The organism is Nucisporomicrobium flavum (assembly GCF_016464385.1).
GTDB classification, from domain to species: Bacteria; Actinomycetota; Actinomycetes; order Mycobacteriales; family Micromonosporaceae; genus Actinoplanes; species Actinoplanes flavus_A.
In genome coordinates, this window is record NZ_JADMLH010000016.1 from 57410 (window position 1) to 113668 (window position 56259).

General features: G+C 72.0%; 54 protein-coding genes, 1 tRNA gene and 1 pseudogene (2 of these 56 only partly in view). 32 read left to right on the top strand and 24 right to left on the bottom strand.

From position 1 onward, the window contains the following. A protein-coding gene (locus IT780_RS30655; protein ID WP_199515299.1) for an MGH1-like glycoside hydrolase domain-containing protein crosses the window boundary here: on the bottom strand, window positions 1–1257 show its 5' portion. 90 nt of this gene lie to the left of the window's left edge; 1257 of the gene's 1347 nt are visible here — the first part of the coding sequence; its start codon is at window positions 1255–1257; the stop codon falls past the left edge of the window. 232 nt (window positions 1258–1489) lie between these two features. Between IT780_RS30655 and IT780_RS30660 the strand changes: the two genes are divergently transcribed. After that, complete coding sequence (locus IT780_RS30660) at window positions 1490–3013, top strand: hypothetical protein (protein ID WP_199515300.1); 1524 nt, start codon at window positions 1490–1492, stop codon at window positions 3011–3013. 37 nt (window positions 3014–3050) lie between these two features. Here IT780_RS30660 and IT780_RS30665 read toward each other — a convergent pair whose 3' ends face one another. Further along, window positions 3051–4121 (bottom strand): DNA polymerase ligase N-terminal domain-containing protein, encoded by a 1071-nt coding sequence (locus tag IT780_RS30665; protein ID WP_199515301.1) that lies wholly within the window; start codon window positions 4119–4121, stop codon window positions 3051–3053. Window positions 4122–4193: 72 nt separating this feature from the next. Between IT780_RS30665 and IT780_RS30670 the strand changes: the two genes are divergently transcribed. The 4 genes from IT780_RS30670 (at window position 4194) to IT780_RS30685 (ending at window position 9879) form a co-directional block, all read left to right on the top strand. After that, window positions 4194–4859, top strand: a complete 666-nt coding sequence (locus tag IT780_RS30670; protein ID WP_199515302.1) for a helix-turn-helix domain-containing protein — start codon at window positions 4194–4196, stop codon at window positions 4857–4859. A gap of 189 nt (window positions 4860–5048) precedes the next feature. Then, a complete protein-coding gene (locus IT780_RS30675) occupies window positions 5049–6158 on the top strand; it encodes an FAD-dependent monooxygenase (protein WP_199515303.1) in 1110 nt (369 codons plus the stop codon). Between the two features lie 123 nt (window positions 6159–6281). Continuing rightward, window positions 6282–8036 carry an aa3-type cytochrome oxidase subunit I gene (gene ctaD / locus IT780_RS30680; RefSeq protein WP_199515304.1) on the top strand — a complete coding sequence of 585 codons (1755 nt, stop codon included), beginning with the start codon at window positions 6282–6284 and terminating at the stop codon, window positions 8034–8036. Between the two features lie 520 nt (window positions 8037–8556). Continuing rightward, on the top strand, window positions 8557–9879 hold the full coding sequence (locus IT780_RS30685) for an MFS transporter (protein WP_199515305.1): 1323 nt from the start codon (window positions 8557–8559) through the stop codon (window positions 9877–9879). 369 nt (window positions 9880–10248) lie between these two features. Here IT780_RS30685 and IT780_RS30690 read toward each other — a convergent pair whose 3' ends face one another. The 3 genes from IT780_RS30690 to IT780_RS43275 form a co-directional block, all read right to left on the bottom strand. Continuing rightward, window positions 10249–10836, bottom strand: a complete 588-nt coding sequence (locus IT780_RS30690) for an isochorismatase family protein (protein ID WP_199515306.1) — start codon at window positions 10834–10836, stop codon at window positions 10249–10251. 47 nt (window positions 10837–10883) lie between these two features. Beyond that, window positions 10884–12170 carry a nicotinate phosphoribosyltransferase gene (locus IT780_RS30695; RefSeq protein ID WP_199515307.1) on the bottom strand — a complete coding sequence of 429 codons (1287 nt, stop codon included), beginning with the start codon at window positions 12168–12170 and terminating at the stop codon, window positions 10884–10886. Window positions 12171–12239: 69 nt separating this feature from the next. Beyond that, window positions 12240–14825 carry a LuxR family transcriptional regulator gene (locus IT780_RS43275; protein WP_199515308.1) on the bottom strand — a complete coding sequence of 862 codons (2586 nt, stop codon included), beginning with the start codon at window positions 14823–14825 and terminating at the stop codon, window positions 12240–12242. A gap of 325 nt (window positions 14826–15150) precedes the next feature. Between IT780_RS43275 and clpS the strand changes: the two genes are divergently transcribed. Then, entirely contained in the window at window positions 15151–15441 is a 291-nt protein-coding gene (clpS, locus tag IT780_RS30705) for an ATP-dependent Clp protease adapter ClpS (RefSeq protein ID WP_199515309.1), read from the top strand. A 40-nt stretch (window positions 15442–15481) separates the two neighbouring features. Next, window positions 15482–15988 carry a DUF2017 domain-containing protein gene (locus IT780_RS30710; RefSeq protein ID WP_199515310.1) on the top strand — a complete coding sequence of 169 codons (507 nt, stop codon included), beginning with the start codon at window positions 15482–15484 and terminating at the stop codon, window positions 15986–15988. Between the two features lie 47 nt (window positions 15989–16035). Here IT780_RS30710 and IT780_RS30715 read toward each other — a convergent pair whose 3' ends face one another. After that, window positions 16036–16902 carry an aldo/keto reductase gene (locus IT780_RS30715; protein WP_199515311.1) on the bottom strand — a complete coding sequence of 289 codons (867 nt, stop codon included), beginning with the start codon at window positions 16900–16902 and terminating at the stop codon, window positions 16036–16038. 99 nt (window positions 16903–17001) lie between these two features. On the opposite strand from IT780_RS30715, the pseudogene IT780_RS30720 reads away from it, so the two are divergent. The 3 genes and pseudogenes from IT780_RS30720 (at window position 17002) to IT780_RS30730 (ending at window position 18896) form a co-directional block, all read left to right on the top strand. Beyond that, window positions 17002–17504: pseudogene (locus IT780_RS30720) on the top strand (M67 family metallopeptidase). Between the two features lie 62 nt (window positions 17505–17566). Then, the gene (locus tag IT780_RS30725) at window positions 17567–17926 is read left to right on the top strand and encodes a MoaD/ThiS family protein (RefSeq protein WP_199515313.1); all 360 of its coding nucleotides are present in this window, start codon (window positions 17567–17569) and stop codon (window positions 17924–17926) included. Between the two features lie 4 nt (window positions 17927–17930). After that, on the top strand, window positions 17931–18896 hold the full coding sequence (locus IT780_RS30730; protein WP_199515314.1) for a PLP-dependent cysteine synthase family protein: 966 nt from the start codon (window positions 17931–17933) through the stop codon (window positions 18894–18896). 329 nt (window positions 18897–19225) lie between these two features. Here IT780_RS30730 and IT780_RS30735 read toward each other — a convergent pair whose 3' ends face one another. Beyond that, window positions 19226–19648, bottom strand: coding sequence for a hypothetical protein (locus tag IT780_RS30735; RefSeq protein ID WP_199515315.1), 423 nt, complete (start codon window positions 19646–19648; stop codon window positions 19226–19228). A gap of 259 nt (window positions 19649–19907) precedes the next feature. On the opposite strand from IT780_RS30735, the gene IT780_RS30740 reads away from it, so the two are divergent. The 5 genes from IT780_RS30740 (at window position 19908) to IT780_RS30760 (ending at window position 25194) form a co-directional block, all read left to right on the top strand. After that, window positions 19908–20654: an MBL fold metallo-hydrolase gene (locus IT780_RS30740; protein ID WP_199515316.1), complete on the top strand. Its 747-nt coding sequence runs from the start codon at window positions 19908–19910 to the stop codon at window positions 20652–20654. A gap of 62 nt (window positions 20655–20716) precedes the next feature. Next, entirely contained in the window at window positions 20717–22051 is a 1335-nt protein-coding gene (locus IT780_RS30745; protein WP_504739625.1) for a glycosyltransferase, read from the top strand. A gap of 239 nt (window positions 22052–22290) precedes the next feature. Beyond that, entirely contained in the window at window positions 22291–23019 is a 729-nt protein-coding gene (rph, locus tag IT780_RS30750) for a ribonuclease PH (RefSeq protein ID WP_199515317.1), read from the top strand. Then, entirely contained in the window at window positions 23016–23630 is a 615-nt protein-coding gene (rdgB, locus tag IT780_RS30755) for an RdgB/HAM1 family non-canonical purine NTP pyrophosphatase (RefSeq protein ID WP_199515318.1), read from the top strand. Before rph ends, rdgB begins: the two co-directional genes overlap by 4 nt. Window positions 23631–23943: 313 nt before the next feature. Next, window positions 23944–25194, top strand: coding sequence for an SMP-30/gluconolactonase/LRE family protein (locus tag IT780_RS30760; RefSeq protein WP_199515319.1), 1251 nt, complete (start codon window positions 23944–23946; stop codon window positions 25192–25194). Here the strand turns inward: IT780_RS30760 and hutH are convergent. From hutH to IT780_RS30790, 6 genes are read right to left on the bottom strand one after another with little or no spacing between them, the layout of a single operon-like run. Then, window positions 25191–26726: a histidine ammonia-lyase gene (hutH, locus tag IT780_RS30765; protein WP_199515320.1), complete on the bottom strand. Its 1536-nt coding sequence runs from the start codon at window positions 26724–26726 to the stop codon at window positions 25191–25193. The genes IT780_RS30760 and hutH overlap by 4 nt on opposite strands. Beyond that, window positions 26723–27871, bottom strand: a complete 1149-nt coding sequence (gene hutI / locus IT780_RS30770; RefSeq protein ID WP_199515321.1) for an imidazolonepropionase — start codon at window positions 27869–27871, stop codon at window positions 26723–26725. The genes hutH and hutI overlap by 4 nt, the downstream gene beginning before the upstream one ends. Beyond that, on the bottom strand, window positions 27868–29142 hold the full coding sequence (locus IT780_RS30775; RefSeq protein WP_199515322.1) for a formimidoylglutamate deiminase: 1275 nt from the start codon (window positions 29140–29142) through the stop codon (window positions 27868–27870). The genes hutI and IT780_RS30775 overlap by 4 nt, the downstream gene beginning before the upstream one ends. Further along, window positions 29139–30323, bottom strand: a complete 1185-nt coding sequence (locus tag IT780_RS30780; RefSeq protein ID WP_199515323.1) for an allantoate amidohydrolase — start codon at window positions 30321–30323, stop codon at window positions 29139–29141. Before IT780_RS30780 ends, IT780_RS30775 begins: the two co-directional genes overlap by 4 nt. Beyond that, window positions 30320–31957, bottom strand: coding sequence for a urocanate hydratase (gene hutU, locus IT780_RS30785; RefSeq protein ID WP_199515324.1), 1638 nt, complete (start codon window positions 31955–31957; stop codon window positions 30320–30322). Before hutU ends, IT780_RS30780 begins: the two co-directional genes overlap by 4 nt. Window positions 31958–31968: 11 nt before the next feature. Next, window positions 31969–32817 carry a MurR/RpiR family transcriptional regulator gene (locus IT780_RS30790; protein WP_199515325.1) on the bottom strand — a complete coding sequence of 283 codons (849 nt, stop codon included), beginning with the start codon at window positions 32815–32817 and terminating at the stop codon, window positions 31969–31971. Between the two features lie 216 nt (window positions 32818–33033). Between IT780_RS30790 and IT780_RS30795 the strand changes: the two genes are divergently transcribed. Next, on the top strand, window positions 33034–35022 hold the full coding sequence (locus IT780_RS30795; protein WP_233413775.1) for an NACHT domain-containing protein: 1989 nt from the start codon (window positions 33034–33036) through the stop codon (window positions 35020–35022). Window positions 35023–35027: 5 nt separating this feature from the next. On the opposite strand, the gene IT780_RS42875 is transcribed toward IT780_RS30795, so the two are convergent. Then, on the bottom strand, window positions 35028–35150 hold the full coding sequence (locus tag IT780_RS42875; protein WP_267910183.1) for a hypothetical protein: 123 nt from the start codon (window positions 35148–35150) through the stop codon (window positions 35028–35030). Between the two features lie 623 nt (window positions 35151–35773). Here IT780_RS42875 and IT780_RS30800 point away from each other — a divergent pair. The 5 genes from IT780_RS30800 to IT780_RS30820 are packed head-to-tail and all read left to right on the top strand — an operon-like array spanning window position 35774 to window position 39141. After that, window positions 35774–36199, top strand: a complete 426-nt coding sequence (locus tag IT780_RS30800) for a hypothetical protein (RefSeq protein WP_199515327.1) — start codon at window positions 35774–35776, stop codon at window positions 36197–36199. Next, window positions 36193–36426, top strand: a complete 234-nt coding sequence (locus IT780_RS30805) for a helix-turn-helix transcriptional regulator (RefSeq protein WP_199515328.1) — start codon at window positions 36193–36195, stop codon at window positions 36424–36426. Before IT780_RS30800 ends, IT780_RS30805 begins: the two co-directional genes overlap by 7 nt. Next, a complete protein-coding gene (locus tag IT780_RS30810) occupies window positions 36423–37397 on the top strand; it encodes an NAD(P)-dependent alcohol dehydrogenase (protein ID WP_199515329.1) in 975 nt (324 codons plus the stop codon). Before IT780_RS30805 ends, IT780_RS30810 begins: the two co-directional genes overlap by 4 nt. A 33-nt stretch (window positions 37398–37430) precedes the next feature. Then, window positions 37431–38192 (top strand): MOSC domain-containing protein, encoded by a 762-nt coding sequence (locus IT780_RS30815; RefSeq protein ID WP_199515330.1) that lies wholly within the window; start codon window positions 37431–37433, stop codon window positions 38190–38192. Between the two features lie 43 nt (window positions 38193–38235). After that, entirely contained in the window at window positions 38236–39141 is a 906-nt protein-coding gene (locus IT780_RS30820; protein WP_199515331.1) for an expansin EXLX1 family cellulose-binding protein, read from the top strand. 19 nt (window positions 39142–39160) lie between these two features. Here the strand turns inward: IT780_RS30820 and IT780_RS30825 are convergent, their stop codons facing one another. From IT780_RS30825 to chvE, 3 genes are all read right to left on the bottom strand, one after another. Further along, the gene (locus IT780_RS30825) at window positions 39161–39736 is read right to left on the bottom strand and encodes a Uma2 family endonuclease (protein WP_233413776.1); all 576 of its coding nucleotides are present in this window, start codon (window positions 39734–39736) and stop codon (window positions 39161–39163) included. Window positions 39737–39793: 57 nt separating this feature from the next. Continuing rightward, on the bottom strand, window positions 39794–40354 hold the full coding sequence (locus tag IT780_RS30830; protein ID WP_199515332.1) for a GNAT family N-acetyltransferase: 561 nt from the start codon (window positions 40352–40354) through the stop codon (window positions 39794–39796). 155 nt (window positions 40355–40509) lie between these two features. Beyond that, a complete protein-coding gene (chvE, locus tag IT780_RS30835; RefSeq protein ID WP_199515333.1) occupies window positions 40510–41640 on the bottom strand; it encodes a multiple monosaccharide ABC transporter substrate-binding protein in 1131 nt (376 codons plus the stop codon). A 151-nt stretch (window positions 41641–41791) separates the two neighbouring features. Between chvE and IT780_RS30840 the strand changes: the two genes are divergently transcribed. From IT780_RS30840 to IT780_RS30885, 10 genes are all read left to right on the top strand, one after another. Next, window positions 41792–44515: an nSTAND1 domain-containing NTPase gene (locus tag IT780_RS30840; RefSeq protein ID WP_199515334.1), complete on the top strand. Its 2724-nt coding sequence runs from the start codon at window positions 41792–41794 to the stop codon at window positions 44513–44515. A 66-nt stretch (window positions 44516–44581) separates the two neighbouring features. Then, complete coding sequence (locus IT780_RS30845; RefSeq protein WP_199515335.1) at window positions 44582–45706, top strand: ABC transporter permease; 1125 nt, start codon at window positions 44582–44584, stop codon at window positions 45704–45706. Beyond that, the gene (locus IT780_RS30850; RefSeq protein WP_199515336.1) at window positions 45703–46380 is read left to right on the top strand and encodes an ABC transporter ATP-binding protein; all 678 of its coding nucleotides are present in this window, start codon (window positions 45703–45705) and stop codon (window positions 46378–46380) included. Before IT780_RS30845 ends, IT780_RS30850 begins: the two co-directional genes overlap by 4 nt. Before the next feature lie 22 nt (window positions 46381–46402). Continuing rightward, on the top strand, window positions 46403–46993 hold the full coding sequence (locus IT780_RS30855; protein WP_199515337.1) for a TetR/AcrR family transcriptional regulator: 591 nt from the start codon (window positions 46403–46405) through the stop codon (window positions 46991–46993). Window positions 46994–47230: 237 nt separating this feature from the next. Next, entirely contained in the window at window positions 47231–47452 is a 222-nt protein-coding gene (locus tag IT780_RS30860; protein WP_199515338.1) for a type II toxin-antitoxin system VapB family antitoxin, read from the top strand. Then, window positions 47449–47862, top strand: coding sequence for a PIN domain-containing protein (locus IT780_RS30865; protein WP_199515339.1), 414 nt, complete (start codon window positions 47449–47451; stop codon window positions 47860–47862). The genes IT780_RS30860 and IT780_RS30865 overlap by 4 nt, the downstream gene beginning before the upstream one ends. A gap of 129 nt (window positions 47863–47991) precedes the next feature. Then, window positions 47992–48240, top strand: a complete 249-nt coding sequence (locus tag IT780_RS30870) for a FitA-like ribbon-helix-helix domain-containing protein (RefSeq protein ID WP_199515340.1) — start codon at window positions 47992–47994, stop codon at window positions 48238–48240. After that, window positions 48240–48665, top strand: a complete 426-nt coding sequence (locus IT780_RS30875) for a type II toxin-antitoxin system VapC family toxin (protein WP_199515341.1) — start codon at window positions 48240–48242, stop codon at window positions 48663–48665. The genes IT780_RS30870 and IT780_RS30875 overlap by 1 nt, the downstream gene beginning before the upstream one ends. 611 nt (window positions 48666–49276) lie before the next feature. Next, window positions 49277–49537 carry a hypothetical protein gene (locus IT780_RS30880; protein ID WP_199515342.1) on the top strand — a complete coding sequence of 87 codons (261 nt, stop codon included), beginning with the start codon at window positions 49277–49279 and terminating at the stop codon, window positions 49535–49537. Between the two features lie 11 nt (window positions 49538–49548). Beyond that, window positions 49549–49899, top strand: a complete 351-nt coding sequence (locus IT780_RS30885) for a hypothetical protein (protein WP_307831471.1) — start codon at window positions 49549–49551, stop codon at window positions 49897–49899. A 59-nt stretch (window positions 49900–49958) separates the two neighbouring features. Here the strand turns inward: IT780_RS30885 and IT780_RS30890 are convergent. The 7 genes from IT780_RS30890 to IT780_RS30920 form a co-directional block, all read right to left on the bottom strand. After that, a tRNA-Leu gene (locus IT780_RS30890) sits at window positions 49959–50042 on the bottom strand. Window positions 50043–50352: 310 nt separating this feature from the next. Next, window positions 50353–52098: a methyl-accepting chemotaxis protein gene (locus IT780_RS30895; protein ID WP_199515343.1), complete on the bottom strand. Its 1746-nt coding sequence runs from the start codon at window positions 52096–52098 to the stop codon at window positions 50353–50355. A 128-nt stretch (window positions 52099–52226) separates the two neighbouring features. Then, window positions 52227–52697, bottom strand: coding sequence for a thioredoxin-dependent thiol peroxidase (gene bcp / locus IT780_RS30900; protein WP_199515344.1), 471 nt, complete (start codon window positions 52695–52697; stop codon window positions 52227–52229). Then, window positions 52694–53686, bottom strand: coding sequence for a hypothetical protein (locus IT780_RS30905; protein WP_307831472.1), 993 nt, complete (start codon window positions 53684–53686; stop codon window positions 52694–52696). The genes bcp and IT780_RS30905 overlap by 4 nt, the downstream gene beginning before the upstream one ends. Next, a complete protein-coding gene (locus IT780_RS30910) occupies window positions 53683–54411 on the bottom strand; it encodes a DsbA family protein (RefSeq protein ID WP_199515345.1) in 729 nt (242 codons plus the stop codon). The genes IT780_RS30905 and IT780_RS30910 overlap by 4 nt, the downstream gene beginning before the upstream one ends. Beyond that, on the bottom strand, window positions 54408–54902 hold the full coding sequence (locus tag IT780_RS30915) for a MauE/DoxX family redox-associated membrane protein (RefSeq protein WP_199515346.1): 495 nt from the start codon (window positions 54900–54902) through the stop codon (window positions 54408–54410). The genes IT780_RS30910 and IT780_RS30915 overlap by 4 nt, the downstream gene beginning before the upstream one ends. A gap of 142 nt (window positions 54903–55044) precedes the next feature. Then, window positions 55045–55581 (bottom strand): sigma-70 family RNA polymerase sigma factor, encoded by a 537-nt coding sequence (locus tag IT780_RS30920; protein ID WP_307831473.1) that lies wholly within the window; start codon window positions 55579–55581, stop codon window positions 55045–55047. Between the two features lie 142 nt (window positions 55582–55723). On the opposite strand from IT780_RS30920, the gene IT780_RS30925 reads away from it, so the two are divergent. Next, window positions 55724–56259, top strand: the 5' portion of a protein-coding gene (locus IT780_RS30925; RefSeq protein WP_199515348.1) for a copper resistance CopC/CopD family protein. The gene runs 1117 nt beyond the window's last position; 536 of the gene's 1653 nt are visible here — the first part of the coding sequence; it begins with the start codon at window positions 55724–55726; its stop codon lies beyond the right edge, outside the window.

Consider the following 56259-nt stretch of genomic DNA (forward strand, 5'->3'; position numbering starts at 1 on the left):
GCCCTCGCCGGTGACCGGGTGGAAGTATTCGTAGTGCCCGGAGCCGTGGACCAGCCGCAGCATCGCCAGGCGCAGGTCCTCGGCGTCGTCCCGGTAGCCGTGCACCAGCATGCCGCGGCGCAGCAGCCAGTTCATGTTGATCCAGATCGGCCCGCGCCAGTAGCGCAGCGGGTCGAAGCCGGGCGCGGTCCGGTCGTAGCTCGGCACCGGCAGGCCGGTGTCCCGGGGCAGGCCGAAGCGCGGGGACGCGGCCTCCGCCATGACGGCGGCGGCCCGGTCCGCCGGCAGGTCCGGCAACATCAGCGGCAGCAGGCCGTTGATGCACCGGGCAGGGCTCAATTCACGGGTACGCACGTCGCGCGCGCGGAAAGTCGCCGTGGTCTCGTCGTACAGGCGCCGGGAGATCGCCTCGGTGATCTCCCGCGCCCGCCGCCGGTGCGTGCCGGCGTCGGCGCCGACCACCCCGGCGATGTGCGCGAGGGCCAGTTCCGCGGCGGCCAGGATCGAGTTGAAGGCCGGACACTCCACGACGAACGCGTGCCGGTGGGCGAGGTCGGTGTCGGCGTACCCGCCGTCGCGGTAGTCGAGGACCAGGCCGAGGTAGCGGGCGTAGTCGAGGTCGGTGGGGCGATGCGCGGCGTCGGCCACCTCAAGGTCGCGGCGGTGGAAGCGCCGTAGCAGCCCCAGGTCGGCCGGTACGGCGGCCAGCGTCGCGTCCCACGACGGGCTGTTGTCGAGCCCGGACTCCCACGGGTGCACGATGCTGGCCAGCCCGTCCCCGCCCGCGTCGCGTCGCCCGCTCAGATAGTCCTGCTGGGCGACGAGCCGCGGATACAGCCACGCGAGCTGCTCCCCGGCCTCCCGAGCGCACACCGCGCCGTGCGACACGGCCCGGCGGTAGATCTCCCACGCGGCGATGGCGTGCAGCGGCGGCTGGGTCAGCCCGGTGCTGCCGCGGGCCGGCCGCCCGGCGTACGCGGGCACGTCCCAGAACGCCGGCCCGGGGAAGTACGCGCCCTCGGGGGTACGCGGGTCGAAGACGATGTGCGGCACCCGGCCGTCCGGCCACTGCGCGTCGAAGAGGCTGCGAAGGTCCCGCCAGGCGCGCGTCGGATTCACGTAGGCGAGCCCGATGGCGATGAACGCGGCGTCCCAGCTCCACTGGTGGGGGTAGAGCCGGCGGGACGGCACCATGTGGTCGCGGGACCAATTGCTGTCCAGGACAGCAGCGGCGGAATTCCAGAGATCAGCAGACATGTCCGGGGTCACAGCGCATTCCGGGGACAGGGAACGGAGCATCTGCACTCTGACCTTTCCGCTGCGGGGACGGGCAAACCTCCTGATCGGGCGGCCCGGGCCGACCTGAAGCACTATCGCCGCATTGGTCCGACGAATCGCTTCCTCCACAGGCAGGAAGAACGGGGTCGATAACGATCTTTTCGCGGGTTTACAGTGCGGCCCTGCTTCATCACGGGGGAAGGACCAGTTCATGTCATCTGTCTCTATCCGGCGTGCTCTGGCCGGATTCGCCGCGCTGGCGGTCGCCGCAGTTTCCGCGGCTGCTCTCACCACGCCCGCCGCCGCAGCGCCGGTTCTCGCCCGAGCCGACGCGAGCCTCACCATGGTCGTCCCGGACACGTCGGTGCCCCTGGGCGGGACGTCCGTGCTGCTGATGCCGTCCTGGTACGCAGATCAGGACGTGGTTCTGCAGCAACCCCGGCTGACGTACACGCTCAGCGGCCTGGACGGCGTGTCCGTGTCCAACAGTGACGGGGACTGCCAGAACGCGAGCCCCACCCAGCTGCTGTGCTCCAGCGACTCCGAGTTCTTCATCGGCCCGGACGGCACCACCGGCTCGTTCACCGCGGCGCTGACCGCGGGCGAGAGCGCCGTTGCCGGCACCGCCGGGGCGATCACGGTGACGTTCGAGGCCGACGGCATCGAGCCGATCACGCAGCAGGCCGCCGTCCGCGTCGTCGAGGGTGTCGACCTCGCCGCGGGGCCGGACGTCACGCTGCACAAGCGGCCGGGCGCCTCCTTCGACCTGCCGTTGGTGGTGCGGAACGCCGGCCCGACGGTCGCGGACGGTACGGCCGTGATCTTCAACCACGACTACGCGTTCAAGGGCACCACGCAATTCAGCAACTGCCGCTACCGCGACGGGGAGGTCACGTCGTGTGTCTTCGACCAGTCGCTGCAGCCGGGTGGGACGTTGCGTGGGGCGATGCCGTACAAACTTCGGGCTGATACGTACGCGCCCGGGGTCTCGGTCAACCAGCTGCAGTGGCTCACGCCGGCCGAGCTCGACGACTTCGAGGACCTGCTGCAGAAGAACGGCCAGACGCTCGGCGCCCCGGGCAGCGGTGGTGTTCTGCGGCTGCAGGGGACGACCGCTGCCGCCGAGCGTCAAGCCGACACCGACCCCGGCAACAACTGGAGCACCGTGGAGGTGCGGGCCACCGGCACCAACGGCGCGGACCTGGTCGCGATCGGCGATCGGCTGACCGGTGCGGTGGGTGACGAGGTCACCGCCGAGGTGGGTGTTCGCAACGCCGGTCCCGCCACGATCGACTTCAACCGGTCCGGTGAGTCGATCTCCCACGTCGCCGTCACCCTCCCGGCCGGCACGATGCTCCTCGCGGCCCCGGAGGCGTGCAGCAACGACCAGGGCTCCCGCTACCTGTGCAGCGGCAGCGCGTTCCTGCCGGTCGGCGGCACGGAGACGTACGAATTCAAGCTCCGCATCACCAGGGTGGTCCCCCATGCCAAGGGGGCGGTCGTGGTCAACGGCCCGTGCGACTGCTCGCAGTTCACCAAGGACACCAACAAGACCAACAACAAGACCGCGATCGTTCTGAACCCCACCGGCACCGGCTCCGGCGGTGGCGCGGGCGGCGGCCTCCCGGTGACCGGCCCTCCGGCCGGCGCGGCCGGGGGCGCGGGCCTGATCCTGCTGATCGGCGGAGCGGGCATGCTGACCGCACGGCGCCGCCGCATCCGCTTCGTCGCCTGACACCTCAGCGGGCCGCCGGCGTGCCGGCGGCCGCTGTCTATCCCGCGTCGATCAACAACCAGAGCCGGCTGCGCCGCCCCGGCAGGTACGGCGAGTCCAGCCGCTTCGCGACGATCCCGTCCAGCCCCTGCGCCGCCGCCGTCTCCAGCGCGAACGTGCCGCCGCCCGGGAAGTACGGCGGCGTCTGCCAGTTGCCGCCGGTCACGCCCAGCCCCTCCAGCAGCTCCCGGCGCTCCGAGTAGCGCATGAGCTCCACCGTCGAGTGGCCCTCCAGCCACAGCAGGTCGTACGCCAGGAACTGCACCGGGGTCCGCTCCGCCGCCCGCCGGGCCGCCGCCGCGTCGCGCGGGTCCTTGCGGCGTTCCAGCAGCTCCGGGGAGACGGTCGAGCCGTCGAACGCCACGATCTCGCCGTCCAGCACCGTTTCCAGCGGCGCGAGGGCCGCCCCGAGCGGCCGCAGCTCCGGATACCACGAGGTCACGTCGTCGCCTGCCGGGTCGGTGAGGCGTACGCGTCCGCCCGAGACGTACGCGATGGTGCGGCGGCCGGCCCAGCTCAGCTCGTACCCCCAGTCCTCGTCGTGCGGCGGCAGGCCGGCGGCCCTGGTCGCGAGCATGGGTTCGACGGTCTCGGGCATGCTTTCCCAGCCGGGCTCCGGCGGGTCCATGCGCCGCACCATCCAGTCGCGGCCGCCGGTCTGGAAGAACACGTAGCGGCCCGAGGTCCGGTCGCCGTGGAACGTGACACCTATCTCATCGTCGCGCCACTTGTCCGCCTCGTATGTGCCGCGGTCGTGGATGGTCATGCGGCCGCCGCCGTACTCGCCCTCCGGGATGTCGCCGGCGAAGTCGAGGTATTCCAGCGGGTGGTCCTCGGTGTGTTTGGCCAGGTAGTTGCGGGCCTGGTCGCGGGGGAGGCCACGCGGCACCGCGAACGACACGAGCACGCCGTCGCGTTCCAGGCGTACGTCCCAGTGCAGGCTGCGGGCGTGGTGCTGCTGGATGACGAACCTGCTCCGGCCGGTCGGCCGGGGCCGGCTGCGCGGTACGGGCTCCGGCGTGCGCCGCGCGTCGCGCTTGCGCCGGTACTCGGCGAGCTGGTCGGTCATACCCCGATTGTCCGTCGGAACTACATCGCTGTCATTCGCTGGAATGTCGTACCCCCGTGGCACGGTCGACCCATGTACGCGGAATGGCCATCGACCGTGCCCCACGTGATCGCGTGGCGCAGCATCGTGCCGTCCGGCTGCCCGCCGGCGCGCATCCTGCCGGACGGCTGCCTCGACGTGATCTGGCAGGACGGCCGGGTCTTCGTGGCCGGACCGGACACGACGGCGCAGGTGGTCTCGTCGCCGCCGGGCAGCAGGCTCTTCGCGGTCCGCTTCGCCGACGGAGCCGGCCCGTCCGTGCTGGGGGTCCCCGCCGACGAGCTGACCGACCGCCGGGTCCCGTTCGACGCGCTCTTCGGCCCCGCCGAGACGCGCCGGCTCGCCGAGGCCGACGATCCGCTCGCCGCGCTCGAGGCCTTCACGCGGCGCCGCTGGCACCGGCCGGACCGGGCGATGGTCGCCCTGGCCGAGGCCGCGCGGACCGGCGTCTCCGTCGGCGCGATCGCCGATTCCTGCGGCCTCAGCCCGCGACACCTGCACCGGCGGTGCACGGCCGCCTTCGGGTACGGCGCGAAGACGCTGGTCAAGATCATGCGGATGCAGCGCGCCGTGGCGATGGCCCGGGGTGGCCGCCCGTTCGCCGATGTCTCCGTCGCCGCCGGGTATGCCGACCAGGCCCACCTCGCGCGGGACGTGAAGGCGCTGGCCGGCGTGCCGCTGACCAGGCTGGTCCGTTGAGGAGCCCGAATGGGCTGCCCTCCCGCCACCTTGCTGGCCTCGCCCGGGGCGAGCAAGGCTGCGGACACTTCGGAATGTCCGTCTCGAACAAAACGGACGTGATCATGACCGCGGGTTTCGTGGTTCGGTGGCGGCCGGTAGTGTCTTGGCTCCGACGCGTATCGAACACCCCTCGGAGGCGGTGCTGCGATGACCTTGCGCATCCTTGTCGTAGGCGCCGGCATCAGCGGTCTCGCCGCCGCCCGAGGCCTCCGGGTCGCGGGTTTCCGCCCCGACGTGGTGGAGGAACTGCCCGCCACGATGCTCCCGGGCGCCGGCATCTACCTGCCCGGCAACGCCTCCCGGGCGATGCGCCAGCTGGGCCTCGACGCCCCGCTGCGCCCGCTCGGCGACCTCATCTTCCGGCAGGTCTTCCAGGACAGCGCCGGCCACGAACTGTTCGAGATGGACGTCGCGGCGCTCTGGGCCGGGGTCGGGGAGTCGCGGGCGCTGTCCCGCGCCGACCTGCAACAGGTGCTGCTGACCGGGGTCGGCGGTGAGGTGCGTTACGACATCGCCGTCCGGGACCTCGCGATCGTCGACGGCGCGGCCAAGGTCGAGTTCAGCGACGGCGCCGTCGCCGAGTACGACCTCGTGGTCGGCGCGGACGGGCGGCGCTCCACGGTGCGTGCCCGGGCCGGGCTGGGCGGTGCGGCGACCCCGACGGGCCAGATCGTCTACCGCAGCGTGGTCAGCGGCGGGCCGCCGCTCAGCGACTGGACGGCGCTGCTCGGGCGCCGTTCGCAGTTCGTGGCCATGCCGATGGGCGGCCGGCGGCTGTACTGCTACGCCGACGAGACCGTCGAGCCCTCCGCGGCCAACCCCGCGGACCCCCGGGCCCGCCTGCGCGAGCTGTTCGCCGACTTCGGCGGGTGCGTGCCGGCGATCCTCGACGCGATCGAGAAGGTCCAGGTCGCGAGGACGGACGAGGTCATGATCGACAACTGGTCGACGGGGCCGGTGCTGCTGGTCGGTGACGCGGCCCACGCCACCGCGCCCAGCCTCGCCCAGGGTGCGGCCATGGCGCTGGAGGACGCCGTCGTGCTCGGCGAGGTGCTCAAGGCCGGCGGCGGCGACGTGCCGGCGGCGCTGAGCGCGTACGAGCAGCGCCGGCGGGGCCGCTGCGACCAGGTCCGCGAGCACACCCGTGAGTGCGACCGGACCCGCGACGTGCCGCCCGGCGAGCGCGACCCTATGCTGCGGGAGCGGGGCCAGCAGATCTTCACCGGTCAGTACCGCGGGCTGGTCGAGCCCTTCTGAGACCGGGGTGGTCTTTGGTCACCCCGCGCCCGGCGAGGGTCGGCGGGGGACTATTCTGCCTGCGAGGTACGCCTTTCACGCGGGCGTACGCAGTGGGACGAAACGAGACACCGGAGGCTATCCGTGACGACCGTCGCGCCTAAGCCGATCGTGACCAGGCCCTGGCCGGTCAGGCAGCAGGTCAAGGGTTCGGCCATCGCGCGGATCCTGCGGACGACGGACGCGAAGCAGATCGGGATCATGTACATGATCACGGCCTTCGTGTTCTACATCCTCGGCGGGTTGATGGCCCTGCTGATGCGCGGCGAACTCGCCCGCCCGGGCATGCAGTACCTGTCGCCGGAGCAGTACAACCAGCTGTTCACCATGCACGGCACGATCATGCTGCTGTTCTTCGCGACGCCGATCGTGTTCGCGTTCGCCAACTTCGTGGTGCCCATCCAGATCGGCGCCCCGGACGTGTCGTTCCCGCGGCTCAACTCCTTCGCGTACTGGCTGTACCTGTTCGGCGGCACGATCACCATCGCCGGGTTCCTGACCCCCGGTGGGGCGGCCGACTTCGGCTGGTTCGCGTACACGCCGCTCAGCGACTCCCTGCACTCGCCGGGCGTCGGCGGAAACATGTGGGTGGTCGGCCTGGCGCTCTCGGGTCTCGGCACCATCCTCGGTGGCGTCAACATCATCACGACGATCATCACGCTGCGCGCGCCCGGCATGACGATGTTCCGGATGCCGATCATGACGTGGAACATCCTGGTCACCAGCCTCCTGGTGATCATGGTCTTCCCGTTCCTGGCCGCCGCGCTGTTCGCGCTCGCCGCCGACCGCATCCTGGGCGCCCACGTCTTCGACGTCGCCACCGGCGGCCCGATGCTCTGGCAGCACCTCTTCTGGTTCTTCGGTCACCCCGAGGTCTACATCATCGCGCTGCCGTTCTTCGGCATCATCACCGAGGTCATCCCGGTGTTCAGCCGCAAGCCGGTCTTCGGCTACAAGGGCCTGGTCGGCGCGACGCTGCTGATCGCGGCGCTCTCGATGAGCGTGTGGGCGCACCACATGTTCGTCACCGGCCAGGTGCTGCTGCCGTTCTTCAGCTTCCTGAGCTTCCTCATCGCGGTACCGACCGGCATGAAGTTCTTCGTCTGGATCGGCACGATGTGGCGCGGGCAGATCAGCTTCGAGACACCGATGCTGTTCGCCATCGGCTTCCTGGTGACGTTCCTCTTCGGCGGCCTCACCGGCGTGCTGCTGGCCTCGCCGCCGATCGACTTCCACGTCTCGGACTCGTACTTCGTCGTCGCGCACTTCCACTACGTGCTGTTCGGCACGATCGTGTTCGCGGTGTTCTCCGGCATCTACTTCTGGTTCCCGAAGATGTTCGGCCGGATGCTCGACGAGCGCCTCGGCAAGATTCACTTCTGGCTGACGTTCGTCGGTTTCCACACCACGTTCCTGGTGCAGCACTGGCTCGGCGCCGAGGGCATGCCCCGCCGCTACGCCGACTACCTGCCCACGGACGGGTTCACCACGCTCAACATGATCTCGACGCTCGGCGCCTTCGTGCTCGGCGCGTCCACCCTGCCGTTCATCTACAACGTGTGGAAGTCGTACAAGGTCGGCGAGCTGGTCACGGTCGACGACCCCTGGGGCCACGGCAACTCGCTGGAATGGGCGACGTCCTCCCCGCCGCCGCTGCGCAACTTCGACCGCATGCCCCGCATCCGCTCCGAGCGCCCGGCCTTCGACGCGAAGTTCCCGGAGCTCGCGGCAGGCGAGCAGTCGATCGCCGGCCCCCCGGAAGGCGGCGCCCGCCCGCTGACCAGCGAGTCCGACGGCGGCGCGACCTACAAGGAAGACCTCAGCGACCGTCACAGCTGACGCTCACGCGGTACGGAGAACCCGCCCCGGTGGCCCACCCACCGGGGCGGGTTCTTTCGTACGCCCCGGTGGGCCGGCCACCGCCGCCCACGCGGTCCGCGCCGCCGCCGGCCTGCCTGGCCGCCCCGCTGTTCGGCCACCGCGTGGCTGCCTTCGTCCGGTCGCGCACCCCCGCCCGGCCGCCTACCCGCCTTCGCTCCCTCTGACGACCCCGCTCCGGCCGTGCCGTGCGCCGCGCCGTGCCGTGCGCCGCGCCGTGCCGTGCGCCGCGCCTTGCCGTGCGCCGCGCCTCGCCGTGCCTTGCCGTGCGCGGCGCCGTACGTCGCCGTGCTCAGCGCCGCGCCCTGCGGCCCCGCCGCCCGGCCGCGTGGTCGGCCCTGCCGCTGGGCGGCCCGGTGCGGGCCGTTGCGCACACGGGCATCCGACCTGGTCATGCAGGGTGGCCCGGCGTGAGCTCCGTCAAATGCGTGGGAATTGTCGTACCCCAGGCGGAGACTGTCCGGCGGAGGTTAGGACCGCAATGACACTCACGCCTTACCGGGAGACGCTCGCCCTGCGCGGGATCAAGTCGCTGCTGATCGTGGCGACGCTGGCCCGTATCCCCATCACCGCCGGCAGCGTCACGCTCACGCTGCACGTCACCCAGGACCTCGGTCTCGGGTACGGCGCCGCGGGGCTGGTGGGGGCCGCCTTCACCGTCGCCGCCTCGCTCGGCGCGCCGATGATGGGCCGGATCACCGACCGCAGGGGGCTGCGGCCCGTCCTCGTGCTCACCACCGTCGCGGAGGTGGCCTTCTGGACGGCTGCGCAGGGGGTCCCGTACTGGGCGCTGCTCGTCGCCGCGCTGATCGGCGGTTTCCTGACGCTGCCCGCGTTCGCGGTGGCCCGGCAGTCGATCGCCGCGCTCGCCCCCGAGTCGCACCGGCTGCCGGCCTTCGCCCTCGACTCCATCACCACGGAGCTGTCGTTCATGGCGGGGCCCGCGCTCGGCGTGCTCATCTCCACGACCGCAGGCGCCCGGGTCGCGATGCTCGTCGTCGGCGCCGGCATCCTGCTGTCCGGCGTCGGGCTCTACCTGCTCGACCCGCCGATCCGTGGCCACGACGAGGCCCCGATCTCCGCCGGCCACCGGGTGCCCCGCAGCACCTGGCTGCGGCCGCGCCTGATCGCCGTGCTGGCCATCACCAGCGCCGCCACGCTGGTCCTCAGCGGTACGGACGTCGCCGTCGTCGCGGTGCTGCAGCATTCCGGCGAGGTCAAGTGGACCGGCGTGGTGCTCGCCATGTGGGCCGCCTACTCGTTGCTGGGCGGCTTCACGTACGGGATGGTCCGTCAGGGTCTGCCGCCCTTGTTCCTGCTGGCCCCCATGGCGCTGCTGACGATCCCGGTCGGACTGGGCGGCTCGCACTGGTGGCTGCTCGGCCTGCTCCTGCTGCCGGCGGGCGCCCTGTGCGCACCGACGATCACGGCCACGGCCGACGCGGTGAGCCGCCTCACCCCGGCCGCGGCGCGTGGCGAGGCGATGGGCTGGCACAACTCGTCGCTGACCGTGGGGGTCGCGCTGGGCGCCCCACTGGCCGGCGTGGTGATGGACACGCTGTCACCGGCATGGGGCTTCGTGGCGGTCGGCGGCGTGGGCGTGCTGGTCGCCCTGCTGGTCGCCCCGATCGAACTACGCCGCCGCCGAGCCGCCGAGGCCGAGGCGGCGCGCGACACAGCCGCAAAGGCCACCGCCGACGAAGAGGAACGCACGCGGCCCACCGGGGTCGCCGCCTGGGAGAGCGGCGTTGCCGGGCCGGCCGTGGACTTCCCGACCGAGGACGCCCCGGCCCCAACACGCTGAGCCCGCCGCCGGACGCAACCGCCGCCCGGCCCGCCGCTGGTTCCCGCGCCGCCCGGCCCGCATCGCCGCCCAGGCCCGCGCCCCCCGGCCCGCATCGCCGCATGGGCCCGCGCCGGCCGGCCCGGGCCCATGCGGCGATGCGGGCCGCAGCCCAGGCCCGTGCCGACCGGCTGGGCCCGCGCCGACCGGCTGGGCCCGTGCCGACCGGCTGGGCCCGCCCCGACCGGCTGGGCCCGCGCCGACCGGCTGGGCCCGTGCCGACCGGCTGGGACCCGCGCCGACGGCCCGGACCGCCGCTCAGGCTGCCGTTGGCCGGCCCGCACCGCCGTTCAGCCGGAGCGGGCCGCGGGCCGGCACCGCAACCCCCGGTCAGCCGGCGAGAACGATCGGCGTTCCCATCGTGGTGACCGCGGCCTCGTCGAACTGACGCAGTGCCGCCTCGGTGGTCGCCTCCGCCACCCCGGCCGTCATGCCCAGCAGCACCGTCGTCTTGAAGCCGGCCTTCCGCGCGTCCAGCGCCGTGGCCCGGACGCAGTGGTCGGTCGCGATTCCCACCACGTCCACCTCGCTGACATCGCGGGCGCGCAGCCAGTCCGCGAGGTGCTCGCCGGCATCGGTGTGCCCCTCGAAGCCCGAGTACGCCGCCGCGTGCTCGCCCTTGTGGAACACGGCCTCGACCCGGTCGGTGGCGAGCGACGGGTGGAATTCGGAGCCGGGCGTGCCGACCACGCAGTGGGCCGGCCAGGAGTCGACGAAGTCCGGGTGTGCGCTGAAGTGCGCCCCCGGGTCGACGTGGTAGTCCTTCGTCGCCACGACGTGGTCCCAGCGGCGGGCCGGGTCGGTGTCGGCCAGCGCCGACGAGATGGCCGAGGCCACGCCCGCGCCGCCCTGTACGGCCAGGGAGCCGCCCTCGCAGAAGTCGTTCTGCACGTCGACGATGATCAAAGCTCGAGTCACGAAGACCTCCGGTTTCACAGAGAAGCTCAGCGGTGGCGGAGAGAAGTTCAGCTGGTGGCGACGACCGTGACCGGGATCGCGGGGTCGCCGGCCGACAGCTTCAGGCCCTCCCACGGGATCGAGATCAGGCACTGCCGGAGGTGGTCCCGGGACTCCTGCAGCGTCGGGAGTTCCGCGATCTCGCCGCCGGCCACGAACGAGCGCTGCAGCAGCCGGTCGTTGGCCTCGTGGTCGGGCACGCCCTGGGAGACGACGATCTCCTCGGTGGCCGTACCCGTCGGCTTGTGGCGGCGGATCGCCGTCTTGCGGCCGCCCACCGTGGCTTTGTTCTCCGAGCGCTTGACCACCGGGCGGCCCTCGACCTCGACCAGCTTGTAGACCAGGCCGGCCGTCGGTGCGCCCGACCCGGTGACCACTGCGGTGCCGGCGCCGTACATGTCGACCGGTTCGGCGGCGAGCGTGGCGATGGCGTACTCGTCCATGTCGCCGGAGACGACGATCTTCGTTTCCGTGGCGCCGAGCGAGTCGAGCAGCTCGCGGGAGTGCTGCGCCAGCACCGACAGGTCGCCCGAGTCGATGCGTACGGCGCGCAGATCCGGACCTGCCACCGCGATCGCGTTGCGGATGCCCTGCGCGATGTCGTACGTGTCCACGAGCAGCGTCGTGTTCTTGCCCAGCGCCGCCACCTGGGAGGCGAACGCGGCCGTCTCGTCGTCGTGGAGCAGCGTGAACGCGTGCGCGGACGTACCCGTGGTCGGTATGCCGTAGCGACCGCCCGCCGCCAGGTTGGACGTGGACGCGAAACCCGCGAGGTACGCCGCGCGCGCCGCGGCCACGGCACTCTCCTCATGGGTACGGCGGGAGCCCATCTCGATGATCGGCCGGCCCCGGGCGGCGGTGACCATCCGGGCGGCCGCCGAGGCGATGGCGCTGTCGTGGTTGAGCACCGACAGGATCAGCGTCTCGAGCACCACGCACTCCGCGAAGCTGCCGGACACCGTCAGGATCGGCGAGCCGGGGAAGAACAGCTCGCCCTCGGCGTACCCGTCGATGTCGCCCGTGAACCGGTAGTCCGCGAGCCAGGCGGCTGTGGTCTCGTCGACGATGCCCGCCTTTCGCAGGAAGGCCACGTCCTCGTCCGTGAAGCAGAAGTCGCGGATCATCTCGACGAGCCGTCCCTGGCCGGCGGCGACGCCGTAGCGGCGGCCGGAGGGCAGCCGGCGGGCGAAGACCTCGAAGACGCTGCGACGCTCGGCGGTGCCGTCCTTGAGGGCGGCGCTGACCATCGTCAGCTCGTAGTGGTCGGTCAGCAGGGCGGGCGCGAAGCGGTTCACAGCTCGCCTCCTCGGCCACGGCCGGCGAGGCGCGGGCGGAACTCGGTGCAGTCAGTCACGCGGACCACCCTATTGCGGCAGGAGCCGCAGCGCCGGAGCTAGCTCGTTCCTGCCGTTGACCCCGAGCTTCGTGTAGACGCGCTGTAGGTGGTTCTCCACGGTCCGTGGGGACAGGAAGAGCCGGTCGGCGATCTCACGGCTGCGGACGCCGCCGGCCGCGAGCTCCGCAACCTGCCTTTCGCGTACGGTCAGCGACGGCTGGACCGCGCGCAGGGCGGGGGTACGCAGCACGTCGCAGCGCGCCAGGACGTCGGCGAGGAGCGTGCTGGCCGCCAGCGCGCGCGTGTCCCGGGCGGTGCGGAAGATCCGTACGGCGCCCGCGGCGGCCTCCGCGGCGTACAGCTGATAGCCGAGCACCGCGAACTCCCGGGCGACCGCGAAGAGCTCCTCCCCGTCGGCGCCGGCGCGGGCGTGCCGGACGAACAGGGGCGTGGCCCGGCCCCCGACCTGCTCGCCGAGCGCGGTCATGCGCTCGGCGGCGAGGTCAGCGCGCCCGAACCGGACCAGGTCGTACAGCAGGAGCATCTCGTGGGCGTGGAAGCCGTCGGCCCGGGTGCGTGCGACGGCATCCGACAACACGCGTACGGCGGCAGTCAGCTCGCCCGCGCACGCGTGGGTCCAGCCGAGCGCCTGCTCACGCCACGGGTAGTACAGCGCGAGGATGCCCTCGCCGGCGCCCTCGGCGATCTCCAGGGAGGCCATGGCCAGGGCGACGTCCCCGCGCAGCGCCGCGACCTTCGCGCGCGCGTAGTGGGCGCTGCCGTCGTAGAGGCGTGCCGCGGACAGCGCAGCGCAGGCCTGTTCCACCGCGCGCAATGCCTCGTCCGTGCGCCCCCGGAGCCAGTTCGCCGACGACTGCAGCAGGGAGACCCAGCCCGACCCGAAGCCGAAGCCGCCGGCCTGCGCCAGGTCGGCGAACTCGGCGGCCAGGATGCGGTCGATGCCGGGCAGATCCTGGGCGACGCTCACCAGCGTGCCCTCGGTCATCTGGAAGGCGAACTGCAGCGTCGGGGTGTCCCGCCGCCAGGACCGGGTCTCCGCCTCGAGCACGGTCAGCAGCTTCCGGCCGCGGTCGAAATCGCCGGTGGCCGCCGTCAGGAACGCGGTCACGCATTGGGCCAGCGCTTTCGCGGGCGGCGCGGCGGCCGGCTCCGCGGCCACCGCCGCCGTGAGCGCGCGGGCCCGCGGCAGGTGGTTGAGCTGCAGGCGGATGAACGACTCGAGCGAGCGCACCCGGGCGATGTCGGTGGGGTCGGTCAGCTCGACGGCGGCCAGCGTGTCGGCCGCCCGGGAATCACCGAGCCCGAAGAACTCGACCGTCGCCCGCGCGGCGATGTAGCGGGCGTCCCGCTCCGGCGCCTCGTCGAGAACGGCGAGGGCCTGCTGCGGCTCGTCGAGGAAGAGCAGGACCGTGGCCAGCAGCTCGATGGCCGGGTAGCCGGCACCCGCGTCCCGGGCGGCCGCGGCGAGCCGGCGGGCGAGCACCATGTCGAACTTGCCGAACGCCTGGGTCGCCGCCCCGAACAGCAGGCCGCTGTCCTGGGCCGTACCGGAGTCGAGCCGCCAGACCGCCACCCGGAGCAGGTCGTCGCGACGCCGCGCGCCCACGTTCTCCACCAGGTCGGCCAGCGTGGCGAGCAGCCGGCGCGCCCGGGTCACCGGGCAGCGGCGGCGCACCACCTCTCCGTACAGCGGATGGCCGAGCCGTACGTTGCGGCGCCGCTCGTCCTCGACGACCCGGATCAGCCCGCGCTCCTCGGCCTCCTCGACGGAGGCCGGGTCGGCCACGCGCAGCAGCAGCGGCAACCCGATCGGCTCGCCGAACGAGACCAGCTCCAGCACGTCGCGCACCCCGCCGGTGAGGCGTCCGATGCGGGCGTCGACGAGCTCGGCGAGGCTGGGCGCCAGCCTGAGGCGGCCGGTCCAGCGCCAGAAACCGTACGCCTGGACCAGCTCGCCGCCGCTGAGCGCGGCCATCACCAGCTCCCGGAGCAACAGGGGGTTGCCGCCGCCCAGCCGGCCGAGGCGCTGCGCGGAGCCGGCCTCGACCGGGCTGCCGACCAGCGTGGCGAGCAGGGCGCGGGACTCCTCGAGCGACAGCGGGGCGAGCTCGGCATGGCTGACCAGCCCCTCGGTCCACAATGCGCTGATCGGCGGCGGCACCGGCTCGGAGGTGCGCAGGGTGCCGAGCAGCGTCGCCTCCTCGCGGACGAGCAGGTGGGCCAGGGCGGCGGAGGGCGCGTCGAGCAGGTGGATGTCGTCGACGGCCAGCACGAGAGGCCGGCCGTCCGCCGCGGCGCGCAGGCTGTCCACGGCCCAGCGGATCAACCCCGCGGGGGACAGGCTCGCCGGCGGATCCGCGGGCAGGATCTGCGCGAGGCCGCCGAACGGCAATCCGGAACTCGCGATGTTGGCCGACGCCCGGAATACCGCCCATCTGTCGGCCGGAAGTGCGCTCACCGCCTCCCGCAGCAAACGGCTCTTGCCGATGCCGGCCACGCCGCTGAGAATCAGTCCGCGCTCGGTTTCGCTGGTGGCGACCGTCTGGAGGCGGGACAACTCGGCGGCGCGCCCGACGAAATCCCAGTGCTCCACTCGGCCAGCATATCGAGATGCGTCATCGTCGAATCACCGCCTGTACCTCCTCTGGGAATGAGTATCCGCATACGAAACGGTGAGTAATCAGACACCTGTTATGGCACCCGCACCGCCGATTACGGTTCGGCGGTGCCGGCGCGACGTGCCCGGGCCCTGCCTGGCGGGGCGGGCCCGGGCGCCTGCCGGCCGTTCCCGAAGCCCTTTTCGCAGGCGGTGGATCGGCGTGACTTCAGCGCTTCCACGACGTTCGACGCGGGTTCGTGACCGCGTCTTCCCTCGGCGGCCCGTCCCGTGCCCCGATCGGCGTGGCACGATGGGGGGCATGGCGATGCCTCAGGTCGCTCCTGTCGAGACGCCGCAGATCGAGGAGGTACCGGCTGATGACCGGCCGTGGGTGACGATCGTCTGGGACGATCCCGTCAACCTCATGTCGTACGTGACATGGGTCTTCCAGAAGCTCTTCGGGTACAGCCGCGACAAGGCTGAGGAGCTCATGCTCGACGTCCACAACAAGGGCAAGGCCGTGGTGTCGACCGGTGCCCGGGAGCGGATGGAGATGGACGCTTCCCAGCTTCATGGCTACGGTCTGTGGGCAACGGTGGACCGCGCGTGAATTGTCAGCTTCAGATCGATACTGGGCGGGTGATCGACTGATGTTCCGGCGCAACGGCAACCAATGTGTGGCCACGTTCGCCGTGGACGAGGTACGGGTACTGCGCAAGGTGGCCGGCGAGGTCGTCGGGCTGCTCATGGACGGCTTCGACCACACCGACCCCGTCGTGACGCGGCTGTTCCCGGACATCTACCCCGACCGGCCCGACGACTCCGCCGAGTTCCGCCTCTACACCGAGGGCGACCTGAAGACGGGCAAGATCGACCAGGCGGGCGCGATCCTCGCGGCGCTGCCGGACGACGGCCCGGGCGAGGTGCGCCTCGACGGCGAGGAGGCCGAGGCCTGGCTGCGCGCGATCAACGACGCCCGGCTGGCCATGGCGACCCGGCTGGACATCAAGGCGGACACCGACCTCGGCGACGAGCTCGACGAGGCCGTCATCCACGACCCGGGCTCGAGCCGGGTCTTCCAGCTCTCGGTGTACGCGTACCTCGGCTACCTGCAGGAATCGCTGCTCAACGCGCTCCCGGAGATCGAGGAACGCTGAGGGCGCCGGTTTCCCGGCGCCCCCGATCAACGCTTGCCCATTGCCGCTCAGTTGCCGGCGGCGTCCAGCTCGGCGAGCTCGCTGTCGTCGAGCACCAGCTCCGGCGCCTGCGCGGAGTCCTTGATCGATTCCGGCCGGCTCGCACCCGGAATGGGGATGACCACCGGGCTCTTCGCCAGCATCCACGCGAGCGTCACGCGCTGCGGGCTCACCCCGTGCGCCTCGGCCACCCGGCCGAACGCGCCGAAGCGCTCGCCCAGCTCGCTCGCCCGGGTGATGCCGCCCAGCGGCGACCAGGGCAGGAAGGCGATCCCCAGCTCGTCACAGAGCCGCAGCTCCGGCTCCGACGACCGGAACGCCGGCGAGAACTGGTTCTGCACCGAGACCAGCCGGCCGCCGAGGATCTCCTGGGCCTGCCGGATCTGCTGGACGTCGGCGTTCGAGATGCCGGCCATCCGGATCTTGCCCTCGTCGAGCAGGTCGCGGATGGCGCCGACGGACTCCGCGTACGGGACGTTCGGGTCCGGGCGGTGGAACTGGTAGAGCCCGATGGCCTCGACGCCGAGGCGCTTGAGCGACGCCTCGGCCGCCTCCCGCAGGTACGCGGGGGAGCCGTTCTGGGTCCACGAGCCGTCGCCGGGCCGCAGGTGGCCGCCCTTGGTGGCGACCAGCACGCCGGACGTGTCCCCGCCGTAACTCGCCAGGGCCTGGGCGATCAGGGACTCGTTGTGGCCCACCTCGTCGGCGTGCAGGTGGTACGCGTCCGCGGTGTCGATCAGCGTCACGCCGGCGTCCAGGGCGGCGTGGATGGTGCGGATCGACCGGTCGGTGTCGGGGCGCCCCTCGATCGACATCGGCATGCCGCCGAGCCCGATGGCGCTGACCTGGGTGTCTCCGATTGTTCGCTGCTTCATGTCCCCGGGACTACCCGCCGCGGTACCGGATACGCCAGCCGAACGTGCGTGAGGACTGCCACGCCCGCCGTACGCCCGCGTCACGGTAATGTGAACGACGTGCTGACCATCGACAGCGCGATCGTCGAAGCGATCGTCGCCCACGCCCGCCGGGACCACCCCGACGAGGCCTGCGGCGTGGTCGCCGGGCCGATCGGCAGCGACCTGCCGACGCGCCACATCGCCATGGACAACGCGGCGCGGTCGATGACGTTCTACGAGTTCGACTCGATGGAGCAGCTGCGGGTCTGGCGCGAGATGGACGACAACGATGAGGAACCGGTCGTCATCTACCACTCGCACACCGCGACCGAGGCTTATCCGTCTCGCACGGACATCTCGTTCGCCGGTGAGCCGGGCGCGCACTATCTGCTCGTCTCGACCCGTGAGCCGGACTCCGAGGAAATCCGATCGTTCCGTATCGTGGACGGTGTGGTGACCGAGGAAGAGGTCAACATCGTGGATGCGACGGTGGACGCGTGAGTATGAGTGCGGACGGGCACGCCGTCCAGTCGTACATGTTCGGGCAGAGCCCCGCGTCGGTCTACTACGAGTGTCGCTGAGCGTCACTTCCGACCTGCCCCCGAACGTCTCTCGGCACACTCTTTCTAGGAGCATGACAGTCATGGCTATCGAAGTTCGCGTCCCGACCATCCTGCGCAGCTACACCGGCGGCGCGAAGGTCGTCGAGGGCTCCGGCGACACGCTGTCCGGCCTGATCGACGACCTGGACGCCAAGCACTCGGGCCTCAAGGGCCGGCTCATCACCCCCGAGGGTGGCCTGCACCGGTTCGTCAACATCTACGTGAACGACGAGGACGTCCGCTTCCTCGGCGCGCTCGACGCCAAGGTCAGCGACGGCGACTCCGTCACCATCCTCCCGGCCGTGGCCGGTGGCGCCCTCGGCTTCGCCGCGGCGGCCGCCCTGCTCGGGCGCCCGTCCAACCACCCCGCCACCGCCCCTGGCACGACTGAAGGCGAGTAACCCGGTGGCTCGCTACGAGAGCCTTCTGGACGCGTGCGGGGGCACGCCGCTCGTCGGCCTGCCCCGGCTGTCACCGACGGTGCCCGAGGGGGCGCCGCCGGTGCGGCTCTGGGCCAAACTCGAGGACCGCAACCCGACGGGCAGCATCAAGGACCGCCCGGCGCTGTTCATGGTGCGTGAGGCGGAGGAGTCCGGCCGCCTCCGCCCCGGCGACACCATCCTCGAGCCGACCAGCGGCAACACCGGCATCTCCCTGGCCATGGTCGCGAAGCTGCGCGGCTACCGGCTGGTCTGCGTGATGCCGGAGAACGTCTCCGCGGAACGCGTCCAGCTGCTCCGCATGTACGGCGCCGAGATCATCTTCTCGCCGGCGGCGGGCGGCTCCAACCAGGCCGTCGCGACGGCGAAGCAGATCGCGTCGGAGCACCCGGACTGGGTCATGCTCTTCCAGTACGGCAACCCCGGCAACGCCCGCGCCCACTACGAGACGACGGGCCCCGAGCTGCTGCACGACCTGCCCACGATCACCCATTTCGTGGCGGGCCTGGGCACCACGGGCACGCTCATGGGCACGGGTCGCTACCTGCGCGAAAAGGTGGAGGGCATCCAGATCGTCGCGGCGGAACCCCGCTACGGCGAACTGGTGTACGGCCTCCGCAACATCGACGAGGGCTACGTCCCGGAGCTCTACGACGCGACGGTCCTGAACCGCCGCTTCTCAGTAGGCACCCGCGACGCCGTCCTCCGCACCCGCCAGCTCGTCGAGGTGGAAGGCATCTTCGCCGGCTTCTCCACGGGCGCGATCCTGCACGCGGCGCTGGCGGTGGCCCACGAGGCGGTCAAGGCAGGCAAGCGCGCAGACGTGGCATTCGTAGTGTGCGACGGCGGCTGGAAGTACCTGTCGACCGGCGCGTACGGCGGAACCTTGGCGGATGCCGAGGACGCGCTGGAGGGGCAACTCTGGGCCTGACGGGTCACCGGGCGGCGGCTGAGCCGCCCGGACCCGTCACCAGCCTGCGCGCCCGGTTGAGCCCGCTCGGCAATCGCCAGCCTGGGCCGTAGGGCAGGCTGGCACGCGGGCCGTCAGCATGCGGGCGAGGTGCCCGGACCGTTGGCACTCGCCGGTTGTCGGCGGCGGTCTGTCCCGCTGTTGGCGGCGGCCCATCTGCTCGGATCCGTCTGCGGCCGCCTGCTCGGATCGTCAGCTGCTGTCGGGACCATCGGCGGAGTGCTCGGACCGCCGCCTCGACCGCGATGCCGGCCATTCTCCTCAGGGCTCGGAGGGCGACCCTTTAAAGCTCAGTAGGCGACGGCGAGCATCACGTCCGCTGCCAGCGGCACGGCCGCGCCCAGCAGCAACAACCACGGCAGTACCCGCCGGTGGATCGACAGGAAAGCGCCCACTGACAGCGCCACGCTCACCATGCCGAGGAATGCCAGCACCCACGTGTACCAGCCGGGCGCCCCGCCGCCGATCTGCGACACCAGCCCGCGGATGCCGATGCCGACCCCGGTGAGGCCCAGCAGCGCCGCGTAGATCGACATGCCGAGCAGGCGGCGGGCGCCCGGGGCCGGGTCGTCGGCGGCCGGGAAGCGGAACAGGACCTCCTCGTCGCTGAGCTCCGTACCCGCGGGGCCGGTGGGTTCCCAGCCGAACGGCACGACCTCCGGCGCCGTTACCTCCCGTGTACGGGCCTGTTCCTGCACCTCGGTCGTCGTCACTTTCGCCCCTCCGATTTGCCCGGTGTCGTCCCTTCACCCTGTGCAACGGGCGCGACTCACGAGGCGTAACGCGACCGAAAATGACCCAGCTCACGGCGGGTGTGACATACGTTGTCGATTTAGCGACAAATCGATCAGACGTTTACGTGACGCGCTGGTCCCGGCGTAGGCTGCGCAGCGTGATTGACTGGTCTGCATTCCCAGCCGAGGGGCGGGCGGTGGGAACGTGGACGACCGAGCGTGAACCAGAGGAACCCGCATGCGACTGACCGTTCTCGGCTGTGCCGGCAGTTTCCCCGGCCCCGAGTCGGCCTGTTCCGCCTATCTCGTCGAGGCCGACGGCTTCCGGCTGCTGATCGACTTCGGCTCCGGCTCCCTGTCCGCACTCCAGCGGTACGCGGGCATCGACGCCGTCGACGCGATCCTCCTGACCCACCTCCACTGCGATCACATGCTCGACGCCTGCACGTACGTGGTGGTCCGCCGTTACGCCCCTGGCGGCCCGATGCCCCCGCTGCCGGTCTACGCGCCCCTGGGTGCCGCCGAGCGCATCTCCGCCGCGTACAGCGCGGAGAACGAGCCGGTCGACGACGTGTACACGTTCTACGGGTTGCAGCCCGGCACATTCCCCATCGGTCCGTTCACGGTCACCGCGGACCGGGTCAACCATCCGATCGAGACGTACGGCGTCCGCGTGGAGCACGACGGCCACGTCCTGGCGTACTCGTCGGACACCGCGCCCTGCGAACCGCTGCTGCGCCTGGCGCAGGGTGCCGACCTCTTCCTGTGCGAGGCCAGCTACCTCGACGGCGTGGTCAACCCGCCCGACCTGCACCTCACCGGCCGCGAGGCGGGCGAGGCCGCCACCAAGGCCGACGTCGGCCGCCTGCTGCTCACCCATCTGGTTCCCGCCTGGGGTTCGGAGGCCTCTACTGTGGAGGCCGCCTGCGCCGCGTACGCGGGTCCGGTTGAGGTGGTCCGCCCGGGTGCCCGCTACGATCTCTGAGCTTGCCGAGGGGACGGCACGAGCGCACCATCGGAATCGATTGTGACCTTGGAAGGCCCTGCATGACCGACCGCACCGAACTGCGCTTTCCGTCCGCGGGCAACGGCCGTATCGGTGAGGGCCAGGAGGTCATGCCCAGCAGGCCGGGCATGACCGGTCGATCGAGGGGCGGGCGCGGACTGCGCATCGTCCGGCTGGCGAACTTCGTCTCACCTCGTTCCGGCGGTCTGCGGACCGCGCTGCGCCACCTCGGCGAGGGCTATCTGAGGGCGGGTCACGAGCCGATCCTCATCGTGCCGGGGCGTGAGCGTTCCGACGAGATGACCGAGCAGGGCCGCGTGATCACGCTGCCGGGCCACCACCTCCCTCGGACGGGCGGCTATCGCGTGCTCGCCGGCCGCCGGGAACTGACCCGGCTGCTGGACCAGCTCGGGCCCGATCGCATCGAGGTCTCCGACCGGTCCACGCTGCGCTGGACGGGCCGCTGGGCGCGCGAGCGTGGGGTCGGCTCGATGATGGTGTCCCACGAGAGCCTGGCCGGCCTGCTCGGCGTCTGGGGCATGCCGCACCGGGACTCGCTCGCCGACCGGCTGAACCGGCGGACGGCGGAGACCTTCGACCAGATCGTCTGCACCACGGCCTTCGCGGCGGCCGAGTTCCGCCGGCTGGGCGTGCCGAACCTCGTGGAGATCCCGCTCGGGGTCAACCTGCGCCAGTTCCATCCCAGCCGCCGGGACGCGGCCCTGCGGGAGCAATACGCCCGCCCCGACGAGCTCCTCGTCGTCTACTGCAGCCGCCTCTCCGCGGACAAGCGCCCGGAGCTGGCCGTCGACACGATCGGCGCGCTGCGGGCCGCGAAGGCTCCCGCCGTGCTCGTCATGGCCGGCGACGGTGCACGCCGGGCCGCCCTCGCCTACCGCTCGGCCCGCCTGCCGGTCCGTTTCGCCGGCCACATCACCGACCGGGACGCCGTCGCGGCCCTGCTCGCCACCGCGGACGTGGCCGTCGCGCCGGGCCCGGTGGAGACCTTCGGGCTGGCCGCCCTGGAGGCTCTGGCCTGCGGCACGCCGGTCGTCGTGAACGCCGCCAGCGCGCTCCCCGAGGTCGTGGGGGAGGCGGGCATGGCCGTGCCCGGGACTCCGGAGGCGTTCGCGGAGGGCGTACGCCAGCTCATGGAGCGTCCCGAGCCGATCCGCCGCGCCGCCGCGCGGGCCCGGGCCGAACTGTTCGGCTGGCCGCAGGCCGTCGAGGGGTTCCTGCGGGCACATGGAGCACAGCCGGTGCTTCGCCCGCCGACCGTGATGGCCCGGCAGAGCGTGCGGGCGCTGCGCCCGGCGGTGCCTGCCACGGTCGCGACCTCCACCGCCTGGGCCGCCGCTTCCTCGGATCATCTCTGACCCCCTTTCTCGCGGCTCGAAGCATGGCAGGCCGCCGGGGATCGGGGCCGGGTTGTCCACATCAGCCCGAGGCGCCTGTCACGCTGTCCACGGGCCGGCGGCACCCGGTCCGGCGAAAGCGGCCGTGACCAGGGGCGAGTTGTCCACAGGGCGGCGCCTCGGCCGCCGGGGCGGCCCGTTGTCCACAGGCCCGGCACCCGGCGGCGCGAACCCGTCACGTTCCGCCTAGGCTCTTGGCCATGGCACGACCCGACGGCCGAGAGCCGGATCAACTCCGTCCCGTGACCCTCACCCGCCGGTGGAGCATCCACCCGGAGGGATCGGTGCTGGTCGAGTTCGGCAACACCCGCGTCCTGTGCACCGCCAGCGTGACCGAGGGCGTGCCCCGCTGGCGCAAGGGCTCCGGCCTGGGGTGGGTCACCGCCGAATACGCGATGCTGCCGCGCGCCACGAACACCCGCGGTGACCGCGAGAGCGTCAAGGGCAAGGTCGGCGGCCGCACCCAGGAGATCTCCCGCCTGATCGGGCGCAGCCTGCGCGCGTGCATCGACCTGAAAGCGCTCGGCGAGAACTCGATCGTCCTGGACTGCGACGTCCTGCAGGCCGACGGCGGCACCCGCACGGCCGCGATCACGGGGGCCTACGTGGCCCTGCACGACGCGGTGACCTGGCTCGCCGACCGCAAGAAGCTGGCCGGCAAGCCGGCGTCGGTGCTCCACCGCTCGATCCAGGCGGTCAGCGTCGGCATCATCGCGGGCGAGGCCCGTCTCGACCTGATGTACGACGAGGACGTGGCGGCCGAAGTCGACATGAACGTCGTGTGCACCGGCGACGGCGACTTCGTCGAGGTCCAGGGCACCGGCGAGGCCAACGTGTTCCGCCGCGACCAGCTCGACGCCCTGCTCGACCTGGGCGTTCTCGGCTGCGCGGAGCTCGCCGCCGCCCAGCAGAAGGCCCTCGCGTCGTGAGCGCCCGCCTGCTGCTGGCCACGGCCAACAAGAAGAAGCTCGTCGAGCTGCAGCGCATCCTCGACCTCGCGCTCGGCACCGGGCGGACGCAGCTCGTCGGGCTCGGCGACTTCCCCGACTATCCGGACGTGCCGGAGACCGGTCTCACGTTCGGGGAGAACGCGCTCATCAAGGCCCGCGAGGGAGCGTCGCGCACCGGCCTGCCCACGGTCGCCGACGACTCGGGCCTCGCCGTGGACGCCCTCAACGGCATGCCCGGCGTCTTCAGCGCCCGCTGGTCCGGCGGGCACGGCGACGATCAGGCGAACCTCGACCTCGTCCTGGCCCAGATCGGCGACGTGGCGGACGAGCACCGCGGCGGCGCCTTCGTCTGCGCGGCGGCCCTGGTCCTGCCCAACGGCCGCGAACACCTCGTCGAGGGCCGCCAGACCGGACGCATCCTGCGGGCCCGGCGCGGCACGGGAGGCTTCGGGTACGACCCGATCTTCCTGGGCGACGGCCAGGACCGGACCAACGCGGAGCTCAGCCCGGCGGAGAAGGACGCGATCAGCCACCGGGGGAAGGCCTTCCGGGAGCTGGCGAAGGTGATCGCCAAGGAACTGCCCCGCTGAGCCGTCGAAGGGCCGCCCGAGCGCGCCCGCCCGAGACCGCGCGCCCGCCCGAGCGCGCCCGCCCGCCCGAGCGCGCCCGCCCGAGACCGCGCGCCCGAGACCGCGCACCCGCCCGAGCCCGCCCGAGCGGCCGAACCTAGCCGTGCCCGCCCGAGCGGCCGTGCCTGCCCGAGCGGCCGTGCCTGCCCGAGCGGCCGTGCCTGCCCGAGCGGCCGTGCCTGCCCGAGCGGCCGTGCCTGCCCGAGCGGCCGTGCCCGCCGGCCCGCCCGAGCAGGATCGCCCCGGCGAGACTGCTCCCTCTACCATTCCTGCCGTGAGAACACGGGGGATGGTTGCTGTCGTCGCTGCTGTCGGCATGCTCGCCGCGGCGGGCGGGTGTGATCCCGGGGGCTTGACCGCTCAGGAGGTCGAGGTCGTCGCCGGGGCGGGGGAGAACGACGGTGGCGCTGCCGCGGACGCGTTCATCGATGGGCGGCTCGTGGACATGATCATGGGCGCTGACGGTGTGCTGCGGGTGCTGACCGAGGAGAGGGAAGCCCTCACCGTGTGGTCCGTGAAGGATGCGCGGCTGACCCGGGTGGCCGTTCCGGCGATCAAGGCCGATTACATCAGTCAGGCCACTGCCGGGCCGGGCGGTGATCTGTACCTCGCCATGTGGAACGGTAACGGCGGGGTGTGGCGGGTCACGGCTGACGGCGTTGCCGTTCAGACGGTGGGTATCGATCGGGAGACGTACCGGGGGGATCGGAAGCCCGCCCCGGATGGTGCGCCGGTTGCCGGGGCGTACGTGCGGTATCTGCACGGGGTCGCGGTGGCCTCCGACGGTCACCTGTTCTTCGCCGAGGAGCGGATCGGGCCGGTGACGTATCAGCTGGTGCGGACGGACGAGAACGGGAAGTTGCGAACCGTGCTGGGCCGGGATCTGGCCGGGCTCACCGAACGTCAGTGGCGCTCGGCGCGGAGCAGCACCGGCTTCCCGGACGGCACGCCGGCCCGCCAGATCGCCCTGGAGGGCGGCCTGAACGATCCGCTCGCGGTCGCACCGGACGGCACCCTGTACGCCGCTCCGGGCCGCCGCAGCGTCGTCGCCGTGCGCGCGGACGGCACGGCCCGCCAGGTGATCGGCAACATCGGCGGCGGGCTCGACGACGGCGTCGAGGAGGCGGACGAGCCGTTCGAGGATCGCGGGCCGGCGGCCCGGGCGCGGGTGAACCTGGCCGGCGGCGGCACGATCCGCGCCGGGGCGAGCAACGCGAGCCTGGTCGTGGATTCCACCGGTGACCTGTATCTGACCAGCGTGAACGCCGCGTTCAACCGGCTGCCGGAGACGTTCGACTGGACCGGCGAGGTCAGCGACACCCAGCGGGAGCTGCTCGAACTGTCCAAGGAGCAGCGCCGCGGCGACTCCGAGGTGTTGCGGGTGCGGCCGGACGGTTCGCTGGCGACGGTGGCCGGGCACGCCGATGCGGCCGCGGTGGACGACTCCTGGATCTACCTGGCGCGGGCCTTCACCGACGTCGACGGCCACCCCCGCGTGCTCGTGGTGAGAACGAAGAAGGGTTAGAGCAGGGGCCCGACGGCCGCCTCGATCTCCACCCGCAGCGCCCGCTCCGCGACGACCGTCCGCGCCTGTTCGAGCACCGGTGCCAGGAACCGGTCCGGCCCCGGCTCGCCGGCGAACCCGCTGACCGCCGCGACCGCCGCCCGTCCCGCCGGGGACGGGTTCAGCGGCGCGCGCAGCTGGATGCCGCGTACGGCCGACAGCAGCTCCACCGCCAGCAGGCTGGTCAGGTTGTCCAGGACCGTACGCAGCTTCTTCGCCGCCGCCCAGCCCATGGAGACGTGGTCCTCCTGCATGCCGCTGGTCGGCAGCGAGTCCACCGACGCCGGGTTGGCCAGGCGCCGGTTCTCCGCGACGATGCCCGCCGCCGTGTACTGGGCGATCATCAGGCCGGAGTTGACGCCCGCGTCGGGGGAGAGGAACGGGGGCAGCTCGCGGTTGCGGGCGACGTCGAGGAGCCGGTCGACGCGGCGTTCCGCGATCGCGCCGACCTCCGCGGCCGCGATGGCGAGGAAGTCCGCGGCGAAGCCGAGCGGCGCCCCGTGGAAGTTCCCCGTCGATTCGACCCGGCCGTCGGTGAGCACGACCGGGTTGTCGACCACCGAGCGCAGTTCCCGCGCGGCCGTGGTACGGGCGAACTCCAGGGTGTCGCGGGCCGCGCCGGCCACCTGCGGCGCGCAGCGCATCGAGTACGCGTCCTGCACAGCGTGCGCGAGGTCGTCGCGGTGGGAGTCCATGATGGCCGAGTCCTGCAGCAGCCGGTGGATGTTCGCGGCCGACGCGGCCTGACCCGGGTGCGGGCGGATGCTGTGCAGTTCGGGCAGGAACGGGCGTTCCGAGCCGAGCATCGCCTCGATGGCCAGCGCCGCCGTCACGTCCGCCATCGCGAACAGGTGCCCGGCGTCCTCGATCGCCAGCAGCAGCATGCCCAGCATGCCGTCGGTGCCGTTGATCAGCGCGAGCCCTTCCTTGGCGACCAGGTCCAGCGGCTCGAGGTGCGCGGCGTGCAGCGCCTGGGCGGCGTCGACGCGGGCGCCGTCCTTGCCGAGCACCCAGCCCTCGCCGAGCAGCACGAGCGCGCAGTGGGCGAGCGGGGCCAGGTCACCGGAGGCGCCCAGCGAGCCGTGTTCCGGCACCCACGGCGTGATGTCGTGGTTGAGCAGGTCGACGAGCCCCTGCGCGAGCTTCGGCCGTACGCCGGACAGCCCCAGCGCGAGCGACCGTACCCGCAGCAGCATCATGGCCCGCACCACCTCGCGGGGCATCGGCGCGCCCACCCCGGCCGCGTGGGAGCGGATCAGCGCGTGCTGCAGCTCGGCCCGGCGCTCGGGGGCGATGGACGTGTTGGCGAGCGCGCCGAAGCCGGTGCTGACGCCGTACACGGGCCGGCCGGAGGCCTCGATGCTGTCGACGATGGCCCGGCTGCTTGCCATGGCCGCGACGGCTTCCTCGCTGATCTCGACCTTCGCGCCGTGCCGGGCGACGGCGACGACGTCGGCGGGGGTGATGCCGGTGGGCTGGACGATGACGTTCATAGAGGCACTCCGTCGTGCAGAACTGTGCTGATGAGCGGGACCCCCGGCCGGTAGGCCAGGTGCAGGTGGGAGGGGGCGTCGAGGACCACCAGGTCGGCGCGGGCGCCGGGGCGCAGCACGCCGATGTCGTCGCGGCGCAGCGCGCGGGCGCCGCCCGCGGTCGCCGCCCACAGCGCCTCGGCCGGGGTCATCCGCATCTCGCGGACGGCGAGGGCGATGCAGAACGGCATGGACGACGTGTACGACGACCCGGGGTTGCAGTCGGTCGCCAGCGCGACGGTCGCACCGGCGTCGAGCAGCCGGCGGGCGTCCGGGTACGGCGACCGAGTGGAGAACTCGGCGCCCGGCAGCAGCGTCGCCACGGTGCCGGAGCCGGCGAGCGCGTCCACGTCGGCGTCGCTGAGGTGGGTGCAGTGGTCGGCGCTGGCCGCGCCCAGTTCCACGGCGAGGCGTACGCCGGGCCCTTCGGTGAGCTGGTTCGCGTGGATCCGCAGCCCCAGACCCGCCTTCGCGCCCGCGGTCAGGATCGTGCGCGCCTGGTCGCCGTCGAACGCGCCGCGCTCGCAGAACACGTCGATCCACCGGGCGTACGGGGCGGCTGCCTCGAGCATCGCCCCGCTGACCAGGGTCACGTAGTCGTCGGGGCGGTCGGCGTACTCGGTGGGGACGACGTGCGCGCCCAGGTACGTCGTCTCGGCCGTCACCTCGCCGGCGAGGCGCAGGCTGCGGACCTCGTCGGCGACCGTGAGGCCGTACCCGCTCTTCATCTCGACCGTTGTGGTGCCCTGCCGGCGCATCTCGGTGAGCAGGCGCCGGACGGCCGACCGCAGGTCGTCGTCGGTGGCGGCGCGGGTCGCGGCGACGGTGGTCCGGATGCCGCCGCCGGTGTACGGCTCCCCGGCCATGCGCGCGGCGAACTCGGCGGCCCGGTCGCCGGCGAACACGGGGTGCGCGTGACTGTCCACGAAGCCCGGTACGACCGCACGGCCCTGCACGTCGAGGCGTTCGTCGGCGGCGGGGGCGTGGGCGGCGGGACCGGTCCAGGCGATGTGGGAGCCGTCCACGATGACCGCCGCGTCGTGCAGGGTGCCGGTCGCGGGGTCGTGGGTGACGAGCTCAGCGATGCCGGTGACGAGCAGGCTCATGGGATTGCCTTCCGCAGGGCGGCCGGTACGTCGAACGCCGTGTGCCGCCCGGCGTCGACGATCAGCCGGCCGTCGGCGAGCACGTGGGTCACGTCGGCGTTCGTGGCGGCGAAGACCACGCCGGAGGGGTCGACGCCGGCCGTGCGTACGGAATCGAGGGTGACCGTGACCAGGTCGGCCCGCTTGCCCACCGCGATCTGGCCGGCGTCGTCCCAGCCGAGCGATGCGTGCGCGGTGGCGGCGGTGAGCAGCTCGCCGGCCGTGAAGTGGCCGCGGCGTTCGGTGGCGAGACGCTCGTCCAGCTCGACCGCGCGGGCCTCCTCGAACAGGTCGATGACCGCGTGGCTGTCGCTGCCCAGGCTCAGCGGCACGCCCGCGTCCGCGAGCCGCCGCGCCGGTCCGATCCCGTCGGCCAGGTCCCGCTCGGTGGTCGGGCACAGGCAGACGCCCGTCCCGGTGCTGCTCAGAAGATCCATGTCCTTGCCGGTCAGGTGGGTGGCGTGGACCGCCGTGGTGCCGGGGCCGAGGACGCCGTGACGGTGCAACAGTTCCGTCGGAGTGCAGCCGTGCACGGCCTCGCACGCCTCGTTCTCTGCCCGCTGCTCGGAGAGGTGCACGTGCAAGGGCGCCCGCCCGGCGAGACCGGTGAGAAAGGCCGCGGGCACGGCCCGGACCGAGTGCAGGGCGGCACCGATCCGTGCGTGCCCGGCGTCGCGCAGGGCCGCCGTCCGGGCCAGCCACCCGTCGAGGTCGCCGTCGCCGAAGCGGCGTTGCACCCCCTCGAGCGGCTGACCGTCCACACCGGACGTCAGGTAGAGGGTGTCGAGCAGGGTGATCCGGATACCCGCGTCCCGCGCCGCCGCCACGAGCGCGTGGCCCATGGCGTTCGGGTCCGCGTACGGGGTGCCGTCCGGGTTGTGGTGCAGGTAGTGGAACTCGCCGACGCACGTGACGCCGGCCAGGGCCATCTCGCCGTACACGGCCCGGGCCAGCTCGTAGTAGCTGTCGGGGTCGAGGCGGGCGGCCACCTCGTACATGCGCTCGCGCCACGTCCAGAAACTGCCGCGGTCGTCATGCGTACGCCCGCGCAGCGCGCGATGGAACGCGTGCGAGTGCGCGTTGGCGAACCCCGGCAGCACGAGCCCGGGCAGCGGGGTGCCGCCCGGTGCCGCGCCCGGGGTCACCGCGGTGAACCGGCCGTCGGCCACGTCGATGGCGACGTCGCGCTCGACACGGCCGGCGACCCACGCGTGCTCGGCGAAGTACCTCACAGCAGCGCCTCGAGCACGGTCGCGAGCGCCTCGACGCCGGCCGCGCAGTCCTCGTCGGGGGCGTGCTCGGCGGGGGAGTGCGAGATGCCGGTGGGGTTGCGGACGAACAGCATCGCGGTCGGTACGTGCGCCGACAGCACCCCGGCGTCGTGCCCCGCCTGGGTCGGCAGGATCGGGGCACCGCCGAGGGTCCCGGCCAGCCGCGCGGCCAGCCCGGTGTCGAAGGTGACCTCCGGTGACACGGACTCCGGTTCCACCGCCAGCTCGGTGCCGTCCTGCCCGGCCCGTTCGGTGGCCCGCTTCACCACGGCCTCGACGAGCCGGTCCAGCGTGGCGGTGTCCGCGGCGCGCGCGTCCAGCCAGCCGCGGACCAGCGACGGGATCGCATTCGTGGCGTTGGGTGTCACCTCCACCCGGGCCACCGTGGCGTGGGCGCCGGCCTCCCGGGCCTCCTCGTTGGCGGCCAGCACGGTGGCCGCGTACGTGAGCATCGGGTCGCGCCGGTCGGCCATCCGCGTGGTGCCGGCGTGGTCGCCGGAGCCGGTGAAGTCCATCCGCCAGCGCCCGTGCGGCCAGATCGCGCTGGCCACCCCGACCGGCGCGTCCAGCTCGACGAGCGCCCGGCCCTGTTCGATGTGCAGCTCGACGACGGCGGAGACCCGGCCCGCGAGGTCCGGCAGCGCGCCGGCCGGCCGTACGCCGAGCGCCTCGCCGAAGGTGATCCCGTCCCGGTCGCGCAGGGCGGCAGCCTTGTCCGGCGAGATGGCCCCGGTCAGCAGCCGCGAGCCCAGGCACGGTACGCCGAACCGACCGCCCTCCTCCTCGACGAACGCGGCGATGCCCAGCGGCCGGCCCGGCTCGAAACCCCGCTTCCGCAGCGCGTCCACGGCGAGGAACGCGCTGACGATGCCGAGCGGGCCGTCGTACCCGCCGCCGTGCGGCACCGAGTCGAAGTGCGAGCCGGTGATCACGGCCCGGTGGCCCCACGGCGTACCCCACCAGGCGAACAGGTTGCCGTTGCCGTCCTCGGTCACCGGCAGGTCGCGCCGGGCCGCCTGGTTACGGAACCAGTCGCGCAGCACGAGTTCCGGCTCGCTGAGGGCGTACCGGAGATAACCGCCCGTGGAATCGCGGCCGATGGTCGCGATCTCCTGCCAGAGCCGCGGGAAGGCCGCGCTCATGATTCCCGCATCGGGATGTGCACCTGCGCCGCGGCGGCGGACTCGTAGCCCGCGTCGACGTGCCGGATGACGCCCATGCCCGGGTCGTTGGTGAGCACCCGTTCGATCTTCTGACCGGCGAGCGCGGTGCCGTCGGCGACGCAGACCTGCCCGGCGTGGATGGACCGGCCGATGCCGACGCCGCCGCCGTGGTGGATCGACACCCAGCTCGCCCCGCTGGCCGTGTTGACCAGCGCGTTCAGCAGCGGCCAGTCGGCGATCGCGTCCGAGCCGTCGAGCATGGCCTCGGTCTCCCGGTACGGCGACGCCACGGAACCCGAGTCGAGGTGGTCGCGGCCGATGACGATCGGGGCGGACACCTCGCCGCGCGCCACCATGTCGTTGAACCGCACGCCGGCCTTGTCGCGTTCGCCGTAGCCGAGCCAGCAGATGCGCGCGGGCAGGCCCTGGAACGCCACCCGCTCGCCGGCCATCCGGATCCAGCGGGCGAGGGGGTCGTTGTCCGGGAACAGCTCCAGCACCGCCCGGTCCGTGGCCGCGATGTCGGCCGGGTCGCCGGAGAGCGCCGCCCAGCGGAACGGGCCCTTGCCCTCGGCGAACAACGGCCGGATGTACGCGGGTACGAAGCCGGGGAACGCGAACGCCCGCTCGTAGCCGCCGAGCTGCGCCTCGCCGCGGATCGAGTTGCCGTAGTCGAAGACCTCGGCGCCGCCGTCGAGGAACCCGACCATCGCCTCGACGTGCCGGGCCATGCTCTGCCGCGCCCGGTCGGTGAACTCCTCCGGCTTCGCCGCCGCGTACTCGGCCGCGTCGGCAACGTCCACGCCGGCCGGCACATAGCTCAGCGGGTCGTGCGCGCTGGTCTGGTCGGTCACGATGTCGATGGGTACGCCACGACGCAGCAGCTCCGGGAACACGTCGGCCGCGTTGCCGACCACCCCCACCGACACCGCCCGCCGCTCGGCCTTCGCGGCGGTGGCCCGCGCGACCGCGTCGTCCAGGTCGTCGGCGATCACGTCGAGGTAGCGGGTCTGCACCCGGCGTTCCAGCCGCGACCGGTCCACGTCCACGATCAGGCAGACGCCGCCGTTCATCGTCACCGCGAGCGGCTGGGCGCCACCCATGCCGCCGCAGCCCGCGGTCAGCGTGAGCGTGCCGGCCAGGTCGCTGCCGTACCGCTTGGCGGCCAGAGCGGCGAACGTCTCGTACGTGCCCTGCAGGATGCCCTGGGTGCCGATGTAGATCCACGAGCCGGCGGTCATCTGGCCGTACATGGTCAGGCCGAGCTTCTCGAGGCGGCGGAACTCCGGCCAGGTCGCCCAGTCGCCGACGAGGTTCGAGTTGGCGATCAGCACGCGCGGCGCCCACTCGTGGGTGCGGAACACGCCGACCGGGCGGCCCGACTGCACCAGCAGCGTCTCGTCGCCCTTGAGTCGGTCCAGCTCGCGCACGATCGCGTGGAACGACGGCCAGTCGCGGGCGGCCTTGCCGGTGCCGCCGTACACGACGAGGTCGCCGGGGCGCTCCGCCACGTCGGGGTCGAGGTTGTTCATGAGCATCCGCTTGGCGGCCTCCTGCGGCCAGCCCTGCGCCGTGTACGCCGTACCGCGCGGTGCTCGTACCGTCTCCGGCATCCCGTCCTCCTTCACGCTTCGAAGATGTGGCGGCGGGCGGCCGTCGCCTCGAACTGCTCCAGGCGGCGCTGCGCCGGCTCCGGCGCGGCGTCACACATGGCCTGCAGCACCACCATGGCCAGCGCCATCGGGCCGGTGTGCAGGTCGAACACGAGCTGGGTGCCGACCGGCGCGCTGAGCACCACGTCGGCGGTCTCGGCGACCGGGCTGACCCCCGAGTCGGTGAGCGCGACCACGGCCAGCCCGGCGTCCTTCGCCTCCCGGATCGCGTCGAGCGTCTCCCGCGGGTAGCGCGGCAGCACGACCGCCAGCAGGGCGCTCGCCCCGGCGGCCCGGGCCTGGTCGATCCGGTCCAGCAGCATCGTCCCGCCGCTGTCCAGCACCCGGACGTCCGGATGCACTTTCGCGGCGAAATATCCGAAGTACGCGGCCAGCGGCGCGGCCGCCCGCAACCCCAGCACGGGCAACGGCCGGCTGGCCGCGAGCAGCCCGGCGGCCCGTTCGACGGCCCCGAGGTCGCTCAGCTCGTCGGCCATCCGTTCCAGATGCCGGGTCTCCGCCCGCAGCGCCCGCTGCATCGCGTTCTCCCCGCCGTCGGGCTGCCCGGCCGGCACCCCGGCCAGCGCCCGCAGCTCCCGGCGCAGCGCGGGATAGCCGGCGTACCCGAGTGCCATCGCGAACCGGGTCACCGACGGCTGGGACACCCCGGCCAGCTCGGCCACCTCGGCCGCGGACAGGTACGCCGCCGACGGCCCGTGGTGCACGAGGCTCTGCGCGATGCGTCGCTGCGTCGGGGTGAGCCGGGCGCCCTGGAAGAGATCGAGCACCCGCCCACCTGGCCTGACCGCTGCGTCATTCACACAAGCAGACTATGCATAAAAACTTTCACACCGCTAGTACCACTTCGGTGTCTGTCGAGAAAACCTGGCGACTGGCCGATCCCTGTCGGATAGCGGACTCCGGCAAGGGTTGTCGGCCGCCCGGCCTCGCTGGACCCTGTTCCGGTGCTCGGATGGTTACGTCGGCCCCGGTTTCTTCTGCTGACCGCGGCCCTGCTGTCGGCTGTGGTGGCCGGATTGCTGTTCCTCGTTCACGAAGGGCGGGAGAAGTCGGACCAGTGGGCCAGCATCGCCGCGGTGGTCTTCGCCGTGATCACGCTGGCGGACACCCTGCTGACCCGGGTCTGGAAAGGCGGCCGCCCGCTGCCGGTGACCGACGACATGGTCACCGAGGCGGCCGCGAACCTCGTTCGGGCGGAGCGGCGACGACGTCGCTCGGAGTACGAACTGCGCCGGATCGAGGATCCATGGCCGCTTCCGATCCGCTGGGCCCGAACCTCGAACGCGCGCTCGGTGACAGCGCGGTGGCGGGCGCTCCGGCGCACCGATGCCCCCGAGCCGTTCCTGCCGGACGGCGTGTTCACCGGCATTGCCGACGCGTACAGCGACCCGAGGTGCCCGGGACGGGTGGTGGTGCTCGGCGATGCCGGGTCCGGGAAGAGCATGCTGGCTCTGCGACTGGTACGTGACCTGGCGGATCGCTGGGCCGAGCCCGCGCGGATCCCGGTGCTCGCCTCCCTCTCGCAGTGGAATCCCGAGGTGGAGAGCCTGGAGGTCTGGCTGGCCGGCCGGCTGTGCGAGGAGAACTGGGAACTGCGCCGGGAGATCCAGACCCCGGACGGTGGCCGGCGTACCCTCGCCGCCGAGTTGCTCTCCCGCGATCTCGTCCTGCCGGTGCTCGACGGCTTCGACGAGTTGGCCGTGGAGCGCCGGGCGGCGGCGTTGCGCCACCTCGACGAAGTGTTCGGGCAGGCTCGCCCCTTCGTGCTGACCAGCACGTTCGACGGATACCGATCGGCAGGCGTCGTGGTGCGGCGCACGTCGGTCGTCGAGATCCTCCCGCTGGATCCCCGTGAGGTCGCCGATTTCCTCCACGACGGCGACCGGACGACCCGGGTGTACGAGCACCTGGCCTCGGGCTGCCCGTCACCGCTCGCGGACGCGCTGTCCTCGCCCTTGGCGGTCTGGTTGGCCGGTCGCATCTACGGCGCGGAGGACGCCGATCCCGACGAGCTGCTGGATGCTGCCTGGGCCACCGACCGGTCCGGCATCGAACGTCATCTGCTGAGCCGCTTCATCCCTTCCGCGTACGCGATCGGGCCCCGGGAGACGCTCCGCACGCAGATGCAGATCCGGCGGGTGACCCGGCATCTCACGGCTGTCGCCGCTCATCTCGAGCGGAGCGGCCGGCGAGGCTTCGCCTGGTGGCGTCTCCGCGACGAGATGACTGGCCCGCAGTTGTTGTTCAACCTCGGCCTGCTGCCGCTCTCGATCGTCCTGATCGGCCTGCGGCTGGCCGGCGTCGATCTCGACGACGTGGGACAGGGCATCTTCCTGGGCTTGCTGATCGGTGCTGCCTTCAGCGTGCCGACCTGGTTGAAGCGCGGGCCGAACCCGATGCCGCGCCGCCTCACCCTGGCCACGATCCGGTCCCGGCGCTGGATGTTGTGGCTGGGACTGCTGATCGCGGCGGCGTTCGGGTTCGGGTTCGGGGTGCCGTTCGGCCTGCACGCCGGGCCGCTCACCGGGCTCGTGGTCGGTGCCGGCTTCGCCGGGCTGGCCTTCGTCATCGTCGGCGTCAGCGTGGACACGTCGCCGGCGCGCGCCGGCAGTCCGGCCGAAACGCTGCGCGACGACCGGCGGTTCGCGCTCAGCATGGGAGCTCTGTACGCGGCGATGTCGGCGACGGGATCCGCAACTGTGATCGGGCCGGTCGGAGGTGCCGTCGCCGGCGTCACCGGGGCGGTCGTCATCGCCGGCTCCGGCGAGTGGTTGCCGTTCTGCCTGATTCGCGCCTGGTGGGCGCTGACCGGCCGTACCCCCTGGCGTCTGATGACGTTCCTGCACGACGCGAACAGCCGTGGCGTGCTGCGCACCTCCGGCGGCTACTACGAGTTCCGGCATGCCGCGTTGCAGCAGCACCTGACCACGAAGACGCCGGCCGCCGTTCCGGCCCTGGCCGAAGCGACGGTGGCCGGCGGCCAGGACAGGCCCTGGGTGTCCTGAATGGCTCAGCCGCCGGTCAGTACGCGGCCGTATCCGTCGAAGGAGAAGTCGGTGTAGCGCTGGTTCTGCCCCGTCCAGCCGGCCTTCGGCGCGAGGCCGGTCGAGGACGCGGTGAAGGTGACGAGCATGCCGGCTGCGGCCGCCGATGGGTAGCCGCCGACCTTCTCGTCCGGCGCGGTGGCTCCAGACCTGCGAACCGCTGCCGGTCAGGCCCGAGGACGAGCCGCGCAGCAGCACGGCCGTCCCCGCGTCGGCGTTGCTGCCGACGTCGCGGCCGTCGCCGGTGAGGTCGCCGACGGCGAGGGCGGAGCCGAACCCGTCGTCTGCGGCGGAGGTGCCAGGCACGCCCGGACTGCTCTTATTGATGTGTACGGCGCGCGTGAGCGCCAGCCCGTCCGCACTTCCGGGCAGTATCCAGAGGCCGCCGGCCTGCACCGAGCCCGCGTGGGTGTCCGGCTCGCACGTGGTGGCGATGACGAGGTCGTCGTACCGGTCACCGTTGAAGTTGCCCGTGGTCAGCTGATCTCCGGCGTTGCCGCCGCGGCCACGGGTGCCATGGCGGGCAGCCCGACCACCAGCAGAGCCGCACCCAGAGCCGCCGTGATCTTGCGCCGCACTTTCGCCCCCGTCTATCGATGTGCAGCGCAGTGCACGGGAGGCCGCCCGCTGGAGATGTCAAATTTTCTGTACACCAAGTCAAGAATTTGCTACCTTCGCCGTGTCAAACTTTGTGGACACGGGGAGGCCTCCGATGGCGTACGTGGAGAAGCGGGCCTGGATCAGGCTGGTGGTCGCCGTGCTCGGCTACACGGCGTACGTGATCGTCATCGCCGGCCGGCTGGGCGGCCGGGCGCCGGCGGACGTGCCCTACCGCGACGCGCTGCTCTGGACCGTCGGGCTGGCGATCGTCGCGTCGATCGTTGCCGAGATCGCCATGGGCTCGGTTCCGGGCACGTCCCGGGACACCGACGAGCGGGACCGGGAGATCGGCCGGCTCGGGGAGCACGTGGGCCAGTCGTTCGTGGTGATCGGCGCGGTGGCGGCGATGCTCATGGCGATGGGGGAGTGGGACCGGTTCTGGATCGCCAACGTGGTCTACCTCTGTTTCGTGCTGTCGGCGATCCTCGGCGGCATCGCCAAGGTCGTGGTCTACCGCCGGGGCGTGCCGCAGTGGTGAAGCCGACCCGGGTGACCAACCGCATCCGCTCGCTGCGCTTCGCCCGCGACGAGATGACCCAGGCCGACCTCGCCGAGCGCATCGGCGTCACCCGGCAGACCCTCAACGCCATCGAGCAGGGCAAGTACTCGCCGAGCCTGGAGGTGGCCTTCCGGGTCGCCCGGGTCTTCGGGGTGCCGCTCGACGACGTGTTCCAGTATCCGGAGACGTCCGAGGAGCAGCCGTGAGAGCAATCGTCCGCGACACGTACGGCCCGGCCGCCGGCCTGCACCTGCGGGAGGTGAGCCGGCCGCCGATCGGCGGGAACGACGTCCTGGTCCGGGTGCACGCAGCCGCGGTGGACCCCGGCGTCTGGATCTTCATGACCGGCCGTCCGCTGGCCGTCCGCCTGGCTACGGGCCTCCGCCGGCCGCGCGTCGCCGGCCTCGGCCGTGATCTCGCCGGAGTCGTCGCGGAGGTCGGCGCCGGCGTCACCGGGCTACGTCCGGGCGACGAGGTGTACGGCACCTGCGAGACCGGCTCGCTCGCCGAGTACGCGGTCGCGCGGCCGCAGCGGCTGGCACGCAAGCCGGCCGGCCTCACCTTCGAGCAGGCGGCGGCGGTGCCGATCTCCGCGGTGACAGCCCTGCAGAGCCTCGGCGTCGCCGGGGTGAGCGCCGGGCAGCACGTGATGATCATCGGCGCGGGTGGCGGCGTCGGCACGTACGCGGTGCAGCTGGCCCGCGCCTCCGGTGCCGTGGTCACCGCCGTGTGCAGTGGCGCCAGGGCCGAGCTGGTGCGCTCGCTCGGCGCCGAACACGTCATCGACTACACCCGACAGGAGATCACCGACCGCGGCGAGCGCTACGACGTCGTCGTCGACACCGCGGGGAACCGCCCGCTGTCGCTGCTCCGGCAGGTGGCCGGCGAGCGCGGGGCGATCGTTCTGGTCGGCGGCGGGCACGCGCGCGGGCGGTGGCTCGGCGGTTTCCAGCGGCAGATGGCCGCGCCGGTGCTCTCGCTGTTCGGCGCCGCCCGGGTGCTCGGCGTGACCGCGCGGGTGGACCGGCAGAGCATCGAGGAGCTCACCCCGTTGCTGGAGTCCGGAGCCGTGACCCCCGTCATCGGCGGGACCTATGCCCTCGCCGACGCGGCGGCCGCGCTCCGCGAGCTCGAGCAGGGCCACCCCACCGGAAAGATCGTCGTCACCATCGCCTGACGGGGTCGGAAGGGCCTGTGTCACGCTGGGCGGATGCGGATCGCGTCGCTGCACACGTACCCGGTGAAGGGTTGTCACCGCCTCGACCACGACGAGGCGGTGACCGAACCGTGGGGCCTGGCCGGCGACCGCCGCTGGATGGTGATCGACGCCGACGGGGTCGGTGTCACCCAGCGCGAGGCGCCCGCCCTCACCGGCCTGCATGCGGTGCCGCGGCCCGGCGGGATCGTGCTCAACGGCGTCGACGTCGCCGAGCCCGTCGACGCGCCCGAGACGACCGTGCATGTCTTCAGCTCTCAGCCGCCGGCCATGGCCCGGCTCGCCGCCGCGGCCCAGCCCCTGATCAGCGAGCTCGTCGGCCGTGACGCCCGGCTGGCCTGGCTCGGCGACCCCGCGACCCGGCAGGTGTCGTTCGCCGACGGCTTCCCCGTGCAGCTCGCCAACGAGGCGTCCCTCGACGCGCTCAACGCCCACCTCGACGAGCCGGTCCCGATGACCCGGTTCCGCCCCAACATCGTCGTCTCCGGCGCCGCTGCCTGGGCCGAGGACGCCTGGATCGGCGGGCGCCTGCGCATCGGGGATGTGACGTTCCGCGTCGCCGAGCACTGCAACCGCTGCGTGGTGACGACCATCGATCAGGAGACCGGCGAGGGAGGCCGGGAACCCCTGCGCCTGCTCGGCGCGATCCGCCGGTACGCCGACGGCCTGCGCTTCGGCATCCAGCTCGTCCCGGACGTCGCCGCAGGTGAGACGCAGGTCATCCGGGTGGGGGAGCCTGTCTTAAGCGTCCCTTAGAGGAGTTGCCCCGGGCCGCCGTACCCGCGCAGGATGCCTCAGCGTGACAGCTCATCGGCTCCTGCGTCCCCGCTGGCTCGCCACCGGCGGCGCCGTCCTCCTGGCCGGCGTCCTCGGGATCGCGCTGCTGCTGCAGAACGGCGGCGGCGCCTGCGCCGCCCCGCCGACCAGCGCCAAGCACAAGGGCAAGGCCACGTTCTACGACCTCGCCGGAGCGACGGGCAACTGCAACTTCAGACCCCCCGCCGACGACCTGTACGTCGCCCTGGGCCGCACCGAATACTCGGCGGCCCTGTCGTGCGGCAGCTACATCGACGTCACCGGCCCCAAGGGCAAGGTCCGAGTCAAGGTCTTCGACTCCTGCCCCGAATGCACCGTGGGCTGGCTCGACCTGAGCCGTACGGCCTTCAAGAAGATCGCCGACCCGGTCCAGGGGGTCGTCCCCATCACCTACCGCGCGGTCCCCAACGCGACGACCCCCGGCCCGCTCAGCATCACCTTCGCCGAGGGCTCGTCCCAGTACTGGTGGGCCGTCCTCATCGACAACCACGCCAACCCCATCAAGTCGGTCAAGGCGAAGGGCCCGGGCGGCTCCTGGATGACCGCCACCCACGCCGACTACAACTTCTGGATCATCGACCGGCGCACCGGCAGCGGCCCGTTCCAGATCAAGATGACCGACATCTACGGCAACACGGTCACGGCGAAGAACATCAAACTGATCCCGAAGAAGAAGCAGACGACATCCGTACGCTTCGCCGGCGGCTCGACGGTCGCCGAGGCCCCCTCGAAGTCCCACTCGCCGTCCCCGTCACCGTCCCCCTCGAAGAAGAAGCCGTCCCCGTCGGCCTCCCCGTCGAAGGCGCAGCTGGCCGAGGCGGCATCCGTGGCACCGACGCAGGAGGAAAACCTGGCGCTGGCCGCGGCCGCCCCCAAGCCGACCTGCTGAGCCAGCCTCTTTCACCTCGTCAAGGGCGACGACGCTGCAGCAGTGAAGCAATTTCCAGCTGGAACGGAAACGGCTCCTCGGCGATGAGCGTCTCACCCGGGCCGGTGACCACGGCGGGGACGTAGTGGTTGCCGGACAGCCGCTCGAGGTGCAACTCGACTGAGTCGTCCGGCTGTTCGACCCGCAGATACCAGCCGATCTCGGCGGCTGCGTACAACTGCGGTTTGAGCAGGCGATCCACCCCGGCATTGCTCGGCGACACGACCTCGATGACCAGCTTGGCCTCGGCGGCCTCCACCGTCGTACCGACGTCGTCGGTGTCGGCCACGACGAGGTCCGGCTGCACGATCCGCCCGCCGGCCAGCCGAAGGTTGACATCCAGCAGGACGAGGAGGCCAGCTTGCTCGGCCGCGGCGTAGAGGCCGGTCGCCAGCAAGAACGCGATGTGCTGATGGCGCTTGCCCGGCGCGGGGCCGACCCACAGGCCTCCGTCGATCAGCTCGATCCGATTCTTGGTCTGGCCGAGCGCGAAGTATTCCTCCTCGCTCCACGGGTCCGTTTGGCATCGGGACATTGTCGTGAAGCAAGTTGTCATAAGACTAAGAGGGTCGTCAAGTCGCCGCCTCCCGATTGCCGCCCCTAAGCCGTCCTGTCAGCGCAGGTCGAGCCACATGAAGACTTCGTCGCGGTCGTCGCCGGGGGCCACGCGCAGGGCGCCCGGGATGCGGCCGGTCACGCGGTAGCCCGCCTTGGCGTAGAAGCCTTCCAGTCCGTGCCCGTCGCGCAGCGTCACCTGCAGGCCGGCGAGGCCGAGCGCGCGACCCACCTCGGCGGCCTCCCGCAGCAGCGCCGCGCCGTACCCGCGGCCTTGGCTGCCGGGAAGCACCATGACCCGCTTGAGCACCCGCCAGTGCGCCTTGAGCTCGAAGCGGTTGTCGATGATGAGCAGGAGGGCGGCGAGGCGGTCGTCGTCCATGCCGATCAGCAGGCGGTCCGGGCCGGTGTCCTCGCCTTCAGTCCGGTTGTGGGTGGCGGCGGGGTGGTTGGACAGGGCGGCGAACGCGGCGGCGGCGACCGGGCGGACCTCGTCGGCGGTGACCGGGGCGACGAACCCGACCGCGCCGCCGGCGTTGGTGACGTCGACCCACAGGTCGACGATCTGCTCGCGGAGCCGTGGGGTCAGCGGGGGATCGAGAACGAAGGTCAACGCCATCCGCCCATCGTCCCGTCGCCCCGGCCCCTCGTGGCCGCGGCCCGCGTCACCGTGACGCGGGCCGCAGCCGGGGGCCGGTCATCCGAGCGCCCGCCGACGTGGGGGGTTAGGGGTCAGGCGGTGCACCACGGTGCCGGCGTTCACTGCGCAGGGCGCTACTGCACCTGCGCCTTCGTGTAGAAGCCACTGTCGATCAGTGCCTTCTCGTAGTTGCTCTTGGTGACGATCGCCGTGTCGAGCAGCGTGGACGGCACGACCTTCACGCCGTTGTCGTAGTCCTTGGTGTTGTTCGTGGCCGGCTTCTGCCCCTTCAGCACGGCGTCGGCCATCTGCGCGCTGGTCTTGGCCAGCTGCCGGTAGTCCTTGAAGATCGTCGAGTACTGCTCGCCCGCGATGATCGACTTCACCGAGGCGGCCTCGGCGTCCTGGCCGGTCACGACCGGATAGGGGTGGGCGGCCGTGCCGTACCCGTTGCTCTTCAGCGCGGAGAGAATGCCGATCGAGATGCCGTCGTACGGCGACAGCACGCCGTCCACCGTCAGGCCCGAGCGGTACGTCGAGGTCAGCAGGTTCTCCATCCGGTCCTGGGCGACGGCCGGCTTCCACCGCAGGATCGCGATCGTCTTGAAGTCGGTCTGCTTGCTGGGCACCTTCAGCGTCCCGTTCTCCAGGTACGGCTTCAGCACCGACATCGCGCCGTTGTAGAAGAACGTGGAGTTGTTGTCGTCCGCGGACCCGGCGAACAGCTCGACGTTGAACGGGCCCTTGGCCGAGCCCTTGGACCCGTCGGCGTTGAGCAGCTTCAGGCCGGTCAGCAGCGAGGTCGCCTGCTGCACGCCGACCCGGTAGTTGTCGAAGGTCGCGTAGTAGTCCACGTTCGGCGATTTACGGATCAGCCGGTCGTACGCGATCACCGGGATCTTGTTGTCCGCCGCGCTCTGCAGCTGGGTGGTGAGCGCGGTGCCGTCGATCGACGCGATGATCAGCAGCTTGGCGCCCCGGGTGATCTGGTTGTCCAGCTGGTTGACCTGGGTGGGGATGTCGTCCTCGGCGAACTGCAGGTCGACCTTGTACCCGAGGGCCTCGAGCTCCTTCTTGAGGTTCTCGCCGTCGCCGTTCCAGCGCTCCGAGGACCGCGTGGGCATGGTGACGCCGACCAGCGCGCCGGCGTTGTCGGTGCCGGCCGCCGCCTTCTTGTCCGTCGTCTTCTCGCTGGAACCACAGGCGGCCGCCGAGAAGGCCAGGACGACGACGGACACCGCCGCCACGATGCGGTTGGATCGCATGCACAACTCCTCAATGCCTGACCGGGACCGCCTGATCGGGCGGTAGAGGGCCGACCGTATGCAGCCCGGCGTTGTTCGTGTTCGGGGCCGATCGCTGAACAACAAACGGTGGACATCGGCGAGGACAATGGCGCGGACGAAGGGAGGCCCGGTGCCCCGACAGGAACGCCCTCTGGAATCCGAGGAGACGCCCCTGCTGCGATTCGCCGGCGACCTGCGGCGGCTGCGGCGGCGCGTCGGACTGCCCTCGTACCGGGAGCTGGGCAAGCGGACGAGCTACTCCGCCGCGGCGCTGTCCGAGGCCCTGTCCGGCCGCCGGCTGCCGAGCCTGGCCATCACCGCCGCGATCGTCCGGGCCTGCGACGGCGACACCGAGGAGTGGACCGAGCGGTGGCGCCGGCTCGCCGCTGCTCAGCCCGGCGCGGACGAAGCCGTACCCGTGCCGTATGTGGGCCTGGCCACCTACCAGGTGGGCGACGCCGACCGGTTCTTCGGCCGCGAGGCGCTGACCGACACGCTGCTGACGCTCGTCGACGAGCGCCCGTTGGTCGGGGTCTTCGGCTCGTCCGGCGCGGGCAAGTCGTCGCTGCTGCGGGCCGGTCTGGTCGCCCGCAGCTCACGCACCGCGATCGTGATGACGCCGGGCGCCGACCCGGTCACCGAGCTGGCCGTGGCGATCGCGAACCTCGCCGACGAGCCCGCGGACCGGGTCCGTACCGATCTCGCCGCCGACCCGGAGGCGCTGCGCGGCTGGCTCGCGAAGGCCGCCGCCGACGTGCTGCTGGTCGTCGACCAGTTCGAAGAGGTGTTCACGCTCTGCGACGAAGCCGCCCGGCTCTGGCTGATCCGGGCGCTGACCTCGGCCGCCGGACCGCAGAGCCGGGTGGTGGTCAGCGTGCGTGCCGACTTCTACGGTCATTGCGCCCGTCATCCGGAGCTGGTGACAGCATTGCACCGCGCCCAGGTGCTGGTGGGCCCCATGACCACCGAGGAACTTCGCTCGGCCGTCGCCGGACCGGCCGCCGGCGCCGGGGCCACGATCGAGACGGCGCTGGTGGCCCGGCTCGTCTCGGACGTCAGCGGGCAACCCGCCGTGCTGCCGCTGGTGTCGCACACGCTCGCCGAGATGTGGCGCCGACGCCGCGGCGTGGCCCTCACGCTGGCCGGATACGAGGACGTCGGCGGGATCGAGCACGCACTCGCGCGTACCGCCGAGCACACCTTCGAGCAGCTCACGGAGGACGACCGCAGCGCCGCACGGCTGCTGTTCCTGCGCCTGGTCGTGCCGGGCGACGGCACCGCGGACACCAAGCGCCGGGTACGGCGTACCGATCTGAACGTCCCCGCCGCCCTCCTGGACCGCCTCGCCGCCGCCCGGCTGATCACCATCGACCGCGACAGCGTCACCCTCACCCACGAGGCGCTGCTGCAGGCCTGGCCACGGCTCGCCGGGTGGATCGCCGACGACCGCGACGACCTGCGCGCCCTGCACCGGCTCACCGAGGCCACCGCCATCTGGGAAGCGCACGGGAACGACCCCGACACCCTCTACCGCGGTACCCGCCTCGAACAGGCCGCCCGGCTGCGCAACCGGCTCAACCCGCGCGAGCGTGCCTTCCTCGACGCCGGTCTCGCCGCCGAGGATGCCCGCGTACGGGCGGACCAGCGCACCACCCGCCGCCTGCGCCGGCTCGCCGCCGGGCTCACCGCCCTGACCGTCCTGTTGGCCGGGACCGCGATCGTCGCGCGGGCCGCCCAGCACAGGGCAGCCCGCCAGCGCAACGAGGCGCTGTCCCTGCGCGCCTCCGACGCCGCCCGCGACCTGATCGCCTCGCGGCCCTCCGACGCGGCGGCCCTGGCGCTGGCCGCGTACCGGCTCGCACCCACCACCGAAGCCCGCGACGTGCTGGTCCTGGCACACGCCGCGGCCGGCGCGACCACGCTGGGCCACGGATACACCCAGCCGCCGGGCCGGTATGCGGTCACCTACGACACCGGCACGCAGGGCGAACTGCTCTGGCAGCGCAACGGCGCCGCGTGGCGGCCGGCCGGCCGGCTGCCCGCCGCGAACGGCTACCTGCACCTCGGCAGCCTCGACGAACGCCGGGCGATCTACTGGACGGGCAGGACCGGCTCGTCCCTCTGGGACCTGACCGACCTGGACCACCCCCGCCAGATCGAGGTCCCGGCCGGTCTGGGCCAGCTCGACAGCATGGACCGTACGGGATCCCTGCTCAGCGCCATGAGCGCCGACAGAACGGCCCAGGTGTGGCGGGTGGGCGACCGGTCCATCCGTACGCTGCCCGTTCCGGACGTCAGCGGGACAGCGGTCCTCCCCGACGGCTCCGGCATCGTCCTCAGCCGGCACGACGGCGACCAGGACGCCATCGACCTCTGGACCATCGACGGCCGCCGCGTCGGCACCCTCCTGCGCGTCCCGCACCCGGCGGTCCTCCGAGCCGGACCGGCCGGGCTGATCGCCGTCACGTCGTACGCGGCCACCATCGGCATGACGATCCTGGACGCGACCGACCCCCGGGCCCCGCGAACCGTGGCGCAGGCCGGCGGCCTCGACGAGATGGCGAACGTCGCGTTCGACGCTGCCGGCCGTACGGTCGCCGTCGTCGACGGCGCGGAGGCCCGCATCTGGGACGCGGCGAGCGGGAGGGCCCTGCTCCGGCTGCGTACGCAGGGCCTGCGGCTCACCACGCCCCGGCTCGACGGAAGCGACCTGGCCGTCCTCGACGGCAGATCGACGATGTGGCACCTCGACGCGGACCTTGCCGCGGTGATCCAGCAGACCTGCGCGCGGTCCACCACCGTCGACTGGGACCGCTACTTCCCCGACACGAACCGGCGGCAGCTGTGCCCCTGAGTTTTTCCGACACCTTGCCGATATAGTTTCCGACGCGATGTCGGTAAAACTGTGGCAGGAGGACGGATGTTTCTGGCTCTGCGCGAGCTTCGCTTCGCGCGCTGGCGGTTCACGCTCATGGGGAGCGTCGTCGCCCTCATCGCGGTCCTGGTGGTGCTGCTGTCCGGGCTCTCCTCGGGTCTGGTCAACGACGGTGTCTCCGGACTCCGGCGGCTACCCGTGACCGCCTTCGCCTTCAACCACGACACCAAGCTGGACTCGGCGTTCTCCCGCAGCGTGGTGGACGGCGAGCAGCTCGATCGGTGGCGCCGGCAGCCGGGCGTACGCGATGCCACGCTCTTCGGCAACCTCCTGGTCAACGCCCGCAGCAGCCGCGGCGTACCCATCGATCTGGCCATGTTCGGGGTCGAACCGGGGTCCTTCCTGTCGCCCCCGGTCGCCGAAGGCGCCACACTCGGCGCCCCGGACGGCATCGTGGTGTCCCGGACCGCCCTCGCGGCCGGCCTGCGGGTCGGCGACACAGTCGTCATCGACCGGATCGGCACCCGCTTCACAGTGATCGGCGCGACGGATGACCAGCGCACGTACGGCCACGTCGACGTCGCCTACGTGCCCCTGGCGGCGTGGCAGCGTCTGCACCAGGGCGTCGGCCCCGGCGAGGAACTGCGCGCCTCGGCCGCCACCGAAGCCACCGCGATCGCCCTCCGGGCGGACGGGGACCTCGACCTCGCCGCCGGGGACGCCGCGGCCGGCACGACCAGCTACGACAAGGCAGAGGCGTACGGGGCTTCGCCCGGTTACACCGCGGAGACATCGACACTGCGCCTCATCCAGGCCTTCCTGTACGCCATCTCCGCGCTGGTCGTCGGCGCGTTCTTCACCGTCTGGACCATCAACCGCCGGCACGAGCTGGCGGTGCTGCGAGCGATGGGCGCCGCGCGGTCGTACCTGCTGCGCGACGGTTTGGTGCAGGCGCTGGTGGTGCTCGGCGCCTCGATCGGCGCCGGCATCGCCGTGGGAGTCGGGCTCGGCGGGCTGATCAGCGGCAGCGCGGTCCCGTTCGCCATCGAGGCGCCCGCGGTCCTGATCGCGGGCGTCCTGCTGGTGCTGCTCGGAATCGCCGGCGCGGCCGTCGCCATCGTCCGCATCGCGGCCGTCGACCCCCTGACCGCCCTGGGAGCGCAGCGATGAAGAACCGTACCGGGTTGACGCTGTCCGGCGTGACCGTCCGCCTGGGCGACGGCGACGCGACGGTCACCGCGCTGGACGAGGTGGATCTGACGGTCGCCCCGGGCGAACTGGTGGCCGTGGTCGGGCCGTCCGGCGCCGGCAAGTCGAGCCTGCTCGCGGTGGCCGGCGCGCTGACCGTCCCGGAGCAGGGAACGGTCACCGTCGACGGCCACGACGTCGTCGGCATGACGGTCAAGCAGCGCGCGGCGTACCGGCGCGACCACATCGGCTTCGTGTTTCAGAGCGGCAACCTCATCCCGGCACTGACCGCACTGGAGCAGCTGCGGCTCGTCGCCAAGCTGAGCCCTCGCCGCGCCGACGGCCGCGGCCCCGCCGACCTGCTCGCGGAAGTGGGCATGACGCACAAGGCCGACCGCCGCCCCCATCAGCTCTCCGGCGGCGAACGCCAACGCGTCGGCATCGCCCGCGCGCTGATGGGACAACCGTCGCTGCTGCTGGTCGACGAACCGACCGCCGCGCTCGACCGCGCGCGCAGCCACGACGTGGTGCGGCTGATCGCCGAACAGACGAAGGGTACGCAGGTCGCTACCGTTATGGTGACCCACGACCACGACGTGCTGGAACATTGCGATCGAGTGGTCGAGATGATCGACGGCCGGCTGTCCACCGGCTGAGCGAAGCAAGGGGGGAGGGCTTGTGCCGCGCATCGACGCACCGACGATTGCGGAGCACCGCGCCCAGCGCCGCCGGGCCCTCCTCGACGCCGCCCGCGCCCTGCTGGTCGACAACCCCCACGGGGCGCCGAGCCTCGCGGCCGTGGCCACCCGGGCCGGGCTGCCGCGCTCCTCGGTGTACGAGTACTTCCCCTCCAGCAAGGACATGCTCCTCGAACTGGTCCAGGAAGTCCTGCCGAACTGGTCCCGCCGCGTCAACGCCGCGATGGACGCCGCCGGCACCCCGGGCGAGAAAGTCCTGGCGTACGCCACGGCCAACCTGCGCCTGGTCGCGGAGGGCGAGCACGCCCTGGCCACCGCGCTGATCCAGTCGGTGCCGGGCGACCAGGTCGACGCCAGCACCCAGCTCATGCACGACCAGATGAGCCGTCCGCTGCACGCGGCCATCGAGCAGCTGGGCGTACCGGACCCCGCGGTGACCGCCCGCCTGATCAGCGCGATCGTCTATACCGCGAGCCGCATGATCGAGGACGGCGCGGACACGGCCGCGACCGACGCACGGGTCCGCGAGCTCCTGACCCCGTTCCTCCGCACCGCCGGCCACGCGCAATGATCCGCTCGCATGGCTGCAGCAGGCGCCCACCACCGGCCTCTGCACGACCTCGCCGCAGCCGCCGCGTACGCGCAACACCAAGGACTTCGTAGACACCGGAATATCGCTCATCGACCCCGTGGCAGGCGACGTCCACCCAAGCGCGCGGCCCCGTGTCGTCACCCTGTCGGACTTGCCGCCGTGCGCGCTATGTTGGTGATGTATCAGCGTCTTGTACATCACCAACAAGGAGGTCTCGTGGCTGTCACCCAGATTGATCTCGACGATGACGCGCTGGCTGAGGCGATGCGGCTCTCCGGCGCGCGCAGCAAGAAGGAGACGGTGAACCTCGCCCTACGGGAGTACGCCGCTCGCCATCGCCGGATCGCAGCGCTGGATCACTATGCCGCCGTGGCCCAGCATTGGGACTACGAGGGATGGCAGGACCTGCACAACGCCGGCAAGACACCCGCTGCATGATCCGCTATCTCGTCGACTCATCGGCACTGTGGCGGCTGCTGCGTGATCCAGACGTACGGACTGGCTGGGCTGATGTCATCTCCGATCACGCGATCGGGTCATGCCAGCCCCAACGCACCGAGTTTCGCCGTTCGGCCCGCAACCTTGACGAGTACGAACAGATGACCGCCATGTTCGTCGACCTCTATCCCGACGTCTCGGTACCGAAGTCGGCGTGGCAATGGGTGGAGTCCGCCCAATACCGCCTGATGCGTTCGGGCGCACATCGGGCGCTGTCGTGCGTGGACCTGCTGATCTGTGCCTGCGCCGCGGTCCGGGGGCTCGTGATCCTGCACGACGACAACGACTTCGCCGCGGCCGCGCGGCACCTGCCCGACCTGGCCGAACGACGAGTTCACTCGCTTCCCTGACCGGTCGGTGAGACTCAGGGACGCACAGCCCGGAACCCGCCTGATCGGCTCAGGCGCAATGATTTGGGGGCTTTGGACGGCGCCCATGCTAGCATTGCTATCAATTCTGAGCAGCGAGGAGATGAGGCAATGGCGGCCCTCAGCATCCGAGACTTGGACGACTCAGTCAAAGAGAAGCTGCGTCTCCGGGCTGCCCGGCACGGACGCTCCATGGAAGCCGAGATCCGCCTGATCCTCACCGCGGCCGCCACGGAGGAGGAGCAGCCGCGAAGGGACCTCTTCGGTGCGCTCACCGAACGGTTCGCGCAGCTCGGCGGAGTCGACCTCGACGTGCCGGCCCGCACCACCGCACCCCGCGCGGCAGACTTCGACGACTGATGATTGTCCTGGACACCAACGTCGTGGCCGAACTCATGCGCGCCGCCCCTGCGCCTGATGTGCTCGCATGGCTGCAGCAGGCGTCCAGCACGGGCCTCTACACGACGTCGGTCACTGTGGCCGAGATCCGCTACGGCATCGCACGGCTGCCGGACGGCCGCCGTAAGCGCGAGCTGCACCAGGCAGCCAACGAAATCTTCGCAGCCTTCCCCCGGCAGGTTCTGCCCTTCGACCTCGCCGCGGCCACTGCGTACGCAGACGTGGTGGCCGGCCGCGAGAGAGGGGGCAACCCGATGAGTGGGTTCGACGGCCAGATCGCCGCCATTTGCCGCTCCCGGGCCGCGACTCTGGCCACGCGCAACACCAAGGACTTCGTTGACACCGGGATATCGCTCATCGACCCGTGGCAGGCGACGCCGGCCTGAGACGTCCGCGTGCCCGCGGCGGAATCCGCCATGTGCGTCTGGTGGACGGACCGCATCTGCGGTCCGGACATTGATGACCGCGGGTGTTAACTTGTCGCAGGTGGAGCCCTATCGCTGGCGGTTGACGTGACCGGTCGGCCGCGGGCGCACGGCGGCGGTGGCGACGACGGCATTCCACCCGGTGGCCACCGCCGCGACGCGGGTGGTGGCGGGCCGCGGGGGAGGCCTGTGAGTGTCGCGCAGGCTCAGGCGGCCGTCGCCTTGTCGGCGCAGGCGGGACGAGCGAACCCCGCTGGTGGTTCACCGGGTCCCGCCCGCTCGCATCGAGGTGACTCCCAGCCGATGTCCCAGGCCATCGACCCTGAAGAGGCCAGGGTCATGGACATATACCAGAGGCTTGGCGACCAGCCGCCCGAGATCGACATCGCGACGAACGACGCCGCGTACGGCAGCCACGGCGCCCATACCGAGGACCGGCACGGGTTGTCGGTGCCGCTGCAACGCGATCCCGATCCGGAAGTGGCAACCGTACGGTCGAGGGCCGCATCTATGGCGACGCGCCGTGGCCGAACGCGCAGAACTGGTCGTACCGGTGGACCGACCCGGGGACGATGAATCGCACGGTCAATGCGTACCTGCGCGACAATTGGGAGGAAATCCGCAGCGATCTGGCACTCAACGGCGAACACGAGGGAAAGATCGCGGCGCGGAATGCGGTGGGGCAGGGCTACTACAACCCTGGGATGTACGGTGCCGGGCCGCGTTCGTCGACCTTCGGCGTCACCAGTATGGCCAAGATACGCATCAAGGTCGTGCCAGGCTCGGATCCGCCGATACCCTTCATCGTCACGACCTTTCCGTCCGGAACCTGAAGGTGGCTGACGTGTCCGAGCTTCCCGAGTCTCTTCGCGCGCGTATGCGGGAGCAGAACGCGGAACCCGCGATCGACGTCGTGCGGAACTTCTTGGGCTTCAAGGTCGCCGACGCGGAGGACCTCGACGAGATCCGGGCCGATCTGCGGCAGACGGCCCAGGCGAGCACGCGCAAGTTGCGGCGAGAGCTGGCAGCGTTCGAGGCGGTGCTGGCCGATCCCCCCGCGGCGCCGGGCGCGCTGGCGCGAATGGTTGCGTGGGAGGGCAACTGGGTCCTGGAGGATTCGTCGGACGCGGGAGCCGCCAGGTTCCTGGCGCAGCTGGCCCAGATGTTGCGGGAAGTCCTCGACGAGGCCGGCTGACGAAGTTTCGGTCCGGACGCAGGCTTCCGGCGCGCTGCAGCACAGCGGTACTTCACAGGTGCGGAAGACGGGACTCGAACCCGCACACCCTCTCGGATACGGGCACCTAAAACCCGGGCGTCTACCTATTCCGCCACTTCCGCTCGAGGCCCCATGGGCGATCGCTGGGTGCATTCTAAACGCTGAGCCCTCGATCGGCGCCGCCGATGGTCAGTTCGCCGCGGGGACCGCCGCGCCCGGCCCGGCCCCGCGCTCGGCATAGCCGCCGCCGCGCAACGCATGGCCCCCGCGCGGCACGGGCCGACGCCCGGCCTGGTGGCCGCGCACAGCACGGGCCGACGCCCGGCCCGGCGGCCGCGCCCGGCCCGGCGGCCGCGCACAGCACGGCGGCCGCCTCGCGGATCCAGGCCGCGTGACGGCCGCCGTGGGTCGACGGTCCGGCGGGGGGTGTGCTCAGTAGCGGAACATTGCCAGACTCTTCTGCAGGTCGTGGGCCACGCGGGCGAGTTCGTCGGCCGCGCCGGCCGTGTTGGCGGCCGCGTTGGTGGTTTCCGCTGCCGCTTCCGCGACCTCTGCCACGTTGGCCGCGATCTCGGTGGAGCCGCCGGCCACCTCGCCCACGTTGCGGGTCATCTCGTTGGTCGTGGCGGTCTGCTCTTCGACCGCCGCGGCGATGGCCGTCTGGGTGGCGTTGATCTGGTCGATGACCGCGCCGATCTCGGCGATGGCTGAGACGGCGGCCGCGGAGTCGTTCTGGATGGCGCCGACACGCGTACGGATGTCCTCGGTGGCCCGCGCCGTCTCCTGAGCGAGTTCCTTGACCTCGCCGGCGACGACGGCGAAGCCCTTGCCCGCGTCGCCCGCGCGGGCCGCCTCGATGGTGGCGTTGAGGGCGAGCAGGTTGGTCTGCTCGGCGATGCCCGTGATGATCTTGATGACCGAGACGATCTCCGCGGACGAGGTGCCGAGCTGCTGGAGGATGTCGCCGGCCTCGCTGGAGATGCGGACCGCCTGGGCCGCCACGTCCGCGGCGCTGGAGGTGCTGCGGGCGATCTCGCTGATGGAGGCGCCGATCTCCTCCGCGCCGGCGGAGACCGTGGTGATGTTCTGGCTGATCTCCTCGGAGGCCGTGGTGACCGCCTGGGCGCGACCGGCGGAGCGGGCCGCCGAGTCGTTCATCTGGCTGGCGACCGCGGTGAGTTCCTCGGAGCTGGAGGCCAGCGTGGTGACGTTCTCGCCGATGTCGCGCATGGCGGCGGTCAGCCGGTCCAGGGCGGTGTTGAGCGCTTCGCCCATGCGGCCGACCTCGTCGCGTCCCTTGACGTCGAGGCGCTGGTCGAGGCGGCCCTCGGCGAGGCCTTCGAGGACCTTGACGGTCTGGCCGAGCGGGCGGGCGATGGCGCGGCTGACGACGAGGGCGATGACGGTGGCGAAGACGACCGCGCCGGCGATGAGCGCGATGGTGATGACCTGCGCGACGTCGGCGTTGGAGCGTGCTTCGGACATCTGGCGCTGGGCCGCCCGGTCCTCGATCCCGGCGAGGTTGTTCAGCGCGACCGTGATCTTGCTGGTCAGCGGGTCGATGAAGTTGTTCTTGGCACCGAGGTACGCGCTCATGCTGTTCTGCTGGGCGGCCGGGACGAGCTGCTGGTCGCGGACCTTGCGGTACTCGGCGAGGCCCGCCGTGAACGCGTTGCGGTCGTTGGTGGTGCCGGCAGTGGCGTGCCCGGTGTAGGCCTTCCAGTTGTCGTCGATGTCCCGGTCCAGGCGGCTGATCGCCATCTGGACGTTGCTGACGTCGGCCAGGGGGGAGCGGAGGATGAGGTCCTTGGTCAGCGACGTGGCTTCCTGGACGTCCGCGCGGACCTCGCCGATGAGGTCGATGGCCTGGGTGTTGCCCTCGTACATCCGCTCGAGGCGGTTGTTGGCCGAGTTCAGCTCGAGCAGGCCGAACGCGCCGACGGCGATGACCAGCAGGCTGAGCACGCCGAAGCTCGCGATCAGCTTGTGCGACACCTTGAGGTTGCGCCACAGGCGTGGACCACGCCGGCCGGCCCGCCTGCCGGGCGCGGCGGCGTGCCCGGGCGCTCGGCGGCCACGGCGCGGCGTCGACACTGCGGCGCCGCGGGTCGAGTCGCTACCGCGGCGGGGCTTGCCACCCAGGCGCAGGCGGCGGGTCGGCTTGGCGGCTGTCGGCATCGGCGCTCTCCACGGAAATGGTCTGTAGGGCTCGTCCCCGGCCTTGAAGAAAGGGTCGTGGACAAGCCCCGTCGCGTACCGTTTTTATCGGCACCCGACCTCAGGATCCGCGAAGTTCGCCCGGAAAGTCAGTCGATAGCGAGATCCCGTCGCAGCTTTGCCACATGACCCGTCGCCTTGACGTTGTAAAGGGCGCGTTCGACGACGCCGTTCTCGTCGATCACGAAGGTCGAGCGGATCACGCCGGTCACTGTCTTGCCGTACATCTGCTTCTCGCCGTACGCGCCGTAGGCGCTGAGCACTGCCTTGTCCTGATCGCTGACCAGAGGGAACGTGATGGCGTCGCGGTCGCGGAACTTCGCCAGCTTGGCGGGGACGTCGGGGGAGATGCCGACGACCTGGTAGCCGGCGGCCTGCAGGGAGGCCAGGGAGTCGCGGAAGTCGCAGGCCTGCGTGGTGCAGCCGGGGGTCATGGCGGCGGGGTACGCGTACAGCACCACCTTGCGGCCGCGCAGGTCCTTGAGGCTCAGCGTGTCGCCGCTGTCGGTGGGCAGGGTGAAGTCGGGGGCCGGGTCGCCCGGCGAGAGCCGCTCAGTCATGCGGTCGACGATATCGGGGCGGGCGCGGCCGAGGGCAGCCGCAGCAGCCCGGTGGCCACCATGCCCGCGCCGGCGCCGGCCGCGGTCAGCACGGCGGCGCGCGCCAGCCAGCCCGGGCCGGGGAAGTTCACCACGGCCTGATGGAACACGCCTGCGTCGCCGAGCCCGCCGAAGATCGCCAGGGCGGCGCCGCCGAGCAGCAGCAGGAACGGCGTACGACCGCGCAGGGTCAGCACTCCGGCGGCGAGGGCGAGCACCGCCGCGCCGATCGCCGGGGCCGTACCCTCCGCGCCGAGGCTCGCGCGCGTGACCGCGTACCCGAAAGTGATCGTGCCTGCGACCAGCGCGACCGCGCTCACCCAGCGGATCCGGCGGCGGCCGAGGGCGGTGACCGCCAGGCCCAGGGCGGCCGCGCCCAGCCACCAGCACCAGGCCGCGGGTGGCGGCTCCCACGTCAGCGTTCCGCGTACCTCGATGGTGGTGACGCCCTGCCGCAGCGGCACGGACCAGTCGCGCAGCTTGTGCGCCCGGGTGGGGTCGGCCTGCGCCTGTGGCGGCAGGCCGGGGGTCAGCCAGTGGGTGCGCTGGTCGTGCCAGCGCACGCTTCGGTCGGTGGAGATCCGCTGCCACTGCGGGGCAGCGGCCGGATCGGCATTCGACGGTACGGGAGTGTCACCGTCGAGCGTCCGGTTCAGGTACGCGGCGGGAGAATTGACGTTCTGGTACGTGCCGTCGGACCGCACCTCGAGGTACGGCTCGTTCCGGTAGCCCAGCACCTCGACCGTGCGCCCGGTGTCGTTGGTGAGCTCTAGCCGCGCGCCCGCCTCCACCGCCCGGACGCTCAGGCCGGGTACGGACATGCTGAGCCCGGTCACCTCAGTGCGGTACGCGGTGGCGTCGGGGGCGTCGCCACCGTGGGCGGATGCGGGACCGGCCGGCACGACGAGCGCACCGGCCAGCACCGCGGCGAACAGGAACCCGCTTCTCACGCGCCGGCCGCTCCGACCGCCGCGCTCAGCGCCTCGGGGGTGGGATTGTCCAGCTTCTTGCCGGCGACCATCACGGTGGGCGTGCCGGTGACCCCGCGCGACGAGGCGGTGTCGGTGACCTTGGTGGCCCACGCCGTGTACGTCTTGTTCTTGATCGCGTCGGCGAACGCCTGGTCGGTGAGGCCCACGGACGTGCCGAGCTCGATCAGTTTGGCGTCGTCGAGGCCCGCGCTGTTCTCCGGCGGCTGGTTGGCGTACAGGACGTCGTGGTACTCGAGGAACTTGCCGCCCTGCGCCGCCGCGGCCGAGGCCCCGGCCGACCGGGTCGAGTACTCGGTGCTGGAGTAGCGGTCCAGGATCGCGATGGGGTGGTAGCGCACGGTCACCTTGCCGGCGTCGACGAGCTGGGTGAGCGTGGGGCCGGCCCCCGTCTCGAACTGGTGGCAGGCCGGGCACATGAAGTCCTCGTAGATGTCGATGTTCACGGGTCCGCTGCCGCGGGCGAACGCCGTACCGTCATCGACCGCGACGGTCGGCACGGTGAGCTTGCCGCTGGTGTCCTTGTCCCGGCTCGCGGCCGCGGCCCACCCGATGAAACCGGCGATGACCAGCACGGCGACGACGCCGATGGTGGTCCAGAGGGTGACCGTACGGCGGCGTTCGCGGGCCAGTTGCTCCTGCACGATCCGCTTCGCCTGCGCGCGTTCCTTGGTGCCCTTGCTCACTGGTCGTCCCCCATCAGGATGCCGTCGATCGAAAAGCGGGTGCGCGGTCGCCACAGCAGAATTCCGGCGAGCGCGAGGAAGCCCAGGTCACGGGCGATGTCCAGGCCGTACGCGGGCTCGGCGCCGGCGCCCAGCGCGCCGCCGGTGCTGAAGCAGCCGCAGTCGATCTGCAGGCCGCGGACCCACGCCGAGACGATCCCGGCGATGAAGATCACCAGCAGGGCGGCGGAGATGCCGGCGCTCAGCCGTACGGCCAGGCCCGCGAGGAGCAGCAGCCCGAGCGCGATCTCCAGGAACGGCTGGGCGGCCCCGATGACCTTGGCCACCTCGTACGGGAAGATCTGGTACGCGTTGACCGCCCGCCCGGAGGCGGCGAGGTCACCGACCTTGAGTCCCCCCGCGATCAGCCACACCGCGGCGAGGCCGAGCCGCGCCACGGTGGAGATCCACGGCCACACCTGCGTCGCCCGGGCGGTCTGCCCGATCTCCATACCCACGCCCCCTTAGTCGGCGCCCGGCGTCGCCAAGTTCCGTCTTACCGGCTGGGGGTTCCCTGTGTGACGGGTCGAAGGTCCCGACCGGGGCCGTCAGCCGGCCTGTGCGGCACCGCCCGCGTCCGCGCCGTTCCGGACGTCAGCCGGCCTGGGCGGCGGTGACGGCGGCCACCAGCTCCTCCCGGGCCCGGGCCACCCGGGAACGAATCGTGCCGACCGGAACATCCTCCACCGCGGCGGCTTCCGCGTAGGACAAACCGAGCACTTGGGTCAGCACGAATGCCGTACGCCGTTCCTCTCCCAGCCGGCGCAGCAGGTCGGCGGCGCCGAGCCGGTGCGCGGGATCGGGATGCCGCGGCGGGTCGGCCCAGGCCTGCGCGGCGAGCCGGGCGTCGAGCCGGCGGCGGCGCACCACCGCGCGCAGATGGTCGGCGCAGGTGCGCCGGGCGATGCCGAGCAGCCAGGTGCGCACCGAGGCCCGCGCCTCGAAGCCGGGCAGCGCCTTGAACGCCCGCAGATACGTCTCCTGCGTCAGGTCGTCGGCGGCGCCCGGGTCGACCAGCGCCGCGGTGAACCGCCAGACCTCGGCCTGCGTGCCCCGGACCAGGGCGGCCTGCGCGCCGGCGTCGCCGGCCCGGGCCCGTAGCGCCAGCGCGGTGAGGTGGTCGGCTGTCACCCGGCCGATCGTACGCGGACGAGAAATGTCGCACCCGTGCGGAACTATGGGCGCTGCCCGGACGACCATCCTGCGTCCGCCTGCCGGGCAGCGCGGCGACCGCGTTGCCATGACCGTTGAGCCATCGGGGAGCATTGCCCGCATGACCGTTGATCGACGCCGGGGCATGGCCGCCCTCGCCGGGCTGGTGTTCGGGCTGCTCTGCGTGGTCCTGGGGCCGGCCGGCCCGGCCAGCGCGCACGCCGCCCTCGTGGCCAGCGACCCGGGCAGCAACACGATCGTGCCCGACGCCCCCAACAAGATCACGCTGACCTTCAGCGAGTCGGTCCAGCTCATCTCCGGCAAGATCCAGGTGCTGGCACCCGACGGCAGCCGCGCCGACCAGGGCGAGCCGCAGGCCGCGGGCAGCACGGTCACCATCCCGCTGCGTTCCGGCGGCGGCCGCGGGACCTACCTGGTCAGCTACCGCGTGGTCTCCGCCGACAGCCACCCGGTCGCCGGCACCCTGACCTACTCGGTCGGCGCGCAGTCCACCCCGCCGGGCGAGGACCAGATCGCCGAGTCGGTCGACCCGGTCGTGCGCGCCCTGATCCCGGTCGGCAAATACCTCGGGTACGCCGGCCTGGTGCTGCTCGTCGGCCCGGTGCTGGTGCTGGCGCTGCTGTGGCCGCACCGGCT

What these genes read in the sequence shown, in the direction of transcription:
- IT780_RS30660 (WP_199515300.1), top strand. Translation starts at nt 1,490, where the DNA reads ATGTCATCTGTCTCTATCCGGCGTGCTCTGGCCGGATTCGCCGCGCTG.
- IT780_RS30665 (WP_199515301.1), bottom strand. Translation starts at nt 4,121, where the DNA reads ATGACCGACCAGCTCGCCGAGTACCGGCGCAAGCGCGACGCGCGGCGC.
- IT780_RS30670 (WP_199515302.1), top strand. Translation starts at nt 4,194, where the DNA reads ATGTACGCGGAATGGCCATCGACCGTGCCCCACGTGATCGCGTGGCGC.
- IT780_RS30675 (WP_199515303.1), top strand. Translation starts at nt 5,049, where the DNA reads ATGACCTTGCGCATCCTTGTCGTAGGCGCCGGCATCAGCGGTCTCGCC.
- IT780_RS30685 (WP_199515305.1), top strand. Translation starts at nt 8,557, where the DNA reads ATGACACTCACGCCTTACCGGGAGACGCTCGCCCTGCGCGGGATCAAG.
- clpS (WP_199515309.1), top strand. Translation starts at nt 15,151, where the DNA reads ATGGCGATGCCTCAGGTCGCTCCTGTCGAGACGCCGCAGATCGAGGAG.
- IT780_RS30710 (WP_199515310.1), top strand. Translation starts at nt 15,482, where the DNA reads ATGTTCCGGCGCAACGGCAACCAATGTGTGGCCACGTTCGCCGTGGAC.
- IT780_RS30715 (WP_199515311.1), bottom strand. Translation starts at nt 16,902, where the DNA reads ATGAAGCAGCGAACAATCGGAGACACCCAGGTCAGCGCCATCGGGCTC.
- IT780_RS30725 (WP_199515313.1), top strand. Translation starts at nt 17,567, where the DNA reads ATGGCTATCGAAGTTCGCGTCCCGACCATCCTGCGCAGCTACACCGGC.
- IT780_RS30740 (WP_199515316.1), top strand. Translation starts at nt 19,908, where the DNA reads ATGCGACTGACCGTTCTCGGCTGTGCCGGCAGTTTCCCCGGCCCCGAG.
- IT780_RS30745 (WP_504739625.1), top strand. Translation starts at nt 20,717, where the DNA reads ATGACCGACCGCACCGAACTGCGCTTTCCGTCCGCGGGCAACGGCCGT.
- rph (WP_199515317.1), top strand. Translation starts at nt 22,291, where the DNA reads ATGGCACGACCCGACGGCCGAGAGCCGGATCAACTCCGTCCCGTGACC.
- hutH (WP_199515320.1), bottom strand. Translation starts at nt 26,726, where the DNA reads ATGAACGTCATCGTCCAGCCCACCGGCATCACCCCCGCCGACGTCGTC.
- hutI (WP_199515321.1), bottom strand. Translation starts at nt 27,871, where the DNA reads ATGAGCCTGCTCGTCACCGGCATCGCTGAGCTCGTCACCCACGACCCC.
- IT780_RS30780 (WP_199515323.1), bottom strand. Translation starts at nt 30,323, where the DNA reads ATGAGCGCGGCCTTCCCGCGGCTCTGGCAGGAGATCGCGACCATCGGC.
- hutU (WP_199515324.1), bottom strand. Translation starts at nt 31,957, where the DNA reads ATGCCGGAGACGGTACGAGCACCGCGCGGTACGGCGTACACGGCGCAG.
- IT780_RS42875 (WP_267910183.1), bottom strand. Translation starts at nt 35,150, where the DNA reads ATGCTCGTCACCTTCACCGCGTCCTCGACCGGCCTCGCGCCGAAGGCC.
- IT780_RS30800 (WP_199515327.1), top strand. Translation starts at nt 35,774, where the DNA reads ATGGCGTACGTGGAGAAGCGGGCCTGGATCAGGCTGGTGGTCGCCGTG.
- IT780_RS30815 (WP_199515330.1), top strand. Translation starts at nt 37,431, where the DNA reads ATGCGGATCGCGTCGCTGCACACGTACCCGGTGAAGGGTTGTCACCGC.
- IT780_RS30825 (WP_233413776.1), bottom strand. Translation starts at nt 39,736, where the DNA reads ATGACAACTTGCTTCACGACAATGTCCCGATGCCAAACGGACCCGTGG.
- IT780_RS30830 (WP_199515332.1), bottom strand. Translation starts at nt 40,354, where the DNA reads ATGGCGTTGACCTTCGTTCTCGATCCCCCGCTGACCCCACGGCTCCGC.
- chvE (WP_199515333.1), bottom strand. Translation starts at nt 41,640, where the DNA reads ATGCGATCCAACCGCATCGTGGCGGCGGTGTCCGTCGTCGTCCTGGCC.
- IT780_RS30845 (WP_199515335.1), top strand. Translation starts at nt 44,582, where the DNA reads ATGTTTCTGGCTCTGCGCGAGCTTCGCTTCGCGCGCTGGCGGTTCACG.
- IT780_RS30850 (WP_199515336.1), top strand. Translation starts at nt 45,703, where the DNA reads ATGAAGAACCGTACCGGGTTGACGCTGTCCGGCGTGACCGTCCGCCTG.
- IT780_RS30865 (WP_199515339.1), top strand. Translation starts at nt 47,449, where the DNA reads ATGATCCGCTATCTCGTCGACTCATCGGCACTGTGGCGGCTGCTGCGT.
- IT780_RS30870 (WP_199515340.1), top strand. Translation starts at nt 47,992, where the DNA reads ATGGCGGCCCTCAGCATCCGAGACTTGGACGACTCAGTCAAAGAGAAG.
- IT780_RS30875 (WP_199515341.1), top strand. Translation starts at nt 48,240, where the DNA reads ATGATTGTCCTGGACACCAACGTCGTGGCCGAACTCATGCGCGCCGCC.
- IT780_RS30880 (WP_199515342.1), top strand. Translation starts at nt 49,277, where the DNA reads ATGAATCGCACGGTCAATGCGTACCTGCGCGACAATTGGGAGGAAATC.
- IT780_RS30895 (WP_199515343.1), bottom strand. Translation starts at nt 52,098, where the DNA reads ATGCCGACAGCCGCCAAGCCGACCCGCCGCCTGCGCCTGGGTGGCAAG.
- bcp (WP_199515344.1), bottom strand. Translation starts at nt 52,697, where the DNA reads ATGACTGAGCGGCTCTCGCCGGGCGACCCGGCCCCCGACTTCACCCTG.
- IT780_RS30915 (WP_199515346.1), bottom strand. Translation starts at nt 54,902, where the DNA reads ATGGAGATCGGGCAGACCGCCCGGGCGACGCAGGTGTGGCCGTGGATC.